At 48.3% G+C, this 57671-nt stretch carries 57 protein-coding genes, 1 pseudogene and 1 other annotated feature (1 of these 59 running past the window's edge); of the genes and pseudogenes, 38 read left to right on the top strand and 20 right to left on the bottom strand.

Annotated features, from left to right (window positions below):
- The 14 genes from wcaM to gndA all read left to right on the top strand — a co-directional run.
- Positions 1-1003, top strand: the 3' portion of a protein-coding gene (gene wcaM / locus FHW74_RS12830; RefSeq protein ID WP_183170810.1) for a colanic acid biosynthesis protein WcaM. It extends 404 nt beyond the left edge of the window; only the last 1003 of its 1407 coding nucleotides appear in the window; its start codon lies off the left edge, out of view; it ends in the stop codon at positions 1001-1003.
- A 180-nt stretch (positions 1004-1183) separates the two neighbouring features.
- Complete coding sequence (gene galF, locus FHW74_RS12825; protein WP_183170809.1) at positions 1184-2074, top strand: UTP--glucose-1-phosphate uridylyltransferase GalF; 891 nt, start codon at positions 1184-1186, stop codon at positions 2072-2074.
- Positions 2075-2524: 450 nt separating this feature from the next.
- Positions 2525-3589 carry a dTDP-glucose 4,6-dehydratase gene (rfbB, locus tag FHW74_RS12820; protein ID WP_183170808.1) on the top strand — a complete coding sequence of 355 codons (1065 nt, stop codon included), beginning with the start codon at positions 2525-2527 and terminating at the stop codon, positions 3587-3589.
- Positions 3590-3599: 10 nt separating this feature from the next.
- Positions 3600-4475, top strand: a complete 876-nt coding sequence (gene rfbA, locus FHW74_RS12815) for a glucose-1-phosphate thymidylyltransferase RfbA (protein ID WP_183170806.1) — start codon at positions 3600-3602, stop codon at positions 4473-4475.
- 15 nt (positions 4476-4490) lie between these two features.
- Positions 4491-5384: a dTDP-4-dehydrorhamnose reductase gene (gene rfbD, locus FHW74_RS12810; protein ID WP_255459915.1), complete on the top strand. Its 894-nt coding sequence runs from the start codon at positions 4491-4493 to the stop codon at positions 5382-5384.
- A gap of 13 nt (positions 5385-5397) precedes the next feature.
- A complete protein-coding gene (gene rfbC / locus FHW74_RS12805; protein ID WP_183170804.1) occupies positions 5398-5946 on the top strand; it encodes a dTDP-4-dehydrorhamnose 3,5-epimerase in 549 nt (182 codons plus the stop codon).
- A gap of 1 nt (position 5947) precedes the next feature.
- A complete protein-coding gene (locus tag FHW74_RS12800) occupies positions 5948-6763 on the top strand; it encodes an ABC transporter permease (protein WP_183170803.1) in 816 nt (271 codons plus the stop codon).
- Positions 6753-8072 (top strand): ABC transporter ATP-binding protein, encoded by a 1320-nt coding sequence (locus FHW74_RS12795; protein WP_183170802.1) that lies wholly within the window; start codon positions 6753-6755, stop codon positions 8070-8072. The genes FHW74_RS12800 and FHW74_RS12795 overlap by 11 nt, the downstream gene beginning before the upstream one ends.
- A gap of 4 nt (positions 8073-8076) precedes the next feature.
- Positions 8077-11490, top strand: a complete 3414-nt coding sequence (locus FHW74_RS12790; RefSeq protein ID WP_183170800.1) for a methyltransferase — start codon at positions 8077-8079, stop codon at positions 11488-11490.
- Between the two features lie 3 nt (positions 11491-11493).
- Positions 11494-12807, top strand: coding sequence for a glycoside hydrolase family 99-like domain-containing protein (locus FHW74_RS12785; protein ID WP_183170799.1), 1314 nt, complete (start codon positions 11494-11496; stop codon positions 12805-12807).
- Between the two features lie 17 nt (positions 12808-12824).
- Entirely contained in the window at positions 12825-13931 is a 1107-nt protein-coding gene (wecB, locus tag FHW74_RS12780; protein ID WP_183170798.1) for a non-hydrolyzing UDP-N-acetylglucosamine 2-epimerase, read from the top strand.
- 35 nt (positions 13932-13966) lie between these two features.
- Positions 13967-15016, top strand: coding sequence for a glycosyltransferase (locus FHW74_RS12775; RefSeq protein ID WP_183170797.1), 1050 nt, complete (start codon positions 13967-13969; stop codon positions 15014-15016).
- Between the two features lie 15 nt (positions 15017-15031).
- A complete protein-coding gene (locus FHW74_RS12770; RefSeq protein WP_183170796.1) occupies positions 15032-15847 on the top strand; it encodes a glycosyltransferase in 816 nt (271 codons plus the stop codon).
- Positions 15848-16053: 206 nt separating this feature from the next.
- Positions 16054-17466: an NADP-dependent phosphogluconate dehydrogenase gene (gene gndA, locus FHW74_RS12765; protein WP_183170794.1), complete on the top strand. Its 1413-nt coding sequence runs from the start codon at positions 16054-16056 to the stop codon at positions 17464-17466.
- Between the two features lie 48 nt (positions 17467-17514).
- Here the strand turns inward: gndA and hisIE are convergent, their stop codons facing one another.
- The 9 genes from hisIE to hisL form a co-directional block, all read right to left on the bottom strand.
- Positions 17515-18114 carry a bifunctional phosphoribosyl-AMP cyclohydrolase/phosphoribosyl-ATP diphosphatase HisIE gene (gene hisIE / locus FHW74_RS12760; RefSeq protein ID WP_183170793.1) on the bottom strand — a complete coding sequence of 200 codons (600 nt, stop codon included), beginning with the start codon at positions 18112-18114 and terminating at the stop codon, positions 17515-17517.
- Positions 18108-18884 carry an imidazole glycerol phosphate synthase subunit HisF gene (gene hisF, locus FHW74_RS12755; protein ID WP_183170791.1) on the bottom strand — a complete coding sequence of 259 codons (777 nt, stop codon included), beginning with the start codon at positions 18882-18884 and terminating at the stop codon, positions 18108-18110. The genes hisIE and hisF overlap by 7 nt, the downstream gene beginning before the upstream one ends.
- Positions 18866-19603, bottom strand: coding sequence for a 1-(5-phosphoribosyl)-5-[(5-phosphoribosylamino)methylideneamino]imidazole-4-carboxamide isomerase (gene hisA / locus FHW74_RS12750; protein WP_183170790.1), 738 nt, complete (start codon positions 19601-19603; stop codon positions 18866-18868). Before hisA ends, hisF begins: the two co-directional genes overlap by 19 nt.
- On the bottom strand, positions 19604-20194 hold the full coding sequence (gene hisH, locus FHW74_RS12745; protein ID WP_151605352.1) for an imidazole glycerol phosphate synthase subunit HisH: 591 nt from the start codon (positions 20192-20194) through the stop codon (positions 19604-19606).
- Positions 20194-21261 carry a bifunctional histidinol-phosphatase/imidazoleglycerol-phosphate dehydratase HisB gene (gene hisB, locus FHW74_RS12740; protein WP_183170789.1) on the bottom strand — a complete coding sequence of 356 codons (1068 nt, stop codon included), beginning with the start codon at positions 21259-21261 and terminating at the stop codon, positions 20194-20196. Before hisB ends, hisH begins: the two co-directional genes overlap by 1 nt.
- Before the next feature lie 2 nt (positions 21262-21263).
- Positions 21264-22340 carry a histidinol-phosphate transaminase gene (gene hisC / locus FHW74_RS12735; protein WP_183170787.1) on the bottom strand — a complete coding sequence of 359 codons (1077 nt, stop codon included), beginning with the start codon at positions 22338-22340 and terminating at the stop codon, positions 21264-21266.
- Entirely contained in the window at positions 22337-23641 is a 1305-nt protein-coding gene (gene hisD / locus FHW74_RS12730; protein WP_183170786.1) for a histidinol dehydrogenase, read from the bottom strand. Before hisD ends, hisC begins: the two co-directional genes overlap by 4 nt.
- 4 nt (positions 23642-23645) lie before the next feature.
- Entirely contained in the window at positions 23646-24545 is a 900-nt protein-coding gene (hisG, locus tag FHW74_RS12725) for an ATP phosphoribosyltransferase (protein ID WP_125292380.1), read from the bottom strand.
- Between the two features lie 79 nt (positions 24546-24624).
- Positions 24625-24747: a sequence feature (His leader region), on the bottom strand.
- Positions 24723-24773, bottom strand: a complete 51-nt coding sequence (hisL, locus tag FHW74_RS12720; protein WP_001364200.1) for a his operon leader peptide — start codon at positions 24771-24773, stop codon at positions 24723-24725. Its footprint overlaps the feature before it by 25 nt.
- A gap of 191 nt (positions 24774-24964) precedes the next feature.
- On the opposite strand from hisL, the gene FHW74_RS12715 reads away from it, so the two are divergent.
- From FHW74_RS12715 to FHW74_RS12700, 4 genes are all read left to right on the top strand, one after another.
- On the top strand, positions 24965-25789 hold the full coding sequence (locus FHW74_RS12715; protein ID WP_183170785.1) for an SDR family oxidoreductase: 825 nt from the start codon (positions 24965-24967) through the stop codon (positions 25787-25789).
- A gap of 41 nt (positions 25790-25830) precedes the next feature.
- The gene (locus FHW74_RS12710) at positions 25831-26748 is read left to right on the top strand and encodes a LysR substrate-binding domain-containing protein (protein WP_183170784.1); all 918 of its coding nucleotides are present in this window, start codon (positions 25831-25833) and stop codon (positions 26746-26748) included.
- Positions 26749-26978: 230 nt separating this feature from the next.
- Entirely contained in the window at positions 26979-27041 is a 63-nt protein-coding gene (gene yoeI, locus FHW74_RS23025; protein ID WP_125292509.1) for a membrane protein YoeI, read from the top strand.
- Entirely contained in the window at positions 27031-28392 is a 1362-nt protein-coding gene (locus FHW74_RS12700) for an APC family permease (protein WP_183170783.1), read from the top strand. The genes yoeI and FHW74_RS12700 overlap by 11 nt, the downstream gene beginning before the upstream one ends.
- A gap of 42 nt (positions 28393-28434) precedes the next feature.
- Here FHW74_RS12700 and sbcB read toward each other — a convergent pair whose 3' ends face one another.
- Positions 28435-29859, bottom strand: coding sequence for an exodeoxyribonuclease I (sbcB, locus tag FHW74_RS12695; protein ID WP_183170781.1), 1425 nt, complete (start codon positions 29857-29859; stop codon positions 28435-28437).
- A gap of 213 nt (positions 29860-30072) precedes the next feature.
- Here sbcB and dacD point away from each other — a divergent pair, with 213 nt between their 5' ends.
- The 7 genes from dacD to cobT all read left to right on the top strand — a co-directional run bounded on the left by dacD (position 30073) and on the right by cobT (position 36451).
- Positions 30073-31236 carry a serine-type D-Ala-D-Ala carboxypeptidase DacD gene (gene dacD / locus FHW74_RS12690; RefSeq protein ID WP_255459914.1) on the top strand — a complete coding sequence of 388 codons (1164 nt, stop codon included), beginning with the start codon at positions 30073-30075 and terminating at the stop codon, positions 31234-31236.
- Positions 31237-31384: 148 nt separating this feature from the next.
- A complete protein-coding gene (gene sbmC, locus FHW74_RS12685) occupies positions 31385-31858 on the top strand; it encodes a DNA gyrase inhibitor SbmC (protein WP_183170778.1) in 474 nt (157 codons plus the stop codon).
- A 123-nt stretch (positions 31859-31981) separates the two neighbouring features.
- Positions 31982-33040: an FUSC family protein gene (locus FHW74_RS12680; RefSeq protein ID WP_183170777.1), complete on the top strand. Its 1059-nt coding sequence runs from the start codon at positions 31982-31984 to the stop codon at positions 33038-33040.
- 164 nt (positions 33041-33204) lie between these two features.
- Positions 33205-33537, top strand: coding sequence for a DUF496 family protein (locus FHW74_RS12675; protein ID WP_183170776.1), 333 nt, complete (start codon positions 33205-33207; stop codon positions 33535-33537).
- A 140-nt stretch (positions 33538-33677) separates the two neighbouring features.
- Positions 33678-34625, top strand: a complete 948-nt coding sequence (gene cbiB / locus FHW74_RS12670) for an adenosylcobinamide-phosphate synthase CbiB (protein WP_183170775.1) — start codon at positions 33678-33680, stop codon at positions 34623-34625.
- 24 nt (positions 34626-34649) lie between these two features.
- Positions 34650-35390, top strand: coding sequence for an adenosylcobinamide-GDP ribazoletransferase (gene cobS, locus FHW74_RS12665; RefSeq protein WP_183170772.1), 741 nt, complete (start codon positions 34650-34652; stop codon positions 35388-35390).
- A gap of 11 nt (positions 35391-35401) precedes the next feature.
- Positions 35402-36451 (top strand): nicotinate-nucleotide--dimethylbenzimidazole phosphoribosyltransferase, encoded by a 1050-nt coding sequence (cobT, locus tag FHW74_RS12660; RefSeq protein ID WP_183170771.1) that lies wholly within the window; start codon positions 35402-35404, stop codon positions 36449-36451.
- Positions 36452-36466: 15 nt separating this feature from the next.
- On the opposite strand, the gene FHW74_RS12655 is transcribed toward cobT, so the two are convergent.
- A complete protein-coding gene (locus FHW74_RS12655; RefSeq protein WP_183170769.1) occupies positions 36467-37372 on the bottom strand; it encodes a dihydrodipicolinate synthase family protein in 906 nt (301 codons plus the stop codon).
- 319 nt (positions 37373-37691) lie between these two features.
- Here FHW74_RS12655 and FHW74_RS12650 point away from each other — a divergent pair, with 319 nt between their 5' ends.
- From FHW74_RS12650 to FHW74_RS12630, 5 genes are read left to right on the top strand one after another with little or no spacing between them, the layout of a single operon-like run.
- Positions 37692-38231, top strand: a complete 540-nt coding sequence (locus FHW74_RS12650) for a 2,4'-dihydroxyacetophenone dioxygenase family protein (RefSeq protein WP_183170768.1) — start codon at positions 37692-37694, stop codon at positions 38229-38231.
- Between the two features lie 45 nt (positions 38232-38276).
- Complete coding sequence (locus tag FHW74_RS12645; RefSeq protein WP_183170766.1) at positions 38277-39605, top strand: MFS transporter; 1329 nt, start codon at positions 38277-38279, stop codon at positions 39603-39605.
- On the top strand, positions 39589-40308 hold the full coding sequence (locus FHW74_RS12640; RefSeq protein ID WP_183170765.1) for an SDR family NAD(P)-dependent oxidoreductase: 720 nt from the start codon (positions 39589-39591) through the stop codon (positions 40306-40308). The genes FHW74_RS12645 and FHW74_RS12640 overlap by 17 nt, the downstream gene beginning before the upstream one ends.
- Before the next feature lie 14 nt (positions 40309-40322).
- Positions 40323-41084 carry an IclR family transcriptional regulator gene (locus tag FHW74_RS12635; RefSeq protein ID WP_183170764.1) on the top strand — a complete coding sequence of 254 codons (762 nt, stop codon included), beginning with the start codon at positions 40323-40325 and terminating at the stop codon, positions 41082-41084.
- Between the two features lie 45 nt (positions 41085-41129).
- On the top strand, positions 41130-41867 hold the full coding sequence (locus FHW74_RS12630; protein WP_183170763.1) for an SDR family NAD(P)-dependent oxidoreductase: 738 nt from the start codon (positions 41130-41132) through the stop codon (positions 41865-41867).
- A 7-nt stretch (positions 41868-41874) separates the two neighbouring features.
- Here the strand turns inward: FHW74_RS12630 and FHW74_RS12625 are convergent, their stop codons facing one another.
- A complete protein-coding gene (locus FHW74_RS12625; protein WP_183170762.1) occupies positions 41875-42747 on the bottom strand; it encodes an OmpA family protein in 873 nt (290 codons plus the stop codon).
- On the opposite strand from FHW74_RS12625, the pseudogene FHW74_RS12620 reads away from it, so the two are divergent.
- Positions 42722-44440: pseudogene (locus FHW74_RS12620) on the top strand (flagellar biosynthesis protein FlhA); the annotation flags it as partial. The gene FHW74_RS12625 and the pseudogene FHW74_RS12620 overlap by 26 nt on opposite strands.
- 99 nt (positions 44441-44539) lie before the next feature.
- Here FHW74_RS12620 and FHW74_RS12615 read toward each other — a convergent pair.
- On the bottom strand, positions 44540-45262 hold the full coding sequence (locus FHW74_RS12615) for a C40 family peptidase (RefSeq protein WP_370528024.1): 723 nt from the start codon (positions 45260-45262) through the stop codon (positions 44540-44542).
- 367 nt (positions 45263-45629) lie between these two features.
- On the opposite strand from FHW74_RS12615, the gene FHW74_RS12610 reads away from it, so the two are divergent.
- The 7 genes from FHW74_RS12610 (at position 45630) to FHW74_RS12580 (ending at position 50731) form a co-directional block, all read left to right on the top strand.
- Positions 45630-45983 carry a type II toxin-antitoxin system RelE/ParE family toxin gene (locus tag FHW74_RS12610; RefSeq protein WP_183170759.1) on the top strand — a complete coding sequence of 118 codons (354 nt, stop codon included), beginning with the start codon at positions 45630-45632 and terminating at the stop codon, positions 45981-45983.
- 4 nt (positions 45984-45987) lie between these two features.
- Positions 45988-46290 (top strand): helix-turn-helix domain-containing protein, encoded by a 303-nt coding sequence (locus FHW74_RS12605; RefSeq protein ID WP_183170758.1) that lies wholly within the window; start codon positions 45988-45990, stop codon positions 46288-46290.
- Positions 46291-46827: 537 nt separating this feature from the next.
- On the top strand, positions 46828-47556 hold the full coding sequence (locus tag FHW74_RS12600; protein ID WP_048284209.1) for a hypothetical protein: 729 nt from the start codon (positions 46828-46830) through the stop codon (positions 47554-47556).
- Positions 47556-48167, top strand: a complete 612-nt coding sequence (locus FHW74_RS12595; protein ID WP_183170756.1) for a TIR domain-containing protein — start codon at positions 47556-47558, stop codon at positions 48165-48167. The genes FHW74_RS12600 and FHW74_RS12595 overlap by 1 nt, the downstream gene beginning before the upstream one ends.
- Positions 48168-48208: 41 nt before the next feature.
- Entirely contained in the window at positions 48209-48721 is a 513-nt protein-coding gene (locus FHW74_RS12590) for a TIR domain-containing protein (RefSeq protein ID WP_074182786.1), read from the top strand.
- Position 48722: 1 nt separating this feature from the next.
- A complete protein-coding gene (locus FHW74_RS12585; protein WP_088402940.1) occupies positions 48723-49916 on the top strand; it encodes a toll/interleukin-1 receptor domain-containing protein in 1194 nt (397 codons plus the stop codon).
- Entirely contained in the window at positions 49913-50731 is an 819-nt protein-coding gene (locus FHW74_RS12580) for a hypothetical protein (RefSeq protein ID WP_023143487.1), read from the top strand. The genes FHW74_RS12585 and FHW74_RS12580 overlap by 4 nt, the downstream gene beginning before the upstream one ends.
- Before the next feature lie 244 nt (positions 50732-50975).
- On the opposite strand, the gene FHW74_RS12575 is transcribed toward FHW74_RS12580, so the two are convergent.
- From FHW74_RS12575 to FHW74_RS12545, 7 genes are all read right to left on the bottom strand, one after another.
- On the bottom strand, positions 50976-52643 hold the full coding sequence (locus FHW74_RS12575) for an ATP-dependent endonuclease (RefSeq protein ID WP_370528022.1): 1668 nt from the start codon (positions 52641-52643) through the stop codon (positions 50976-50978).
- On the bottom strand, positions 52621-52740 hold the full coding sequence (locus tag FHW74_RS12570) for an AAA family ATPase (protein WP_183170754.1): 120 nt from the start codon (positions 52738-52740) through the stop codon (positions 52621-52623). Before FHW74_RS12570 ends, FHW74_RS12575 begins: the two co-directional genes overlap by 23 nt.
- Positions 52741-53076: 336 nt before the next feature.
- Complete coding sequence (locus FHW74_RS12565; protein WP_183170753.1) at positions 53077-53739, bottom strand: hypothetical protein; 663 nt, start codon at positions 53737-53739, stop codon at positions 53077-53079.
- Positions 53733-54224 carry a TIR domain-containing protein gene (locus FHW74_RS12560; RefSeq protein WP_002911710.1) on the bottom strand — a complete coding sequence of 164 codons (492 nt, stop codon included), beginning with the start codon at positions 54222-54224 and terminating at the stop codon, positions 53733-53735. Before FHW74_RS12560 ends, FHW74_RS12565 begins: the two co-directional genes overlap by 7 nt.
- A gap of 21 nt (positions 54225-54245) precedes the next feature.
- Positions 54246-55235: a nucleotide kinase domain-containing protein gene (locus tag FHW74_RS12555; RefSeq protein ID WP_201745881.1), complete on the bottom strand. Its 990-nt coding sequence runs from the start codon at positions 55233-55235 to the stop codon at positions 54246-54248.
- A gap of 31 nt (positions 55236-55266) precedes the next feature.
- On the bottom strand, positions 55267-55824 hold the full coding sequence (locus FHW74_RS12550; protein ID WP_183170752.1) for an adenylate kinase: 558 nt from the start codon (positions 55822-55824) through the stop codon (positions 55267-55269).
- Positions 55821-56867 carry a thymidylate synthase gene (locus tag FHW74_RS12545; protein ID WP_196522960.1) on the bottom strand — a complete coding sequence of 349 codons (1047 nt, stop codon included), beginning with the start codon at positions 56865-56867 and terminating at the stop codon, positions 55821-55823. Before FHW74_RS12545 ends, FHW74_RS12550 begins: the two co-directional genes overlap by 4 nt.
- Between the last annotated feature and the right edge of the window lie 804 nt (positions 56868-57671).

Genomic DNA, 57671 nt, shown 5'->3' with positions numbered 1-57671 from the left:
GAGCGGATATGGCCCGGTGGCGTTAATTTTGATCGACAAACATGCCCCGAAATCGATGCGTAATTTGTCCATTGACCGCCTGCACGCGCATGATGCGAACTACGGCATTCTGCGCCAGGGATTCCACAATAAAATCGAGGGCGTGCGGATTACAAACGGTCATTTTAGCCGCTTGCAGGGTGACGCCATCGAATGGAACGTCGCTATCAACGATCGTGATTTACTCATTTCTGACCATATTGTTGAGGATATCAACTGCACCAATGGCAAAATCAACTGGGGGATTGGCATTGGTCTGGCGGGAAGTACCTACGACAATGACTATCCTGAGGATCAGGCGGTTAAACATTTTGTGGTGGCGAATATTACCGGGAAAAATTGCCGACAATTAGTCCATGTCGAAAACGGCAAACATTTTGTTATACGTAATATATCTGCTCAAAATATTACCCCGGATTTCAGTAAGAGCGCGGGTATTGATAACGCAACGGTGGCCATATATGGTTGTGACAATTTTACTCTCGACAATATCACCATGACCAATAGCGCCGGAATGTTAATTGGCTATGGCGTTGTGAAAGGTAAATATTTGTCAATTCCGCAAAATTTCAGGCTGAATAATGTGCGCCTGGATAATCAGCACAGCGCGAGAAAATTGCGCGGCATACAAATATCGTCCGGGAATGCCACGTCATTCGTTTCCGTGACCAAACTTGACCTGAAAGCCGCTTCGCTGGAAATCCACAATAAGCCACAGCATCTATTCTTGCGCGATATCAACATAATGCAAGATACGCGCCGTGGGCCCGCGCTTAAGCTACACTTCGATTTGCGCAAGGATGTTCGCGGGCGGTTTATGGCGCGGGAAGAGACATTACTTTCGCTGCGTAATATTAACGCAGTTAACGAACAGGGCCAGGCTTCAGTGGAAATTGACCGAATCGATCATAAATATATCAATGTTTCATCAGTCAATTTTCCTGTGCCAAAACAAACAACATAGCGGGAAACATCGCCACTTTACGATTATTCCTGGCCACAACTGTCCATTTATAAGCTTTTTTACGTTTCAAGCCTGAGAGGGGAGCGGTAGAATTGGCCGTTCGTTTCGCTTAACAAAACGTGCTGGCGTCGGGGCGCGAAAAGACTATAATTCATCGACCATTTTGAGGTGGGATTGATAATGATTAATTTGAAAGCAGTAATTCCGGTTGCCGGTCTGGGCATGCATATGTTGCCTGCCACCAAAGCGATTCCGAAAGAGATGCTTCCTATCGTCGATAAGCCAATGATCCAGTATATCGTCGACGAAATCGTGGCTGCGGGTATCAAAGAGATCGTCCTGGTGACGCACTCTTCTAAAAACGCGGTTGAAAACCACTTCGATACTTCTTATGAACTCGAAGCCCTGCTGGAACAGCGTGTTAAGCGCCAGCTGCTGGCTGAAGTCAAATCTATCTGTCCGCCGGGCGTGACCATTATGAACGTTCGCCAGGCGCAACCGCTGGGGTTGGGGCACTCTATTCTTTGTGCTCAACCTATCGTCGGCAATAATCCGTTTGTTGTGGTGTTACCGGATATTGTACTGGATGATGCATCTGCCGATCCGTTACGCTACAACCTTGCCGCAATGGTGGCGCGTTTCCAGGAAACCGGTCGCAGCCAGGTGCTGGCGAAGCGTATGGAAGGCGACCTGTCTGAATACTCCGTCATTACCACCCAGGAGCCGCTTGATACGGAAGGTAAAGTGGCACGTATCGTCGATTTCATCGAAAAACCCGATCAGCCGCAGACGCTGGCATCTGATGTAATGGCGGTAGGCCGTTATGTGTTGTCGGCTGATATCTGGGCTGAACTCGAGCGCACGGAACCCGGTGCCTGGGGACGTGTTCAATTGACCGACGCTATCGCCGCGTTGAACAAAAACCAACCGGTTGAAGCAATGTTAATGACGGGCGAAAGCTACGACTGCGGTAAGAAAATGGGTTACATGCAGGCGTTTGTCAACTATGGTCTTCGTAACCTGAAAGAAGGTCAAAAATTTAGGGAAAGCATAAAGAAGATGCTGTCATAATCGGCATTCTTCGTTTAAAAGAGAACGGTTGCAGATAAATGTTTGCTGCAGCCGTTCATTATTTATACGACACGAGTAACGGTTTGGCTTATTTGATGAGTGATCAACAACTAAGTTAAAATTTGAAGTTATGCTGCTATTAGAAGTATTTATGGTCCTTAAATGAAATCTGTCATATCTCCGCAAAAAAATGTTCTATCCTATCGCTGTCACTTTTCAGCAGGTGCAGTGCACTTCGTAAAAAATTTCTGACTCTCATTTTCCTTACCGCGTCAATCGCCGGATGGGATGAATCGCCAGTAACTTTTACCAAGAGTACTAACAAACAATGAAGCCGTACGCGCTCTGGTTGCGATAGCCAGGGGCGGTAGCGTACCTAATCATTGCCGTTGAAGTTAGGGATTCTTTGTCTGGCATCATTTGGTCAATTCACACAGGTTGAGTAACGTTATGAAGATTTTGGTTACGGGTGGAGCGGGCTTTATCGGTTCTGCAGTAGTACGAAATATTATTAATAATACTAATGATAAAGTGCTGGTCGTTGACAGCCTCACTTACGCCGGAAATCTTGAGTCTCTGGCACCCGTTGCGCAGAGCCCACGCTACAGCTTTTCCCAGACCGACATTACCGACAGCGGAAAAGTTGCTGAACTGTTTGATAGCTTTGCGCCTGATATTGTGATGCATCTTGCAGCGGAGAGCCATGTTGATCGTTCTATTGATGGCCCTGCAGCGTTTATTCATACCAACGTTATCGGTACCTTCGTTCTGCTTGATGCCGCTCGTCAGTACTATTCAAAATTGAGCGCGGAAAAGAAAGCCGATTTCCGCTTCCATCATATTTCAACTGATGAAGTCTACGGTGACTTGCATGGTACCGACGATCTCTTCACGGAAGAAACGCCGTATGCGCCAAGCAGCCCTTATTCAGCATCTAAAGCGTCAAGCGACCATCTGGTGCGCGCATGGAACCGGACTTACGGCCTGCCGACTGTACTGACCAACTGCTCAAATAACTATGGCCCCTACCATTTCCCGGAAAAATTGATCCCGCTGATCATACTTAACGCATTGGCAGGGAAACCGTTGCCGGTATATGGCGATGGCTCCCAAATCCGTGATTGGCTATATGTGGAAGATCATGCACGCGCTCTTTATAAAGTCGCGACTGAAGGTAAAATCGGTGAAACCTATAATATTGGTGGTCACAACGAGCGTAAGAACATTGATGTAGTGAAAACCATCTGTTCGATCCTTGACAATATCATTACTGAAAAACCTAACGGCATTGCGAGTTATGCCGAATTAATTACTTTTGTGACCGACCGTCCTGGTCATGATATGCGCTATGCGATCGACGCGACCAAAATTAAGAACGATCTGGGCTGGGTTCCAGAAGAAACTTTTGAAACAGGTATTGAGAAGACTGTTCACTGGTATCTGAATAACAAACAATGGTGGCAGCGTGTATTAGATGGTTCTTATGCAGGTGAACGCTTAGGCTTAACAAACTGAGATAAATAAAATGAAAGGTATTGTACTTGCTGGCGGCTCTGGAACACGTTTATATCCCATCACTCAGGGTGTATCGAAACAATTATTGCCTGTATACGATAAACCGATGATTTATTACCCGATCTCTGTTTTGATGCTAGCTGGGATCAAAGACATCCTCATCATCACGACCCCAGAAGACATGCCCGCATTTAAACGCCTACTGGGAACGGGTGAGCAATTTGGTATTAATCTTTCCTGGGCTGTCCAGCCTTCGCCGGATGGACTGGCGCAGGCGTTTATTATTGGTGAAGAATTTATTGATAATCAATCCTGCGCGCTGGTGCTTGGGGATAATGTTTATTTTGGACAGAGCTTTGGTAAAAAATTGGAAGCAGCTGCACAAATAACTTCCGGTGCTACGGTGTTTGGTTATCAGGTTCTTGATCCAGAACGTTTCGGTGTAGTGGAGTTTGATGCTAATTACAAGGCACTCTCCATCGAAGAAAAGCCCCTGAAACCAAAATCACATTGGGCGGTTACTGGGCTGTATTTCTATGACAATAAAGTTGTGGAAATGGCGAAACAAGTAAAACCCTCGGCCCGAGGTGAACTGGAAATCACCACTCTGAACCAGATGTATTTAGAGCGCGGCGAACTGCAAGTTGAACTACTAGGACGCGGCTTTGCGTGGCTGGATACCGGCACACATGACAGTCTGGTAGAAGCATCCCAGTTTATTCATACCATTGAGAAACGTCAGGGAATGAAAGTCGCTTGTCTGGAAGAGATTGCCTTTAGAAAAGGCTGGATGACCCGAGAACAAGTGGCGGCACAAGCTAAATTGCTCAATAAAACAGAATATGGCCGTTACTTGAATATTTTGCTTGATGAACCTGTTTCCTGATTGTTGCGGCAGAAAATGATGAAAATATTACTGATAGGTAAAAATGGCCAAGTTGGCTGGGAGTTACAACGTGCTTTGTCAACTTTAGGTGAGGTAGTGGCAGTCGACTATTTTGACACTCAGCTATGTGGCGATTTAACTAATCCAGAAGGTATTGCGGAAACGATCCGAATTGTTCATCCCGATGTGGTTGTCAATGCAGCAGCACACACTGCCGTTGATAAAGCGGAAAGCGAACAGGCGCTTTCTGGCTTAATTAATGCTGAAAGCGTGGCCGTTATTGCTAAAGAAACGGCAAACATTAGTGCATTGCTTATCCATTACTCGACAGACTATGTGTTTGATGGTCAAGGCTCTCATTATCGTGATGAGGAAGAGCAAACTGGACCATTAAACGTTTATGGTGAGACGAAATTAGCGGGTGAAGAAGCTATTCGTAAATTAAATAACCGCCATTTTATTTTCCGTACCAGCTGGGTATATGCCACGCGAGGAGCAAACTTTGCCAAAACGATGCTTAAGTTAGCTCGTGAAAGAGAAACCCTTTCGATTATTAACGATCAATTTGGTGCTCCCACAGGCGCGGAATTATTGGCAGACTGCACTGCCCATGCCATCCGTTTTGAAAAGCAAGACAAATCAAACTACGGTGTTTACCATCTCGTCGCAAGTGGTGAAACGACGTGGTTTGATTATGCAAATTATATTTTTGATGTGGCACGTGAAAACGGAGAATCACTGGTGATTGATTCCGTTACAGGAGTGCCGACATCCTCATATCCCACGCCAGCACAGCGCCCGAACAACTCCAGACTCTGTAACAGAAAATTCCAACAGACGTTTGATGTCATACTTCCCGACTGGAAAGAGGGCGTTAGGCGAGTGGTTATCGAAGTGTTAGGTAAATAAATAGAGATTCGCAATGAATATTATTCGTACAGAAATTCCTGATGTTCTCATTTTTGAACCTAAAGTATTTGGAGATTCCAGAGGATTTTTTTTTGAAAGCTTTAATAAAAAAATCTTTGATGAAGCGGTAAACAGAAACGTTGAGTTTGTTCAGGATAATCACTCGCTCTCAGCAAAAGGGGTATTGCGTGGCCTGCATTATCAAATCGAACCTTTTGCGCAAGGGAAACTAGTCCGTTGCATTGAAGGGGAAGTGTTTGATGTAGCAGTGGATATCCGCGATGGTTCACCGACTTATGGGAAATGGGTTGGTGTTGTTCTGAGCGCTGATAATCATCGTCAATTATGGATCCCTGAGGGATTTGCTCATGGTTTTCTTACACTGAGCGAGCAAGCTCAGTTTGTTTATAAAACAACCAATTATTACCATCCTCAAAGCGATCGTGGGATTTTCTGGAATGATCCGGATATTAATATTCAATGGCCATCGATTGATGTTCCAGTCAATCTTTCTGAAAAAGACAAAGTTCAGCCTTCTTTAAAAAATATTGTTAAAGTATAAAATGCTAAATCATAATACGTCACCTTTGTATATAGTTAAGTCATTGAAATCAAACTTTGCATTATTAAAAAGTTTGATTGCAAGAGATATCAATTCTAAATACAACGGTTCTTATATTGGAGTGCTTTGGTCCATTATTACACCAATTGTTATGCTGGCCATCTATACTTTTGTTTTTAGCGTGGTATTCAAAGCTAAATGGGGTATAAATAGCAATTCAAAAACAGAGTTTGCTCTCGTTTTGTTCGCAGGAATGATTATTTTTAATTTATTCTCCGAATGTATTTCAAGATCAACATCGCTGATCCTGCAAAATGCAAACTATGTAAAGAAAGTCGTCTTTCCACTCGAAATATTAGTACCGGTATGCTTAGGAAGTGCGTTATTTAATTTTTTCATCAGCTTTTGTGTCTGGCTGGTTGCCTATGTTGTATTTTATGGCGCGCCGCATCCAAGTATGCTGCTATTTCCATTAATATTGCTGCCGTTTATTTTTTTTGTGCTTGGTTTAAGTTGGTTTTTAAGTGCGCTTAGCGTATTCGTGCGTGATATAGCCCAATTCATTAATTTAATTGTGACCGTATTGTTATTCATGTCCCCCGTGTTTTACCCTGTGACGGCATTGCCGGAAGATTATCGTCATTTCCTGTTTATCAACCCACTAACTTATTTTGTGGAATCATTCAGAGCGATTATCTTCTTCGGACAGGGTGTGGATCAATTTTTACCTTATTGTTATATAGCCTCATTATTTGTTTTATGGATAGGTTTCTATTTCTTCCAAAAAACAAGGAAAGGATTTGCTGATGTCATCTGAATATGCAATCAAAGTTGAAAATATTAGTAAGTGCTATCATGTCTATGACAAGCCGGTAAATCGCTTAAAACAAATGTTTTCAACCACCCAAAGTAAATATTACAAAGAGTTTTGGGCGCTGAGGGATATTTCTTTTGAGGTGAAAAAAGGTGAGACTGTCGGTATTGTTGGTAAAAATGGTAGCGGTAAGTCCACCTTATTACAAATTATTTGCGGTACATTAAATCCTTCGTCGGGTTCTGTCACAACTAACGGAAGAATTGCTGCGCTATTGGAACTCGGGTCGGGTTTTAATCCTGATTTTACCGGTCGAGATAACGTCTATTTGAATGCCACGCTATTAGGTTTATCAAAAACCGAGATTGATGAAAAATTCCAGAGCATTGTAGAATTTGCAGATATTGGCGATTTTATTGATCAACCTGTTAAGACCTATTCTAGTGGTATGATGGTTCGTTTAGCGTTTGCCGTACAGGCCCAAATTGAGCCTGAAATCCTAATCGTTGATGAAGCGCTTGCGGTTGGGGATGCAAAGTTTCAGGCTAGATGCTTTGAGAGGCTTAAACAGCTTAAACAAAGTGGAACCAGTATTTTATTAGTAACCCACTCAACTGAACAGATAGTTACACACTGTTCAAAAGCTGTGTTGATTGACAGCGGTGTTGTAAAGGATATCGGCAATCCGCGTGATGTAACTAATCACTATTTAGATTTACTCTTTGGTAAAACAAAAAAAGCAGTAACTAATGAGAGTAATCATAAAAAAGCTAAAGAAATAGATATTGTTGAAAATGAAGATGGGCTTAATCTTGCAGAAGACGTTTTCTTATCAAGGCCGATATCGAACCACCTAAGCTACCGCTGGGGAGACAAAAAAGCATTAATCCTCGATTATGTATTAACTGATGGCGAAAATCTTTATCCGCCTACTGTCAAATCGGGAAGTAAATTAACGCTTTCGGTATCAATTAAATTTTTAGAAAACATATTCAGACCCATCCTTGGCTTTACAGTTAAAAATAAGGAAGGTGTGACGGTTTACGGAAGTAATTCAGAGTTACTCGAGTTTACCGATATCCAGGTTGCAGGTAGTAAAGATTCAGTCGAAATCATTCGTTTGGAATTCATATGTAATTTAGCTCCTGGCGATTATTTTATTTCGCTGGGTATTGCGAGTAAAGCCTCTGAAGACGTCGAGCCACACGATCGAAGATATGACGCTATACATATTTATGTCGAGCCAGACAAGAAAATGTTTGGCCTATCAAATATGCACTTGAAAATGAACAAGACAGAAAGGAATGGATAATTCCATGAGTAATTTATTTGATACCAAAAAATATATTTTTGATAATGACTCTGGTATTTATAAAAATCCAAATTATCAAAGCATTAATTATAGCGATGGCGATCAGATCGAAGAAAACATTTTATCAATTATCAAAAACGCACAAGATATCACTGTTCTCTCTGATGAGTTAAGACACCAATGTATTGATTGGCCAACTATTTATCACCTTGGCTCACAGCGCTCAAATATCCTTCGCCCATTTGCTACCACACTGCAGGACGCAGATGTGCTCGAAATAGGCGCAGGCTGCGGTGCGATTACCCGTTATTTGGGTGAGTGTGGTGCAAATGTCCTTGCGCTTGAAGGCTCTTTACGACGTGCACAAATAGCACGTTCACGTACCCGTGATTTGAATAATGTCACGGTGCTTGCCGAGAAATTTTCTGATTTCCATACAGAGACTAAATTTGACGTTATAACGCTTATCGGCGTTTTAGAGTACGCAAATTTATTCACTGATTCCGACAACCCAGCCAAAACAATGCTGGAAGCGATTCGCAACATGCTCAAACCTGATGGCATTTTAATCATTGCGATTGAGAACCAGCTGGGCTTGAAATATTTTGCGGGTTCGCCAGAGGATCATGTCTGGAAAATCATGTATGGTGTTGAAGGACGATATACTAAAAAAGAACCTGTAACTTTCGGCAAAGTCGCTATCACTAAGCTAATAGAAAGTGCGGGGTTAATTACGCAGAAGTTTTTTGCGCCATTCCCGGATTACAAAACGCCAAATTCAATTGTTTCTGATTCAGCGTTTGATACAGAAGGATTTAATGCATCCGTTTTTGCAGTTGAAAATGCATTAAAAGATTATCAACTTCCTAACTATTTATTCTTTTCTCAAGAAAAGGCGTGGAAAGTTGTTAATGAAAATAAGTTGACAATGGATATGTCAAACTCATTTCTGATTGTTGCCAGTCAGGAAGATCTTACAAATAAAGTTGTCGATGATAAATTTATCGCGTTTCATTACAGCGCTTCAAGACGCAGAAAATTTTGTAAACAAAGTGTATTTACTGTCGGTCATAATAATACGATCAATGTTGTCACTTCGAGAATGACGTCTGAAGAAAAATTAACTGAACAGGTAGGCAATTTGGTCAACCAATTAGATTCGGTTAGTTCGTATGTTAACGGGCAGTCACTCAATGATAAAATATCAGACACAGTATCAAAAGATTATTGGCCTTTAGAAGAGTTCATTTCTCTTCTGAAGGATTATATTCTTTACATTCTCAAACTTCATTCCTCACAAACGTTCGAGTATTCACCAGATTTACTTAAACAAGAAGTAGATGGGGCATTGATTGATTGTATCCCGCAGAATATCATTATTTCCAATAATGATGCTGAATGGAAATTAATCGATCAGGAATGGAAGTACAAAGGAAGTATTTCATTAGGCTGGTTAGTTTTTAGAACACTGTTAATTACTATTCAGTCAAATACGCGATTCGGTTATAATGAACGAGTTAATGGTCTTAATAGACTGGAGTTCGTTCAACTATGTTTCAACGCTCTTGAGTGTAACATTACCGATGCGGAGATTGAAAATTTCGGCATTTTTGAAGCCGAATTACAAAGTCTTGTTACCAGTCTTGATAAAGATCAGCTCAGAAATTGGTATTCAACGCAGTTAATTAGAACACGCCCTCTGGTAGAAGAGGTTATGCATGCTAATAATGTACTATCTGCAAAATCACATCAAATTGAATTATTAAATAATCAACTTGAAATTAGCAGGGCTGAGTTTGAAAGCCAGCAGAATCTCATTATTAAGCTTAATGAACAATTAGCAGAGTTGAACAATGTTTATCAAGAACAAACCTTATTAATCGAAGGTTTGAATAAAGATTTTAGTGAAAAATGCAGTTCTTTTGATTCTTTAACATTTGAAAAAGAAGAGCAGCAGCGCGGTATTTATGCTCTGTATAATCAAATAGAGCATCTACGGTTAAATGAGCAATTGCTTAAAACCTCTTTAAGTTGGAAAGTAACAGCTCCTTTACGACGCGTTCGTACTGCACTCAATAAAGTAAAATCCTATGCCTCGAATAAATTATATAGTAATCCAAATAGCAAAATTAACTATGTAATTATTCGGGGTTACAAAGGTGTGCGTAGACATGGCGTTATCAAAGCTGTTCCACTTTCAGTAAAAACAGCATGGACTTTATCGAATAATTATCTTCGTAAAGTAAATAAAAATAAACTCTATTCACGCAGAATTAATGAAATTGAACAGCTCATTAAAAATGAGAAAAATTTCATTGATTTGTTCCATGTACCCATGGGATGGAATACGCCTTTATTTCAACGTTTCCAGCATCTCTCGCTTCAATCTGCTCAACTTGGTGGGCTGGCACTCTACGGCGGTCATATTCAGGTAGATAAAGATCTTTTTGTATATGATAGAACAAAAGATAATGTCTATGTTTTTGACGCTCTTGATGCAATTATCAACTTACGCATCAAAGAGGCTCTTGAAGCAAATAAAACCGCAGTGAAAGTCGTCCGGGTACAATCTATTGACATGGCGACGTCGATTGATGAACTGATCAAATTCCAGGAAATAGGCTGCAAAGTTGTTTATGAATATATCGACGAAATCAGCGAAGAAATTATTGGTACTTTCCCAGAATTTGTTGTTGAGCGTCACAAATGGATTCTAAGTAATGAATCTATTTATGTTGTCGCTACTGCAACTAAATTATACGAAGAAGTAGCTTCATATAGAAATAAAAATATGCAGCTCTCTACCAATGGCGTTGATATATCACACTGGCAAAAAACACCAAAAACAATGCCCGCCGATCTTGTCAACATTATAGACAAGGATAAAATTGTTATTGGCTACCATGGTGCTCTGGCAAAATGGTTAGATTACGAATTATTGAATAAGATAGCTGATGTAGATAATTTTGTCCTTCTGTTGATTGGCTATGAACACGATAGTTCTATGAGAGAAAGCGGTTTGCTGGAAAAGGATAATGTTTACTTCCTTGGAAGCAAATCCTACTTTGAACTTCCTCAATATGCTTATTATTATGATATCGGCATTTTGCCATTTAAAAAATATAAGCTGACAGAATCTGTGTCACCAGTAAAACTTTTTGAGTATATGGCGTTAGGTAAGCCCGTTGTTACAACCGATCTGGTGGAATGCCTCAAATATAAAAGTTGTTTGATTGCAGAAGCTGAAGATCATGAAACTTTTGTAGCAAATCTTAAAAAAGCTGTCACGTTAAAGAGTAATGCTGATTATCAATTAACTCTCCAGACTGAGGCGGTGGAAAACTCCTGGCAGTCAAAAACCATCGATTATTTAGAGTTGGTTGGTATTAGTGTTAATAATGTTGTAAACAAGGGGTAATAAATGAAGTCCAAGCTTTATCAAACAATCAAGCATATTTATTGGCGACTGCCATTCAGTGATGATAAAAAAGAGGCTTTCATTGGGAGCATCAGAAGAAAACTGCGCGATGCTGTGCGGGATGAGAGCGCTATTACCCCTGATGACAGAATGGCTCTCAAGGATGCTTATATCAAGCAGGTGCTTGATTCTGCGAAGCCTGAATCAGAAGAGTATGTTGCAGAAACTGATGCTAATTATATTCGCCAGGATTCTGACGCTAAAATCATCGCCTATTATCTTACTCAGTTTCACCCAAACAAAGAGAATGATGAATGGTGGGGCAAAGGTGTAACAGAATGGAATAACGTATGCCGCGCTAAACCCCAATATGTTGGGCATGCCCAACCAAGATTGCCTGGCGAATTAGGGTTTTATGACCTGCGCCTGAAAGAAAACATGTTAAGACAAGTCGAACTTGCTAAAAAATATGGCGTATACGGATTTTCATTTTATTACTACTGGTTTGACGGCGCTCGCTTATTAGAGCAACCGCTAGATCTGTTCATGGCGAACCCAGATATAGATATTCCTTTTTCTTTATGCTGGGCGAATGAATCCTGGACCCGCAGATTTGACGGAACCTGTGGTGAAATCCTTATGAAGCAAAGTGACAGTGTTGAAAGCTACAAAGCATTCATCGCAAGCACGATCCGTTACATGCAAGACCCTCGTTATATCAAAGTGGCGGGTAAACCTGTATTAACAGTTTATCGTCCTTCATTCATTCCAGATTGCAAAAATGTCCTTCAGTACTGGCGTGAAAAGTGCCGCGAGGCAGGTATTGAAGATATTCACATCATTGGTGTTAAAGAACATACCTGGGATCAGGATCTTATTGCATTAGGTTTCGATGCGCAAAGCGAATTCCATCCAGGTACTGTTTTCAAACATTGTAAAGACATTACAGCAGAAATTGATTTTATCCAGCCTAAATTTGAAGGCCTCGTTTTAGATTATAAAGATATTGTGGTAGAGAAAAAATATTTTAAATATAACCATAATAAACTTTATCGTGCTGTTATGCCGATGTGGGATAACACAGCCCGTCGTAACAATAAAGGGATGATTTTCCAGAATTCTTCTCCAGCTTTATATAAGCAATGGCTGGAAGATGTCATTGGAGAGTCCTATCAGCGTGATGATCTCGAAGATAATCTGATTTTTATTAATGCCTGGAACGAATGGGGGGAGGGGGCTTACCTGGAACCAGACCGAGAGTATGGTTATGCCTTCTTACAAGCCACTAAAGATGCTGTTGAATCTAGCCGCAAATAGGATTATCGAGGTATTTTATGAAAGTTATGTGTGTGATTGGCACCAGACCAGAAGCAATAAAAATGGCGCCAGTAGTAAACGCTTTTAAAAAATGTGAAGATTTTGAAGTCTGTGTACTTGCTACAGCACAGCACAGGGATCTCCTTGATCAGGCTTTTTCACTATTTGATATTCAGGCTGATTACGATCTCAACATCATGCAGCCGGGTCAGACATTACCTGAATTGACTTCAAGATTAATCGTCGGCATTGATAAAATTCTTACAGAAGCTAAGCCCGATCTGGTAATTGGTCAGGGTGATACGACAACAGTTTTTGTCACAGCATTAGCCTGTTTTTATCAGAAAATTCCCTTTGCGCATCTTGAGGCAGGGTTAAGAACACACGATTTGTATTCTCCATTCCCGGAAGAAGCGAACAGAATATTAGCGGGGAACCTGGCCTGTCTGCATTTTGCTCCCACGGAAGTTTCAAAAAACAATCTTCTCCGTGAAGCAATGAAACCGGAGCAGATTTTTGTAACCGGCAATACGGTTATTGATGCTTTACTTGCCACTGCGCAAAAAGACTTTCCCCTTGAGGTTGATATCCCTGAAGATAAGCGAATGGTATTAGTCACTTCGCATAGACGTGAAAACTTTGGGCAACCTATCATCAATACATGCCAGGCAATACTTGAGTTGGTAAAGAAATACGAAGATATTTGTGTTGTCTTCCCTGTTCATCCAAACCCGAATATTCGCAATGTCGTTGATGAATATCTGCTTAATCATGACCGCATAAAACTGGTTTCTCCGTTTGATTATGGTCCGTTCGTATCTGCAATGAAAAAGGCCTATATCATTTTGACGGATTCCGGTGGTGTTCAGGAAGAAGCACCGGCATTAGGAAAACCCGTACTGGTATTAAGAAGAGATACTGAGCGGCCTGAAGCGGTCACCGAAGGCGTTGTTAAATTAATCGGTACTGAAAAGCAGGACATCGTTAATGAAGCGTCAATTCTGCTTGATAATGTGGATGCTTATCGTGCCATGGCTAAAGGTGCTTCCCCTTATGGGGATGGTAACTCCAGCGAAAGGATTGTTCAGATAGTACGTGCATATTTTGAACAGGCTCAACGTTGAAGCTCGTATATTTATCTCCTGTACCCTGGGCTAGCATGAGCCAAAGGCCACATTATTTTATCCAGCATGCTTTGCATGCTGGAGTCAATGAAGTCCTTTGGATTAACCCATATCCCGGACGACTTCCTGGTTTGCAGGATTTCGTGCCGGGGAGACATGCCAAAGAACCCGCCGGCCGACTTGAGCTCGCAAATTTACACGTCGAGTCAGTACAGCCTGTATTTCCCCTGGAACCCTTTCACCAACTTTTTAAGCTTATTAATTTCAAATCGTTGCATCAGATAATTAAAAAAATTGCTGATTTTAAAGATGAAAATACAATAATTGTCATAGGCAAACCCAGTTTATTAGCAGTCGAGCTTTGTAAAAAACATTCATGGCGGCGAATTGTATTTGATGCAATGGATAATTATCCTGCTTTTTTTTCGGGTTACTCTTCAAAGAGCATGACTAAGATAGAAGAGAATATTGTTGATATAGTCGATAATATTCTTTGCACTAGTCATCCTCTGCAAAAAAAATTCGCTCATCAGGCAAACAAAGTACAACTATGTCTTAATGCCTGTACGCCAGGTTTTGCGCAAAAGCGAAAGAATACTAAAAAATTAGGTGAGGATACTCTTACCTTTGGTTATGTCGGAACAATTGCCAGTTGGTTTGACTGGAAATGGGTTGTTGAACTAGCCAATTTACATCCTCAGCATAAAATTCGCCTTGTTGGACCTCTAAAAACATTAAAACCGAGAGAATTACCAACGAATATCATTTTTGATAAAGCAATTTCTCATGACGATGTTCCTGGCTTTTTGTCAGAAATAGATGTTGGGCTCATTCCTTTTCTGGACAACGACATTACCCATTATGTTGATCCCATTAAATATTATGAGTATCGTTCAAGTGGGTTACCCATCCTTTCAACAAAGTTTGGAGAAATGTCCTGGCATCATGCAGATACTGAAAACAGCACTACAGCTTGCCCGTTCAACTTACCGACCAACTCACTTTATTTCAGCCCATCTGATATCCACCATGTGACATGGGATATGAGATTTGCTGAATTATTTAAAAATACCATAATGAAATAAGTGTAAGTGATCTGAATGAATAAAGCAGCAGAATTGACAATTTCTTTGGTTGTTTATAAACCACTCCTGGAGCAGCTAAGTGAGACCTTACGAAGTTTAGCGCTGAGTTTATCGCATGTAAATATTTCGCACCATGTCTACATTATTGATAATACTCCAGAAAACGAAGTTTCTGCTGTAAGTGAAAATTATATATACGGTTTTTTTAATCCTGACGTCGCTACATACATACGCAAAAAACACAACGTTGGATTTGGCAAAGCGCATAATTGCACGCTTGGATTAAACTCTACTTTTCATTTAGTATTAAATCCGGATTTAACGATGGATAAATATGCTATTGAAAAATCTGTGGAGTATCTTTTAAATAATAAAAATTGTGGCTTACTGACACCGCACGTTACCTGGTCGGATGGAAAGGTTCAGCGGTTATGTAAAAAATACCCATCGGTATTTATATTGCTACTACGTGGTTTTGCTCCCAAAAGCATTCGGAAGTTATTCAAGGCTAAACTTGATGAATACGAAATGGTTAATGAAATCGATGACCATTCAATCTATATCAATCCTCCCATGGTCAGTGGCTGTTTTATGTTTTTCAGAAATGAGATATGGAACAAGTGTGGTGGTTTTGATGAGCGCTATTTTCTTTACTTTGAAGATTTTGATCTCAGCATCCGTGTTAAAGAATTCTGCGATATTGCATACGTGCCACAGGTCAAAATAATACATCATGGTGGGTTTGCTGCGCGAAAAGGGATAAAGCACATTATGCTATTTTTTAAATCTATGGTGCTTTTTTTCAATATTCATCATTGGCGATGGTTCTGAGTGGTTTGATTAAAAAAGTGCTAACAGCATATCGGTGGATTAAAAAAATTAAGTAATACAATATAAGTAAAAAAATTGTGTATATTGTTCATTTTATGATGGATTCTTTCACTCTTCTTTCTTACTTTCATCATCTACGTTAATATGTTTTAGCTAAAGCGTTGCCTTCCAGAGGCGGCGTAATTCACACCTGACAGGAGTAAATAATGTCCAAGCAACAGATCGGCGTTGTCGGTATGGCAGTGATGGGGCGCAACCTGGCGCTGAACATCGAAAGCCGTGGCTATACCGTATCCATTTTCAACCGCTCCCGTGAAAAAACCGAAGAAGTCGTTGCCGAAAATCCGGGCAAAAAACTCGTGCCTTACTATACGGTGCAGGAGTTTGTTGAATCCCTTGAAACGCCGCGTCGTATCCTGTTGATGGTGAAGGCGGGTGAAGGCACCGATAAAGCCATTGAATCCCTGAAACCTTATCTGGATAAAGGCGACATCATCATTGATGGCGGTAACACCTTCTTCCACGACACCATCCGCCGTAACCGTGAACTATCTGCTGAAGGCTTTAATTTCATCGGTACTGGCGTTTCAGGCGGCGAAGAGGGCGCGCTGAAAGGCCCTTCTATCATGCCTGGCGGCCAGAAAGAAGCCTATGAACTGGTTGCACCTATCCTGAAACAAATCGCAGCCGTAGCTGAAGATGGCGAGCCGTGTGTAACCTATATCGGCGCAGATGGCGCAGGCCACTATGTGAAAATGGTTCACAACGGTATCGAGTACGGTGATATGCAGCTTATCGCAGAAGCTTACTCCCTGCTCAAGCATGGCCTGAACCTCTCTAACCCGGAACTGGCAGAAACCTTTACCGAGTGGAACAAAGGTGAGTTGAGCAGCTACCTGATCGACATCACTAAAGATATTTTCACGAAGAAAGATGAAGATGGAATCTATCTGGTCGATGTGATCCTTGACGAAGCTGCTAATAAAGGTACCGGTAAATGGACCAGCCAGAGCTCTCTGGATCTTGGCGAGCCGCTGTCGCTAATCACTGAGTCGGTATTCGCGCGCTACATCTCCTCCCTGAAAGAGCAACGCGTTGCGGCGTCCAAAGTGCTGAGCGGTCCAGAAGCTAAGCCATTTACTGGCGATAAAGCAGAATTCATTGAGAAAGTGCGCCGCGCTTTGTACCTCGGTAAGATCGTTTCTTACGCTCAGGGATTCTCGCAGCTGCGTGCCGCCTCGGAAGAAAATAACTGGAATCTTAATTACGGCGAGATCGCTAAAATCTTCCGTGCGGGTTGCATTATTCGCGCGCAGTTCCTGCAGAAAATCACCGATGCTTATGCTGAGAACCCTTCTATCGCAAACCTGCTGTTAGCGCCGTACTTTAAAAAAGCGGCCGACGATTACCAGCAAGCGCTGCGTGATGTGGTGGCATATGCCGTACAGAATGGTATTCCTACGCCGACCTTCTCTGCCGCTATCGCTTATTACGACAGCTACCGCGCTGCCGTACTGCCTGCAAACCTGATTCAGGCGCAGCGTGACTACTTTGGTGCGCATACCTATAAGCGTACTGATAAAGAAGGTGTGTTCCACACTGAGTGGATGGAAGATTAATTTCTTTATTGCCAATAAAAAGGCCGGTCACCCGGCCTTTTTCACATCCTACTTATGCCTTCCCCGCAAATTCTCAATCACCGCCCCTAAATCCAGCTCCTGATCCTGCAACAGCACCAACAAGTGATACATCAAATCCGACGCTTCATTCGTGAGTTCTTCGCGGTCATTCACCGTCGCGGCGAGCGCCGTTTCCACGCCTTCTTCACCGACTTTCTGCGCGATGCGCTTAGTGCCGCTGGCATACAGCTTCGCGGTATATGAGCTGGATGGGTCGGCGTGCTTGCGTTCGGCCAGCAACTGCTCCAGCTGATATAAAAAATGCCACTGGTGATGAACATCGCCAAAGCAGCTGGTAGTTCCCTTGTGGCAGGTCGGGCCGATAGGGTTTGCCAGCACCAGCAGCGTGTCGTTGTCGCAGTCCGGCGTAATGCTCACCACATTGAGGAAGTTGCCGGAGGTTTCGCCCTTGGTCCACAAACGCTGTTTGGTGCGCGAATAGAATGTGACCTTGCCGGTTTCCTGAGTCATGCGCAACGCTTCGCCGTTCATATATCCCAGCATCAGCACTTCTCCGGAAACGGCATGTTGCACTACGACCGGCAGCAGACCGCCGGTTTTTTCAAAATCCAGTTGCTCAGTTAACATACCCGAATCTCCACTCCCTGTAGCGCCAGGAACGCTTTCAGTTCACCAATATTAATAATTTGCTTGTGGAATACCGACGCGGCCAGCGCGCCGTCCACATCGGCGTCACGGAAAGCTTCCAGAAAGTGTTCCATGGTGCCCGCGCCGCCGGAGGCGATCATCGGTACGCGGCAGACTTCACGCACTTTTTTCAGCTGTACCAGGTCGTAACCGTTACGCACGCCGTCCTGGTTCATCATATTCAGCACGATTTCACCTGCGCCGCGCTGTTGCACTTCCTGCACCCAGTCCAGCGTTTCCCACTGGGTCACGCGGGTGCGGCTTTCGTCTCCGGTGTATTGATTAACGTGATATTTGCCGGTTTGTTCGTCAAACCAGGTATCAATGCCCACCACGATGCACTGCACACCAAAGCGATCTGCCAGGCGGGTAATCAGCTCCGGATCAGCAAGGGCAGGTGAGTTAATGGAAATCTTATCCGCGCCGAATGAGAGGATTTGCGCCGCATCGTCGGCAGTTTTGATCCCGCCCGCCACGCAGAAGGGAATGTCGATCACTTCGGCGACGCGTGATACCCAGCTTTTGTCCACTACGCGACCATCGCTCGAGGCGGTGATATCGTAAAACACCAGCTCATCCGCGCCTTCCTCGGCATAGCGTTTAGCCAGCGGGACGATATCGCCGATGATTTCATGGTTGCGAAACTGCACGCCTTTGACGACCTGGCCGTCACGTACGTCCAGGCAGGGGATTATCCGTTTTGCCAGCATTGTACAGCCTCCGCGACGGTGAATTTGCCTTCCAGCAGCGCACGCCCGACGATCACGCCTTTTACGCCGCTGCCTTTTAATGCCTCGATATCCTTAATGCCGCCAATCCCGCCGGAAGCCTGAAATGCCACAGACGGGAAGCGGGCGCAGACTTCTTTGTACAGTTCGACGTTAGAGCCTTTTAACGTGCCGTCTTTGGAAATATCCGTGCACAGCACATGCTTTAAGCCAACTGGCAGGAATGCGTCCACCAGCTCTTCCAGCGTCACGCCGGAATTCTCCTGCCAGCCGCTGACCGCCACCTGTTTGGTGCCGTTTTCATCAATGCGCACATCCAGCGCCAGCACCAGATGTTCTGCGCCGAAGCGTTTAAACCAGCCCTTCACTAACTCAGGAGATTTCACCGCGGTGGAGCCCACCACTACACGCGTTGCTCCCGCCGCTAACAGCGCCGCGACATCCTCTTCAGTTCGCACGCCACCGCCAACCTGTACCGGGACGCTAATGCCCGCCAGCAGGGTTGTCAGTAGCGGGATCTGGCGCTTCGCCGGATCTTTCGCCCCGGTCAGGTCCACCAGGTGCAGCACCTGCGCGCCTTCTGCCTGATAGGCTTGTAAACGCGGCAGTGGGTCGTTGCCGTAATCGCGCTGCTGGCCGTAATCGCCCTGATGCAGGCGCACCACTGTACCGTCAATTAAATCTAATGCCGGGATAATCATTTACATCTCCAGGAAATTTTTCAGCAACTGCGCGCCCGCCGCGCCGGAGCGTTCCGGGTGAAATTGCACGCCGTAAAAATTATCTTTCTGCACCGCTGCGGTAAACGGCTCGCCGTAGTTGCACTGCGCAATAGTAGAAGCGTTCACCGGCATGGCGTAGCTGTGGACGAAATAGAAATACGCGCCGTCCTCAATACCGTTGAACAGGCGATTACCCGCTTTCGGATAGACGCGGTTCCAGCCCATGTGCGGCAGCGGCAGACCGAAATCGGTCATCTTCGGCACCGCCTGGTCGATAATCCCCAACGTTTCCACGCCCTGGTTTTCCTCGCTGCGCGAACCCAGCAGTTGCATCCCGAGGCAGATCCCCAGCACCGGTTGGGTGCAGGCTTTGATCAGGTCGATCAATTCGCGTTCGCGCAGTTGGTCCATCGCGGCCTGCGCAGTACCGACGCCCGGCAGAAAAAGCTTATCGGCGCGCAGCACCACATCGGCGTCGCGGCTCACTTGCGGCTCATAGCCCAGGCGCTGGATCGCCCATTTCACTGATGACAGGTTGGCGCATCCGGTATCCAGAATCACCACGTCCATTACAGCACTCCTTTCGACGATGGAAGCGTATCGCCTTCCACGCGGATCGCCTGGCGCAGGGTGCGGCCAAAGGCTTTAAACAGGCTTTCCACGCGGTGGTGATCGTTTTTACCTTTGGTTTTCAGATGCAGGGTCACGCCCATGGTGTAAGAGAGCGAACGGAAGAAGTGCTCGACCATTTCGGTGCTCAGATCGCCAACGCGCTGGAAGGTGAAATCCGCTTTGTATTCGAGGTGCGGACGGCCAGAGATATCCAGCGCGCAGCGCGCCAGGCACTCGTCCATCGGCAGCACAAAACCGAAGCGGGCAATGCCGCGTTTGTCGCCCAGCGCCAGTTTCAGCGCTTCGCCCAGCGCCAGGCCGGTGTCTTCGACGGTGTGGTGATCGTCAATATACAGATCGCCTTTTACCGTGATGTTCATGCGAAAGCCGCCGTGGGTAGCGATTTGATCCAGCATATGGTCGAAGAAGCCGACGCCAGTGTGGATTTTGCTGCCGCCTTCGCGGTCCAGCCACACTTCCACCTCAATCTGGGTCTCTTTGGTGTTGCGCTCGACGCGCGCATAGCGATCGCGGCGGGTCAGTTGCTCGGCGATTTTTGCCCAGCTCAGTTCGTCACGGTTGTAGCGCAGGCCGGTGATGCCCATGTTTTCCGCCAGTTCAAGGTCGGTAGCCCGGTCACCGATCACATAGCTGTTGGCGCGATCCAGTGCTTCTTCCGCCAGATAAGCCGTCACCAGTTGCGTTTTCGGCTTGCGGCAGTCGCAGTTATCCGCCGGCAGGTGCGGGCAAATCAGCACCTCGTCGAAATTCACGCCCTGGGAGGTGAAAATTTGCATCATCAGGTTGTGCGGGCCGTCGAAATCATCCTGCGGGAAGCTGGCGGTGCCAAGGCCGTCCTGATTGGTAATCATCACCAGTTTGTAGCCCGCATCCTGGAGCTTACGCAGTTGCGGGATCACCTCCGGCTCCAGCGCCAGCTTGTTAAAACGGTCGACCTGAAAATCTTCCGGCGGTTCTGAAATCAGGGTGCCATCACGGTCAATAAAGAGGATCTTCTGACTCATACTTACTCCGTGGCCGCGAGGCCGGGTTGTTCCTGCAGAGCGTCGATCACGCGCTGGCACTCTTTACGGGTGCCGACGGTCACGCGCAGGCAGTTGCTTAATGTCGGTTGTTTGTTCTGATCGCGTAAGATAATGCCCTGATCCCACAAGGATTTAAATACCGCGCTCGACGTGGTAATGCGCGCCAACACATAGTTGGTTTCGCTGTCAAATACCTCTTCGACGCAGGCGAGCTTTTTCAGCTCGCTCACCAAAAACTGGCGATTGACGAGGATTTCCGCCACCCGCTCGCGCATCGCCACAATGCCCTGCGGGCTCAGGGCCTGGGCCGCGATATCCGCTACCGGCGTAGAGAGCGGATAGGGGGCGATCACTTTCAACAGCAGGCCGATAATCTCTTCATTCGCCAGGGTAAAACCGCAGCGTAATCCGGCCAGCGCGAAGGCTTTAGACAGGGTACGCAACACCACCAGGTTCGGGTATTCGTTCAGCCAACCCGCCAGGGTCGCCTGGGGGCAGAATTCAATATAGGCCTCATCGGCCACCACGATGGCTTTTCCGCGCGTCATTTCCAATAAAACGCGAATATCCTGCGGATTGATCAACTGCCCGGTGGGGTTATTAGGGCTACAGACAAACACCACTTTAACGCCATCGAGTTTCTCCGCTATCGCCGGGAGGTCGAGCTGCCAGCCATCAATCGCCTGTACGGTACGGCACTCCACGCCGATGGTTTCGGCGCTGACGCTGTACATTCCGTAAGTCGGCGGGCAGTACAGCACCGCGTCTTTTCCCGGCTCGCAAAACACGCGGATCAGCAGTTCTATACCTTCGTCGGCGCCACGGCTGACCAGCACCTGCTCCGGTTTTACTCCCGCATACTGGGCATAGCGTTCGATCACCAACTTTGGCTGGCACTCGGGATAGCGATTTAACGTTTGCGCGGTGAGTTGAAATTCTACCGGCGTCGGATATTCATTGGCATTCAGCCAGACATCGCCGTTACCCCCCAGGCGACGCGCGGATTGATAGGGCGTCAGATTGCGAACGTTTTCACGGGCTAACTCGACAATGCTCATTTCCTCTCCTTAAGTGCGGCGACGCGCAGGGTAACGGCGTTTTTGTGGGCGGTAAGCTGTTCAGCGGCGGCCAGGGTTTCAATGGTGTGCGCCAGCGCGCTGAACCCGGCTGGCGTCAGCTCCTGGACCGTCATGCGTTTCTGAAAGTCCGCCAGCCCCAGGCTGGAGCAGGTGGCGGTATAACCATAGGTTGGCAACACGTGGTTGGTGCCGGAGGCGTAATCACCGGCTGATTCCGGGGACCAGTCGCCGAGGAACACCGATCCGGCGCTGGTAATGTCGTCAACCAGTTCACGGGCATTGCGGGTCTGAATAATCAGGTGCTCCGGGCCGTACTGATTGGAGATTGCCACGCACTGCGCCAAATCGCGGGCCACAATCAGGCGGCTTTCCGCCAGCGCCTGGCGCGCCGTTTCCGCACGCGGCAGTTCAGCCAGTTGACGTTCAACCGCATCGGCCACTGCCTGCGCCATGGCGCTGTCCGGGGTAAGCAGGATCACCTGCGAATCCGGGCCGTGTTCCGCCTGAGAGAGCAAATCTGAGGCCACGAAATCCGGGGTCGCGCCGCTGTCGGCAATCACCAGCACTTCAGACGGCCCGGCGGGCATATCAATCGCCGCGCCATCCAGCCGCTGGCTGACCTGACGTTTGGCTTCGGTGACAAACGCGTTGCCCGGCCCGAAGATTTTATCCACTTTTGGGACGGTTTCGGTCCCAAACGCCAGCGCCGCGATAGCCTGAGCGCCGCCCACCTGGTACACCTGCTGGACGCCGCACAGACGCGCCGCATACAGAATTTCATCGGCAATCGGCGGCGGCGAACACAGCACCACTTTTTTACAGCCCGCGATGCGCGCCGGGGTCGCCAGCATCAGCACGGTAGAAAACAGCGGCGCGGAGCCGCCGGGAATATACAGGCCCACCGAGGCGATGGGGCGCGTCACCTGCTGGCAGCGCACGCCGGGCTGGGTTTCGATATCCACCGCAGGCAATATCTGGGCCCGGTGAAAAGTTTCGATATTGGCGACGGCCACGGCCATAGCCTGTTTAATTTCATCGCCAAGACGGGCAACGGCAGCGTCGATTTCCGCGTCGCTGACCGCCAACTCCTCCACGGTGGCTTTATCAAAACGCGCGCTGTACTCGCGAAGCGCGCTGTCGCCATTGGCGCTGACGTTAGCGAGGATCTCACTGACGGTGCGGGTGATGCTGTCGGAGGCGGAAATCGCCGGACGGGTTAACAGCGCCTGTTGAGCCTCGGCGTCGCAGTCGTTCCAGTTGATCGGGGTAGAAAAGGCCATGACGTTACTCCATCATCTTCTCAATCGGTAACACCAGAATCGAACTGGCACCCAGCGACTTCAGTTTTTCCATGGTTTCCCAGAACAGGGTTTCGCTGCTCACCATGTGCATCGCCACGCGCTGCTGATCGCCCGCCAGCGGCAGAATGGTTGGACGTTCCGCGCCCGGCAGCAGGGCGATCACTTCGTCGAGACGTTCGGTCGGCGCGTGCAGCATGATGTATTTGGATTCGCGGGCCTGAATCACGCCCTGAATACGGGTCAGCAGTTTGTCGATAAGCTGTTGCTTAGCGTCCGGCATCTCGCCGTCGCGCTGGATCAGGCAGGCTTTAGAGCGGTAAATCACTTCGGTTTCACGCAGCCCGTTGGCTTCCAGGGTTGCGCCAGTGGAAACCAAATCGCAGATCGCGTCCGCCAGGCCGACGCGCGGGGCGACTTCTACCGAGCCGTTCAGCAGGCAGGATTTAAACTGAACGCCTTTTTGATCGAGGTAACGTTTGAGCAGGTGCGGGTAGGAGGTGGCAATACGCTTGCCGTTCAGGCCTTGCGGGCCGTCCCACGGCTCGTCGACCGGCGCGGCGATGGAAAGACGGCAGCCGCCAAAGTCCAGACGGCGCAGGGTGAAATAGCGCGGATCTTCGCCCTGGGCGCGGCGGTCCAGCAGTTCTTCCTCCAGCACGTTTTCGCCGATGATGCCGAGATCCACCACGCCATCCATGACCAGGCCGGGAATATCGTCATCGCGCACGCGCAGGATATCGATCGGCATGTTTTCGGCAAGAGCGATCAGGCGCTGGGTGTGGAGATTGATTTTTATGCCGCAGCGCGCGAGCAATTCGCGTGAATCATCACTTAAACGCCCGGATTTCTGAATAGCTATGCGTAAACGGTTGGTGTCGGTCATCTTCTCTTTTCCTCGTAAACCCTGAATTGTGTTGTGCGTTATCTGTTTTACTACACCGGATTACCCTGAACGTTGGGGTAAAAAAAAGCCCCCGGAAGACGATCTTCCGGGGGCTTTCTCTTGCGTTCTGCACCACTGGAAGATCTAACTGTCTTCCAGCACACATCGCCTGAAAGACTAGTCAGGGTGATGGTGATGATGGTGGTGTTTAAACTGAACGCGCGTCATAAAATTCTCTGATGAATGATTATTCAAACTGTGACATTTACCCTAAACCAGATAAGCCTGAACTGGCAAGCCCTTTTTTTCATCATCCGCCGTTTGGTATTAAACAGGTGAATTGTCAGCAGCGTATGGCTGGCGTAGCCTACACTGCACAGTAGGGGACGCGCAGGGTAACAGGGGTTACAGGAGGAGAGATGAAAAAAGTTGCGATTGTCGGGTTAGGTTGGCTGGGGATGCCGCTGGCACTGGCGCTTAACGCGCGCGGCTGGCAGGTGACAGGAAGTAAAACCACCTTTGACGGGGTGGAGGCGGCGCGGATGTGCGGCGTTGAAGCCTTCCAGCTTCAGCTGCAACCGGAGCTGGTGTGCGATACCGACGACCTGGACGCGTTGCTTGATGTTGATGCGCTGGTACTCACGCTCCCGGCCCGGCGCACCGGCGGCAACGGTGAATTCTACCTCCAGGCGGTGCAGGAGATTGTCGACAGCGCGCTGGCCCATAACATCCCACGCATCATTTTTACCAGTTCTACCTCGGTGTATGGCGACGCCGACGGCACCTTCAAGGAAACCTCGCCGCGCAACCCGCAAACCGAAAGCGGCAGAGTGCTGAAAGAGCTGGAAGACTGGCTGCATAACTTGCCCGGCACGTCGGTGGATATTTTGCGTCTCGCGGGCCTGGTTGGGCCAGGGCGACATCCGGGACGGTTTTTTGCCGGTAAAAGCGGCCCGAACGGCAACCACGGGGTGAACCTGGTGCATCTGGAAGACGTTGTCGCTGCGATTACCCTGCTGCTCCAGGCTCCAAAAGGCGGCCACGTCTATAATATATGTGCGCCGCGTCATCCGACCCGCGCAGAATTTTACCCGGTAATGGCTCGCAAGCTCGGCCTTGAGCCGCCGCATTTCAGCGACAGCCCCCAGCCGGGCAGTGGCAAATTAATTGACGGAAACCGAATCTGTAATGAGCTCGGCTTTGAATACCAGTACCCTGACCCGTTAGTGATGCCAATGGAATAACCATCCGGCACGGGTTATCAGGCGCAACGCAGGGGGCGCATATGAAACCATTGTTGGATGTTCTTGTTATTCTTGATGCCCTCGATAAAGAGGGCAGTTTCGCCGCCGCTGCGACCAAACTCTATAAAACACCATCCGCCCTGAGTTATACCGTCCACAAGCTGGAAAACGACCTTAAAATCACGCTTCTCGATCGCAGCGGCCATCGGGCGAAGTTTACCCGCACCGGCCAGATGCTGCTCGAGCGCGGGCGGGAAGTGCTGCATACCGTGCGTGAGCTGGAAAAACAGGCGATAAAACTGCATCAGGGCTGGGAAAAGGAGCTGCGCATTGGCGTTGATGATGCTTTTCCCTTTTCACTAATGACACCGCTTATTGAAAAGTTCTTTGCCAACGGCAACGTGACACGCCTGAAGTTTGTCAATGGCATTCAGGGCGGCTCCTGGGACGCGTTAACGCTGGGGCATGCCGACCTGGTAATCGGCGCGTTGCATCCGCCTCCGACGCTGAGCGGTTTTGGATACGAGATGCTGGGAAAACTGGACAGTGTCTTTGCGGTTGCCGCGCATCACGCCTTGTCACAATCACCGGAGCCCTTGAGCCGCCGGGATATTAAGCAGCACCGGACGGCGGTTATTGGCGACGGGCGTCCTGCTTTATCGTCCGCTACTATGGTGTTGGATGAGCAAGAGGTGATTACGGTATTTGATTTTAAAGCCAAGCTGGAACTACAAATCAGCGGCCTGGCCTGCGGCTATTTACCGCGCTTTATGGCGCAACGCTTTATCGATTCCGGCGCGTTAATCGAAAAACGCGTCATACCAGAACTGGGTGCGGTTTCGGTATGGTTGGGCTGGAATGAGCAGACCGAGGGATTAGCCTGCGGCTGGTGGCGGGAAAACATTCTCGCCAGCCCGGAAATCATGGCGCTGTACGCCCCCCAGCCCGAACCCATTTGAGCATATCGTGCGCAGTTAAAAAGAAATGCGTGATGAAGCTCCCAACGTCTTGTCTTTGCAATCCAAAATGGGCAAAATACGCCGCCTGCAAAAAATTAAAGCTAACCGACGTTAAGAGCGTCGGTTATTTTTTTGCAACAAACACGTCATTCAAATCAAAGAGGCCGGGCTTCGTACCGGATAGATACTTACTAAAAATCGACAGTTGTTGTCGCTGAGGAAACCAAAAAATGGGGCAATTTTTTGCTTTTGCGACGGCATTCGCCGTAATGGGGGATGACCATGTCGCATAACGCTACTCCAAACACCTCTCGCGTGGAATTACGTAAAACGCTTACGTTGATTCCGGTTGTCATGATGGGCCTTGCCTATATGCAGCCGATGACGCTGTTTGATACGTTCGGTATCGTATCGGGCCTCACTGACGGTCACGTCGCAACGGCTTACGCCTTTGCGCTGGTCGCTATCCTGTTTACCGCGCTGAGCTACGGTAAGCTGGTTAAGCGCTTCCCGTCTGCCGGCTCGGCCTACACCTACGCCCAGAAATCCATCAGCCCGACCGTTGGCTTTATGGTGGGCTGGTCATCTCTGCTGGACTACCTGTTCATGCCGATGATCAACATTCTGCTGGCGAAAATTTACTTCGAAGCGCTGGTGCCTTCCGTTCCGTCATGGATTTTCGTGGTGGCGCTGGTGGCCTTTATGACCATCTCCAACCTGCGCAGCATTAAGAGCGTGGCCAACTTCAATACCCTGATCGTTATTTTGCAGATGGGTATTGTCGCAGTGATTATTGGTCTGATCGTTTACGGCGTGGCGCACGGCGAAGGCGCGGGCACCCTGACCAGCACCCGTCCGTTCTGGAGCGAAGGCGCGCACGTGGTGCCGATGATTACCGGCGCGACCATTCTGTGCTTCTCATTCCTCGGCTTTGACGGCATCAGCTCGCTGTCGGAAGAGACCAAAGACGCCGAGCGCGTGATCCCGAAAGCTATCTTCCTGACGGCGCTGATCGGCGGTCTGATCTTTATCTGCGCGTCCTACTTCCTGCAGCTCTATTTCCCGGACATTTCGCGCTTCAAAGATCCTGACGCGTCCCAGCCGGAAATTATGCTGTACGTAGCGGGTAAAACCTTCCAGTTCGGCGTGTTGGTGTTCTCCACCATCACCGTACTGGCCTCCGGTATGGCGGCGCATGCAGGCGTTTCCCGTCTGATGTACGTGATGGGCCGCGACGGCGTGTTCCCGACCCGTTTCTTCGGTTATGTGCATCCGAAATGGCGCACCCCGGCGTGGAACGTGCTGCTGGTGGGGGCGATTGCCCTGCTGGCGATCAATTTTGACCTGGTGACCGCGACTGCGCTGATTAACTTCGGTGCGTTGGTGGCGTTCACTTTCGTTAACCTGTCGGTGATCTCCCAGTTCTGGATCCGCGAGAAGCGCAACAAAACGCTGAAGGACCACTTCAACTACCTGGTGCTGCCGGTGTGCGGCGCGCTGACCGTTGGCGCGTTGTGGATTAACCTCGAAGAGAGCTCCATGGTGCTGGGCCTGATTTGGGCGGGCATCGGCCTGGTTTACCTGGCCTGTGTCACCAAAAGCTTCCGTAACCCGGTTCCGCAGTACGAAGATATTCCGCAGTAATGCGCAAACAAAAATGGCTCCCTCGGGAGCCATTTTTTTAGCTTACAGTATGTCCTGAACGTACTGATATAACGCCTTCAATAGGGCGATTTTCTCTTTATCCCCTTCATACTGGCCGTACAACATCTCCAGCTGCTGGGCGTAGCTCTGCAAATATTCCTGCGTAAAGCGCGCCTGACGATGGCGCAGCCAGCGCTGCTGCTCTTCGTGGTCCAGCGTGCCGGGGAAATTACGCGCCCGGTAGTTAAACAGCAGTTTCTCAATGCGCTTATCCACGAAGCTGATATCCAGCGCCGGCAGGTTCTGCGGGTCGGTTTGCAGGATAATACGCATCGCGGCACGATCGGCGTCGCTGAAAAAGCCGTTATACAGCTGGGCATCCACATCTTCTGACGGCACAAACGGCTCGGCGTCAGCGTACAGGGCCACCACTTTTTCACGCACGTCCGGGCGCTCGCGCAGGATTTTCAGGTTATCCAGGCAACGCTGGCGGTCAATGCCCAACCGGTCGGCATCTTCCGGGCGCAGCGTATTGGCCTGGGCCAGCACCGGGCATTTATTCAGATGAACCAGTTTAATTGGCACTGCCGCGTCATCACCTAACGCGTTTTTAGCGGTATACAGGCGCTCGCGCAGCGCATCGGCGTCCAGCTCCAGCAACGGCGTCATATCACCCGCTAAATCCACCATAATCACCGCGTTGCGGTTTTCCGGATGCCACGCCAGCGGCGCAATCCAACTGGTGTTGCCGCGAAACGCCCCGAACATACCGGAAACATGCACCAGGGGCTTCATCTGCGGGATATCAATCAGCGTCGCCAGCTTTTGCTTATTGCGGTGGCTGAACAGGTACTGAAAGAGTCGCGGCTGTTGGGTCTTCACCAGCTTCGCCATGGCAATAGTGGCGTACACATCCGCCATCGCGTCGTGGGCGTTAGCATGCTCAATACCATTAGCAACGGTAAGATGCTCCAGGCGAAAGCTCGGCAACCCGTCGTCGTTTTCCGGCCAGTTGATGCCTTCCGGTCGCAGGGCGTAGCAGGCGCGCATCACGTCCAGCAAATCCCAGCGCGAATTATGGTTCTGCCAGCTCCAGGCATAAGGGTCGTAGAAGTTGCGGTAAAAAACGTTGCGCGTTACTTCATCGTCAAAGCGCACATTGTTGTAACCCACCACGCAGGTGTTCGGCACGGTGAACAAATCATGGATGCGTTTCGCGAAATCAGCTTCGTGGGTACCGCGCGCTGCCGCGATCTGGGGCGTGATGCCGGTAATCAGTACCGCTTCCGGCTGTGGCAGATAGTCATCGGCCGGTTTGCAATAAAACACCTCAGGCTCGCCGATGATATTGAAGTCCATATCGGTACGTATCGCGGCGAACTGCGCCGGGCGGTCCAGCGCCGGGCGGGTGCCGAAGGTTTCGTAATCATGGAAAAGAAAAGTCGGCTGTGCTGCGGAATCAGTCACCGGTCACCATCCTGAAGGGGTCAAAAACTGGCGGTTATGGTAAACGATTGGCTGCCTATTCAGAAGAAAATCACGGTGGTTTTTCGTCCTGGCGGCTACGTATTACTCCGATAAATGTGTTCAGTGTCATACTTTTTTGCAATTAATGAATGCGTTTACATACGAAGTTCCGTAAAACAGGCGCGAACAAAAAACACAAACGAGGATATGCTGTTGAAAACCCGCCTGATTGCCGCTTCTTTGCTCGCTTTTCTGTGTGCAAACGCCCATGCAGAACCCACTTTCGCCGTCACCCCCGTGCCCCCGCAGGTGCAAGCTGGAGCATGGGTATTAATGGATTACACCACCGGCCAGATTTTAACGGCAGGCAATGAGCATCAGCAGCGCAACCCGGCAAGCCTCACCAAACTGATGACCGGCTATGTGGTGGATCGCGCCATCGACAGTCGTCGTATCACGCCAGATGATGTGGTCACCGTTGGCGCAGATGCATCGGCGTATGGCAATCCGGTATTCGCCGGTTCGTCGCTGATGTTTTTAAAGGCCGGGGATCGCGTCACGGTCCACGATCTGAGCCGTGGGCTGATCGTTGACTCCGGTAACGACGCCTGCGTGGCGCTGGCGGATTACATCGCGGGCGGCGAAGCGCCGTTTGTCAAAATGATGAATGACTATGCTCACAGGCTGAATCTGCACGACACTCACTTCGAAACCGTGCACGGCCTTGACGCGCCGGGCCAGCACAGTTCCGCGTATGATCTCGCGGTGCTGTCGCGCGCTATTATCCACGGCGAACCGTCGTTTTATCATATGTACGGCGAGCGCAGTCTCACCTGGAACGGCATCACCCAGCAGAACCGCAACGGCCTGCTGTGGGATAAAAACCTGAACGTGGACGGTCTGAAGACCGGGCATACCTCTGGTGCCGGGTTTAACCTGATCGCCTCCAGCGTAGAGGGCCAACGTCGGTTAATCGCCGTGGTGATGGGCGCGGATAGCCCGAAAGGCCGTGAAGAGCAGGCCCGCAAGCTGCTGCACTGGGGGCAAAGCCAGTTTGACACCGTGCAAATCCTCCATAAGGGTAAAAAAGTCGGCACCGAGCGTATCTGGTACGGCGACGTCGAAAACGTTGAAGTGGGCACCGACCGCGATTTCTGGCTCAGCCTGCCGAAGTCCGAAGTGGCGAATATCAAAGCCAAATACGTACTGGATAAGCCGGAGTTATCAGCGCCGTTGGCGGCGCAGCAGCGGGTAGGGGAGATTGAACTTTATGACCGCGATAAGCTGGTGGCCCACTGGCCGCTGGTGACGCTGAAGGCAGTGGGAAAAGGCGGCATCTCCTCGCGGTTTAGCGATTATCTGCATCATAAACTTTAGTTTATTAACAGTCGCTTACCCCCCTCGCAGGCTGAAACTGACTTTTCCGCGAGCGCGCTCGCAAATTAAGCATTCTATGCTTTAGTGCGCCGGTGCAACACGTATACTACTGTTTGCATATACAGTTATTTAACAGCGAGGAACGATCATGGATTATCAGATTCAACAAGCCGAAACCCGTCGTATTGCCGGGTTTCATTTAGTTGGCCCCTGGGATAAAACCGTTCCTCAGGGGTTTGAGCAATTGATGATGTGGGTGGATGGCAACCAAATCCAGCCGCTGGAGTGGATTGCCGTTTATTACGATAACCCGGACATGGTGCCCGCAGAGAAACTACGCTGTGATACCGCCGTCACCGTACCGGAAAATTTTGCCATCCCGGCCAACAGTGAAGGCGTGATGGCAACCGAAGTGGCGGGCGGGCAATACGCGGTGGCGCAAGCGCGCGTTGAAAACCACGATTTCGAAACGCCCTGGCGGCTGTTTTTCAATAGCCTGCTGGAAGACGTGAAGTACCAAATCGCCCCTAAACCCTGCTTCGAAATTTACCTGAATGACGGCGCGAAGGATGGCTACTGGGACATCCATATGTACGTGCCGGTTGAGCCTAAACACGAGTAACTCGCTCTGAGCGGGCTTTACGTCGCCGTTATTTGCCGCAATAACGGCGCGCTTGATCGGATGGGTTAATACCTGGCGGCAAAATCCCGGTACAATGCGGGTTTTTTCATGCGGAGAGCCGGTGTGCGTCCTGATAAATCATTAAGCCCTTTCGAAATTCGGCTCTATCGTCATTACCGCCTGGTACACGGTGTGCGTATCGCGCTGGCTTTCACGCTGACTTTTTTACTGGTCCGCCTGCTGAATGTGCCGGAAGGTACTTGGCCGCTGATTACCCTGGTGGTGGTGATGGGGCCGATCTCGTTTTGGGGCAACGTGGTGCCGCGCGCCTTTGAGCGCATCGGCGGGACGATTTTTGGCGCATCGGTGGGGTTGATCGCCCTTAAACTGGAGCTGATTTCCCTGCCGATTATGCTGCTGTGGTGCGCGCTGGCGATGTTTATCTGCGGCTACCTTACGCTTGGCAAACGGCCTTACCAGGCGTTGCTGATTGGTATTACGCTTTCCGTGGTGGTGGGGGCGCCGGCGGGGGATCTGCAAATCGCCCTGTGGCGCAGCGGCGACGTCATTCTTGGATCGCTGCTGGCGATGCTGTTTACCAGCATTTACCCTCAGCGCGCATTCATTCACTGGCGCATCCAGATGGCGACGTTCGCGCATACTTTTACCCGGCTTTCCCAGGCGGGTTTTTCGCCGAACCTGGTGGAACGGCCCCGGCTTGATAAATCGCTGCACGCCATGCTGAGCGACGTGGTGAAAATGCGCGCCCTGATTGCGCCTGCCAGTAAAGAAACCCATATCCAGAAATCAGTGTTTGAGGCGATCCAGACCGTCAGCCGCAATCTGGTTTGTACCCTGGAGCTACAGCTCAATGCCCACTGGGCGACGCGGGAAAGCCATTTTGTGATGATTAACGCCCATACTCTGCGGGAAACCCAGCAGATGACCCACCATACCCTGGCGGCGCTGTCGAAGGCGTTGTACGAAGGTAACCCCTCGCCGGTTGCAGCCAATAACGCGAAGCTTGCGGAAATCGTCGGCGAATTGCGCCAGATGATGCGCCAGGATGAGGGCAGCGCACTGCATGAAACCTCGATTCACGGCTACGTGTGGCTTAGCCTGGAACTGGCGCGGCAACTGGAGCTGTTATCGCACCTGATCTGCCGGGCATTGCGTAAATAAAAACCATACGAAACAGCATGGATATATTGCTGGTTTCGATTCAGCAGGAATTCAGCGTATTATTAGGGTAGGGTATTAACCGTTGTCATGCGCAGCCGTTGCCAGTTATGTTTGACGCTGCGGCTTGTGAACGAATCAGAGTCTCAATTATCAGGGGTGTAAATATGGAAAATGGCAAACCTTCATTCCAGGACGTTCTGGAGTTCGTGCGTTTGTTTCGTCGTAAAAACAAACTGCAACGCGAAATTCAGGACGTAGAGAAGAAGATCCGTGACAACCAGAAACGCGTGCTGCTGCTCGATAACCTGAGCGATTACATCAAGCCAGGCATGAGCATTGAAGCCATTCAGGGCATCATCGCCAGCATGAAAACCGACTATGAAGATCGCGTGGATGACTACATCATCAAAAACGCCGAGCTGTCTAAAGAGCGTCGTGAGATCTCCAAAAAGCTCAAAGTCATGGGCGAACTGAAAGTACCTGAAATCAAAGAATGATTCAGTAAGACGGCGGCCAGAGTGATCTATGCCGCCGTTTTTCATTCTGCGTAAGTCAACCGGGGCGTGTATCCCATGGCTCCGGGCAACGTAAACCCAACTTTTTTACTCATTTACCACTGGCGCGACGGGAAATCCTGATGACGCTTTTCATCTGGTGGGCAGCCTGGCTGCTCGATTGTTGGCTTGGCGATCCGCAGCACTGGCCGCATCCTGTCCGCGTCATCGGCAATTTTATTAATCGGGTGCAGCGCGCTGTTCGCCGCGTCTGCCGTAGCGATCTGTCCCTGAAGCTGGGCGGCGCGTTACTGTGGCTTACTGTAGTAGGCGCAACCTGGGCGGCGGCTTGGGCCGTTCTGGCGCTGGCTTATGGGCTTCATGCATGGCTGGGCGTGGCGCTGGAAATCTGGATGATCTACACCCTGCTGGCCGGGCGTTGTCTGGGCGATGCCGCGCGCGAAGTGGAAAAACCGCTGCGGGCGGGCGATCTGGCGCAAAGCCGTGAAAAACTGTCATGGATCGTCGGGCGCGATACCTCTCAACTCCAGCCGCCGCAAATCACCCGCGCGGTGGTGGAAACCGTGGCTGAAAACAGCGTGGACGGCGTGATTGCGCCGTTGTTTTTCCTGCTGCTGGGCGGCGCGCCGTTGGCCATGGCCTACAAAGCGGTAAACACCCTCGACTCCATGGTCGGTTATAAACACCAAAAATACCGGGCGATAGGCATGGTGTCGGCGCGTATGGATGACATCGCTAATTTTATTCCAGCGCGTATAAGCTGGCTGCTGCTGGCGCTGGCGGCAAAGCTCTGCGGCAATGATTACAGATCCGCGCTGCACATTGGCTGGCGCGACCGGCGCAATCACAGCAGCCCCAACTGCGCCTGGCCAGAAGCCACGGTAGCTGGCGCACTGGGGATTAGGCTTGGCGGACCCAACGATTATTTTGGCGAACGGGTAGAGAAACCCTGGATCGGCGATGCGACGCGCGATGTGAGCGTTGACGACATCCCGGCGACGATTCGCCTGATGCAGGTTGCGTCGCTGCTGGCGCTGATGTTGTTCAGCCTGCTTTATCTCGTGTTTTAAGCTTTCAGCCATCCTGGAGAAAAAATGATACGGACTTTTTTTGCCACACTCGCATTTATGAGCCGCCTGCCGGTGCCTTACCGCTGGTCGCAGGGGCTGGAGTTAGATCAGTATTCGCGCGGCATCGTGTTTTTCCCGTGGGTGGGCATGGTGCTCGGCGCGATTGCCGCTGCGGTGTTTATGCTACTCGCACCCTGGTGCGGCACACCGCTGGCCGCGTTGTTTTACGTACTGGCGCTGGCGCTGCTGACCGGCGGCTTTCATCTGGATGGCCTGGCGGATACCTGCGACGGACTCTTTTCCGCCCGTATTCGCGAGAAAAAGCTTGAAATCATGCGTGACAGCCGCCTTGGCACTCATGGCGGGTTGGGGCTGATTTTTGTTTTGCTGGCGAAAGTGCTGGTGGTCAACGAACTGGCGTTGCGCGGCTATTCGATGCTACCAGTGTTGATTCTGGCAAGCGTAGTGGGGCGCGGCGCGGTGGTGTTGCTGATGTATCGCCAGCGCTACGCTCGTGACAATGGCCTCGGCAATATCTTTATTGGCAAAATCACGCTGGCGCAAACCGCCATGACGCTGGCGACCAGCGCGCTGCTGTGCCTGATATTACTGCCCGGCGGCGGCCTGCTGGCCTGGCTTATTGCCGCCGTCGCCATTGCCCTCATCGGTTTCGCCATCAAACGCACCCTGCGCGGCCAGACTGGCGACACCCTTGGCGCAGCCATTGAACTTGGCGAACTCCTGTTTCTCATTGCCCTTTTATAACGAGCACACACATGCAAACACTGGCCTCACTGATTAACGCGATCCCTCCTCTTGACGATAACGCCATGCGTCAGGCGCAAACCCATCTTGATGGCCTGTTAAAGCCGCCGGGTAGCCTGGGTCGGCTGGAAAGTCTCGCGGTGCAGTTGGCCGGGATGCCGGGGTTTTACGGCAAGCCGCAAAAGGTTAAAAAAGCCATTCTGGTGATGTGCGCCGATCACGGCGTTTATGACGAACAGGTCACCATTTCGCCGAAAGCCGTTACCGCCATCCAGGCGATGAATATGCTGCGTCACAATACCGGCGTGTGCGTGCTGGCGAAGCAGGCGGAGGCGGATGTGCATGTGATTGATATCGGCATTGACAGCGAGCCGCTGCCGGGAATTTTCAGCCTGAAAGTGGCGCGCGGCAGCGGTAATATCGCCCGGGAGCCGGCGATGTCGCGCCAGGTGGCGAACGCATTGCTGGTCAGCGTGATTACTCATACCTGCGAACTGGCGGAGCGGGGCGTCAAGGTGTTTGGCGTGGGTGAACTTGGCATGGCGAATACCACCCCGGCGGCGGCAATGGTCAGCGTACTGGCGGATGCCTCTCCTGCGGACGTGGTAGGCCTGGGCGCCAACTTCCCGCCGGAAAAAATCGCCCATAAAGTGGCGGTAGTACAGCAGGCGATTGCGGTAAACCAGCCGGATGCCAGCGACGGTGTGGACGTGTTGGCAAAAGTGGGCGGATTTGACCTGTTAGGGATGACCGGTGCGATCCTGGGCGCGGCGCGCTGCGGTTTGCCGGTGGTGCTGGACGGCTTTCTCTCCTACGCGGCGGCGCTGGCCGCCTGCAACATCGCGCCTGGGGTAAAACCTTATCTGATCCCGTCGCATTTCTCGGCGGAAAAGGGCGCGACCATTGCCTTAAATGCGCTGGGGCTGGAGCCGTATCTGCATATGGGGATGCGCCTTGGGGAGGGCAGCGGCGCGGCGCTGGCGATGCATCTGGTGGATGCCGCCTGCGCGATTTACAGCGAGATGGGCAGCCTGGCGGAGAGCAATATCCAGCTGCCCTGAGGCGTCAGCGGCAGCTTAAATGACGCCGCTTTGTTGAAGGATAGTGTTAATCTGCCCTTTCATTTCATCCGTCAGCGGCGAGGCGGGCGGCAGGCTGTTGCAGGAAATATCCAGCCCGGTCAGCTGCAACGCGTATTTGATGGCGTTATAGAACGGCAAATCGATGCCGTACAGCGGTGGGATCAGCGACAGGCGTTGCTGAAGCTCCACCGCCGTGGCGTAATCCTGTTCGCGGTACGCTTTGAGGATCCCGCAGGTCAGTTGTGGCGCAAAGTTCGCGCTGGCCGGGATACAGCCATCACCCCCTAAAATCAGTGTGCCGAACAGGTACTCATCGTAACCGGCAAATACCGCAAAATCAGGCCGTACCGGTTTCATCGCCGCCAGGGTTTCACGGATATGCGACAGCGTATCCACGGTATCCTTCAGACCGACGATATTCGGGCAGCTTTTCGCCAGTTCGACAATCACCGGCACCGGCAGCGACTGCCCGGTCAGGGCCGGGAAGTTATATAGCAATACCGGCAACTCCAGGGCTTTGCTGATGCGCTGATAGTGGGCAATCAGATTGCTTTCGCTCAGCGGATTGTAAAACGGATTAATCGCCACCACGCCGTCAGCGCCACAGCGCTGGGCATGTAACCCCAACTCAATCGCCTGCTGGGTGCCGGAATGGCCAATACCGATCAATACCGGCTTTCGTCCCGCTACCTGCTTCACGCAAAACTCGGCAATCTCCTGGCGCAGCGCATCAGACATATGGGCGAACTCCCCGGCGCTGCCGAGAAAGAATAGCCCGTCGATATCGCTGGCGACCAGGCGTTCAATCAGCCTTGCTTGTTCTGTCGGTGAAAAGCGGCCTTCGTTATCGAACAGGGTAGCAACAGGGGGGATAACGCCGTGAAACAGTGGGGTACTCATCATCAGACTCCTGCGTTAAAGGGCAAAGGTAAGGGCAAGCAAAGCGTGTAATTATCGGTTCTCGCTAAAAGTGTATGTGGCCCATCACGCCGCGCAAGCGTCAATTGCCATCTCTGGAATGCATGTCTCTCTTTTTCAGAACCTCGTTTCATTTTAACCATCATGGCGGATTGAGTTGCGGCAATGTTGCCGAGATGTATCAATTTGGTGATTTAAAGCACACTTCTGGACGTGCTTTGTGGATCGCTGCGTTTTTAAGCGTATACCTTCTTCATCCATATCATGGATTACATGTCCACAATGTGAACAAGAGGGTGCAATGAGTCATAACACACAAACTACTGATGCAGAAACCCTGCGCCGAATGCCGTATCAGTTTGACCAACCGAAAGAGATGATCCCGGATCTGGTGGTGCCTGGCGCGATCCCCAGCGACGAGCGGATATGGGTGCCGCAGGCAGACAACGTCTGGTTTCGTCCCCTGTGTCTGAGCCGCTCCGGCGGGTACTGGATGAACCTGCTGCGTGTGCGCAAATCCGGCGTGCTGAGCCGCCACCGTCATCCGGGGCCGGTACATGCCTTCGTACTTAAAGGGCGCTGGCGTTATCTGGAGCACGACTGGGAAGCCACCGAAGGCGCTTACGCGTTCGAGCCGCCGGGAGAGACCCATACCCTGGTGGTGGATGAAGGCGTGGAGGAGATGATCACCCTGTTCCAGGTGCACGGCTGCATGTATTACGTCGATCCCTGGGGAAACCACGCCGGGTTTGAAGACGTGTTCACCAAAATCGACATGTGTCGTAAGCACTACGCCGAATGCGGCCTGGGTGCGGATTACGTCGACCAATTTATCCGATAGCTGTCTGTCCTTTCACCTGCAGATAATAATTAAAGAGACATCGCTATGACTTCTGTACCTAAAACTCAACGCGTGGCGCGCATTCAGTTGGTTGCGATCCTGTTTCTGACGATTGCCGGCGTTATCAACTACATCGACCGCAGCGCGCTCTCCATCGCCAATACCACCATCCGCGAAGAGATGCACATAACGCCCACCGAGATGGGCTGGCTGCTGTCGGCGTTTTCCCTGGCTTATGCTTTCTCCCAGCTTCCGGTAGGTGCGCTGCTCGATCGCTTCGGCGCGCGCATGATGCTGGGTTTCGGCATGTTTTTCTGGTCGGTGGCGCAGGCCGCCTGCGGGATGGTCAACTCCCTGAGCACTTTCCTGGTTTCTCGCGCGGTGCTGGGCGTGGCGGAAGCGCCGCTGTTCCCGGCGGGCGCGAAGGTGATCAGCGAATGGTACAACCTGAAGGAGCGCGGCACACCCACCGGGATTTTCGTCGCCTCCAGCTGTATCGGCCCGTGCATCGCGCCGCCGCTGCTGACGGTCATTATGCTCACCGTCGGCTGGCGCTGGATGTTTATCATCACCGGTATCCTCGGCGTGATGCTGGCTATCGGCTGGTATCTGATTTATCGCAACCGTAATGAAGTGACGCTAACCCCGGAGGATAAACAGTACCTCGACGCGGGCGAACGCTTTACCGATACCGAGAAGAAAATCACCGGGCGCGAGTGGCGTGGGCTGTTCACACACGCCACCACCTGGGGGATGCTGCTCGGGTTTATGGGCGTGATTTACATGGTGTGGCTGTATCTGACCTGGCTGCCGGGCTATCTGGAACATGCGCGCGGATTGTCGCTGGCGCGTACCGGCTGGGTGGTGGCGATCCCGTATATTTTCGGCATGGTCGGCATGGTGGTCGCCGGGCGGGTGGTGGACATGTTAGCCAACCGCGGCATCAGCGTGATCAACAGCCGCAAATGGCCGGTATGCCTGGGGCTGCTGGGCGGCGCGGCGTTTACCGTACCGGCGATTTTCACCACCAGCACCACGCTTGCGGTGGGCTATATCTGCCTGGCGATGTTCTTTATTAACCTGGCGAGCGCCGCCTGCTGGACCATGGCGACGGTGATCGTGCCGAAGCGCCAGGTGGCGTCTCTCGGCAGCATCCAGAACTGCGGCGGCTATTTCGGCGGATCCCTCGCGCCCATTATCACGGGGGCTATTGTGGAGCGCACCGGGGTGTACGACAACGCGCTGCTGGTCAGCGCCGGCATCGCCGTGCTCGCCGCCGCCGTTTACTTCGTATTAGTCAGAAAACCGCTGCCGGATGACAGCACCGCCAGCGACATTCACCAGGAGGCCAATAACTATGACGTTTCACGCTGAGCTTTTCGCCGGTAAAACCGCGCTGGTCACCGGAGGGACGTCCGGGATCGGTGCGGGCATCGCCACGCAGTTGTCACAATTAGGAGCGACCGTGATTGCCGCCGGGGTCAACAGCGAATGCCATAATCTGCCGCAGGGCATCGCGATCCGTGAGTTGGATGTGCGCAACGCCACACAGATTCAGCATATTGTTGATGATCTGCCGCGGCTTGATATCCTCGTCAACTGCGCCGGCGTGATTAAGCGCGGTGCCGAGCATCAGATTGATACCTTTGAGGATGTCATTGATATCAACCTGAACGGTACGCTGCGTTGCTGCGCCATCGCCCGGCCAAAGCTTGCGCAGAGCGCGGGCTGCATCGTGAATACCGCTTCGATGCTGAGCTTTTTTGGCGGCGGGCTGGTGCCCGGCTACAGCGCCAGTAAAGGCGGTGTGATGCAGCTGACCAAATCCCTGGCGATTGCTTATGCCGACGAGCAGATCCGCGTTAACGCGGTCGCCCCTGGCTGGATTGCCACCCCATTAACCCAGGCGTTGCAGGATGATGCTGAACGCGCCGGGCCGATCCTCTCTCGCACCCCGCTAAAACGCTGGGGGACGCCGGAAGATGTGGCCCAGGCCGTCACCTTCCTGTGCAGCCCGGCGGCATCCTTTATTACCGGCGCAATTCTGGCCGTGGATGGAGGATACCTGACCGTATAACCCGAAAAGAGACGATGGAAAACACGCACGCTGTACCCGGAACCGCCGCATTTCAGAAGTTTATGCGGGTGTTGCAGGCCGTATCCGATACCCCAGGCCAACTGAATATCAGCGGCCTGGCGCGGCAACTGGCTATGCCGCGCCCCACCGTGCATCGCATTGTCGAGGCGCTGGTGGTGGAGGGGATGCTTCGGCACGATAACGACACCCTAAGCTTAGGGCCGCGCCTGGTGAGTCTGGCCTGGCGCAGCCTGGAGACAAATGATCTGCGGCAAATTGCCAGACCGCACATAGAGCAACTGCGCGACCGGCTCGATGAAACCGTCCACCTCGCCATCCCCGATGGTCTGGAGATGGTCTACATCGATAAGCTGGAAGCCAATCGCACGGTGCGGATGGCCTCGCGGATCGGGACGCGGGTGAGCCTGTTTTCCAGTTCTGTTGGGAAAGCGTGGCTGGCGGCGCACAGCGCTTACCAGGTTGAGCAGATGCTGGCGAAAATCACGCCAACATCGTTCACGCAGCATACGATCACTGACCGGGCGGGCATCACTGACGAGATCAATCGCACCCGCGAGCGCGGTTATTCGCAGGATATCCAGGAAAACGAGCTGGATATCTGCTGCTACGGGAGCGCGATCATCAACAGCGGCCAGCAGGCGGTGGGATGTATCAGCGTGAGTATGCCGACGTACCGGTTTGACGCCCTGCAGGCCGATGAAGCCATCGGCGCGATCCGCGCCTGCGTGGCGGCGATCCAGAAGCAACTGGTGTAGCCCGCTTTTCCGCGTTTTGCTGACGGCAAATTCCCGGAGAAGAACATGCATTTGAACAATGGTTTTCCGCAGTATGATTTTTCTGGCCGCGTGGTGGCGGTGACTGGCGCGGCGCGCGGCATTGGCGAGGCGATCAGCGCGCGATTCCAACAGGCGGGGGCGCAGGTCTGGCTACTGGATGTGCATTACCCGGCGCGCGACGGTTTCCAGTTGCCGCTGGATATTACCCAACCGGCGTCGTTGATTGCCGCACGCGATACCATCCTGCAAACCAGCGGCAGGCTGGACACCCTGATCCACTGCGCCGGTTTCGCCGGGCCAACCATGCCGCTGATTGATTACGATCCGGCTATCTGGCGGCAAATTGTCGACGTCAACCTGAACGGCACTTTTGAAGTCTGTCGCACCTTTGTGCCGTTATTATTGGAGCAGCCGCAAAGTTGGCTGGTCAATCTTGCCTCACTGGCCGGGAAAGAGGGCACGCCCAACGCGTCGGCGTATAGCGCGGCGAAAGCCGGCGTTATCGCCCTGACCAAGTCACTGGCAAAAGAGCATGCGCAAAGCGGCTTGCGGGTAAATTGTATTACGCCCGCCGCGATTGAAACGCCGCTGCTGGCGCAAATGACAGCGGAGCATGTAGCCACCATGATCGCCAAATCGCCCCAGGGGCGGTTAGGTACCGTGGAGGAGGTGGCGCAGATGGCGATGTGGCTCAGTTCCAGCGCCTGTACCTTTAACAGCGGGGCGGCGTTTGATTTATCCGGTGGGCGGGCAACCTATTAAATCGGGATCATCGCATTCCAGCGGTAACGCGGGTCTGTTCCTCGACGCGTTTTGCCGCTGGCTTCACCACTTTCTCGCCTTTTTCGCCGAAGAACTGATACAGCGTATCGGAGGCTGATTTGGTTAATACCATAATTTCGATTCGGCGGTTTTCCGCGCTGTTGGGATCGCCGCTATTGAGCAACATCCGGTCAGACATGGCGCTCACCTGCATCACTTTATCCACCGGCATGCCGGCTTGTTCCAGCACGCGGCGCGCGGAGAGCGCCCGGTCGCCGGAGAGGTTCCAGTTGTTATAAGACTCGCCGTCCTTGTACTGCATAGCGTCGGTGTGGCCGGTAATAATCAGTTTGTTATCCAGCGCATCGAATACGGGGGCCAGTTCCACCAACAGCTTTTTAAAGAACGGCATAATTTTCGCGCTGCCGCGTTCGAACATGCTGCGGTTGCCGTCGTCTTTAATCAAAATACGCAGCCCCTGCGGGACAATTTCCATCTCCATATTGCTTTGCATATGGCTGTTTTCCGCAATGGAGTTGATAACCGTCGCCAGCTCACCCAGTTCGCGCGCGGATTTATCACGCATGGCGACACGTTTGTCGTTAGCCAGTTTGGCTTTCAGGGCCTGGGCTTTATCCACGCTGACGTTGACATTGGTGTTGGCATTGGATGCGGCGTTCACCGTTCCGGCGGGGGCAGTCGGCGGCGCTTTGACCTGAACCGATTGCGCTTCGTGGCCGGAGCCGCTCTCCAGTACCGCCATCTTGCCAAGATTATTTAACGGCATCACGCCGTTGCCGCTGAAAATCGACTGCTCGTTCAGCGCGGCAACGATATTTTTACGATCTTTCTCGCTGACGCTGTTGACGATTAACTTCATCGTGGTGACCAAAGGGGCCGAGCGTATTTCTGAAGTGTCGGCGCGCTTTACCCTGGACGCCATGCCGGGCAAACAGATGGCGATTGACGCCGATCTCAACGCCGGCTTGATTAACCAGGCCCAGGCGCAAACCCGCCGTAAAGATATCGCCAATGAGGCTGACTTTTACGGTGCGATGGACGGCGCGTCGAAATTTGTGCGCGGCGACGCCATCGCCGGGATGATGATTCTGGCGATCAACATGATCGGCGGGATTTGTATCGGGATTTTTAAGTACGATCTCAGTGCCTCCGCCGCGTTCCAGCAGTACGTTCTGATGACCATCGGCGACGGCCTGGTGGCGCAGATCCCGTCGCTGTTGCTGTCGACCGCTGCCGCGGTGATTGTGACTCGCGTCAGTGATAATGGCGATATCGCCAAAGACGTGCGCGGCCAGTTGCTGGCGAATCCCACCATCCTTTATACCGCCGCTGGCATTATGTTTATGCTGGCGGTGGTGCCAGGCATGCCGCATCTGCCGTTTCTGCTGTTTACCCTGCTGCTGGGCTATGCCGCGTGGCGTCAGAGCAAGCAGCCACAGGTGGCCCAGGAGACCGAGCAGAACCTGGAAAATCTCACCAAAGCGATTGTCGAGACGCCGGAACAGCCGGTGAGCTGGGAAACTATCCCGCTTATCGAACCCGTCAGCCTGAGCCTCGGCTATAAGCTGGTGTCGCTGGTGGACAAAACCAAAGGTGGGCCGCTGACCCAACGGGTGCGCGGCGTGCGGCAGGTGATCTCCGATACCAGCGGCGTGCTCCTGCCGGAAATCCGCATCCGGGAAAACTTTCGTCTTAAACCTACGCAATACGCGATTTACATTAACGGTATCCAGGCGGAGGAGGGCGATATTCCTGCCGATCGGCTGATGGCGCTGCCCACCAGTGAAACCTACGGCGAAGTGGATGGAGTGCTGGGCATGGACCCGGCCTACCGGATGCCGGTGACCTGGATTCAGCCCGACCAGAAAGCCCGGGCGCTGAATCTGGGTTATCAGGTGATCGACTGTGCCAGCGTCATCGCCACCCATGTCAATAAAGTGGTGCGCCAGTATATTCCCGATCTGTTTAACTACGATGATGTGACCCACCTCCATAACCGTCTCGCGGCGCAGGCACCGAAGCTGGCGGAGGATCTGAATGTGGCGCTGAATTACAGCCTGTTGTTGAAAGTGTATCGCCAGCTTTTGACCGAAGGGGTGTCGCTCAGGGATATCGTCACCGTCGCCACGGTGCTGGTGGCCAGCAGCGCCACCACTAAAGATCCCGTGCTGTTGACCTCGGATGTACGCCTGGCGTTGCGCCGCAGTATCGCCATGCCGCTGGTGCGTAACCAGACGCTATCGGTCTATACCCTACAAAATGAGCTGGAAAACCTGCTGCTTGGCGTGGTGAATCAAACTCAACAGGCGAACAAAGTGCCGCTGGACAGCGTGCCGGTCGACCCGAATATGCTGAGCCAGTTCCAGAGCACCATGCCGCAAGCGAAGGAGCAGATGAAAGCGGCAGGCAAAGAACCGGTGCTGCTGGTCGCGCCGCAGCTGCGTCCGCTGTTGTCGCGCTATGCGCGCCTGTTCGCGCCAGGACTCCAGGTGCTGTCTTATAACGAAGTACCGGACGAGCTGGAACTGAAGGTAATGGGGTCGCTTTCCTGATCCAAATCCTCTGAATAATAAAGGCCATCAATATCGCTATTGATGGCCTTTTTTGTTGTGCGGAATAAAAAACGCTGGCTTCATCGGCCAGCGTCAGTATCAAAGAATATTATCGGCGGTAAGGATGCGCCGGGCACCCAGGTAGTGATCCTGCCAGAAATCCCCGTCGAAATGGCTGATACGGATATTCAGCCCGGTACGTGGCGCTTCAATGAAATCGCCGTCTCCCAGGTAAACACCCACATGGTCGGCATGATCGCCCTCGGAATGAATACCAAAGAAAATTAAATCGCCGCGCTTCAGGTCGCGTTTCGCCACCGGGCGGGCGCGCTTATCATGGTACATTTCGTTGGCGGTGCGCGGCAGTTTTGTCGCGAGCAGTTTGTTATAGGCGTAAAACACCAGCCCGCTACAGTCGAAACCGTTAGTTGGCGATGTTCCGCCCCAGACATACGGCTTGCCGAGCTGGTCCTCAAGTCGGTCAACAATCCGGTCGGTGGTGTCGCGCAGCCGGTCGCTATAGAACGATCCATCGCTATCACGCAGATGATCCCAATGGGCGTCAACCGTCCGGTAGGGGCCGGGGAACCATTCGGGATGCGCGCGCATCAGTACACGATTTTTGGTACGCAGCGCCGCTTTTGACGATTTATTGCCGTAAACCACATTCCTGTCCGTTTTCTCCTTTTTCTCTTTCCACAGTTTGAACAGTTTTGCGCGGTTATACATGCGCTGACGTGCCGCGTAACTCAGTTCGCTATGGGGTTTTGGACTATGTGGTGATTTATGAACAGCGCAGGCTTGCTGGCAGGTAAAAGTCATGCCAATCAGCAGAGCCAGAGAGAGTTTATTGCGCAGCATAGATAACCATAAACAGGATGATAACCAGAGGGGGTAACTACAGATGAAAATGGTATCACGCCGTTAAGCCGCGAATTTTTAAATGTTCTTTATTAAAAGATTAATTTCAGTGAATCCGCAGGCGGGGATGTTTCTGCCCGAGCGGAAGGGAGAAGTATGCGCGATATCGTCCACGTGTCGGGTAACGGTTGCAACTGCCTGACGAAGCTCTGGAACCTCTCGCGCACTGTCTAAAAATAGTCAGTGATTTTTCTCTTTGCGCCCTTCAATATCCACATTATCGCTTTACACCTATATAGTCTTGAATCTATATTGATAAGGAGGTCATATGTGGCCGATTGCAACAACGGACTGGTTTGATAACTGGCTAAGCGCGCAGAATGATACTGACCGAGCCTGCATTCTTGCAGCGATAATGGTGCTGGAAGAGAAGGGGCCTGGGTTAGCGCGGCCCTATGCCGATACGGTCCACGGCTCGCGTTTCAGCAATATGAAAGAGCTGCGTGTGCAAAGCCGGGGCGATCCTGTACGCGTGTTTTTTGCCTTCGATCCGTCCCGTACCGGCGTTCTGCTGTGTGCGGGGAATAAGGTCGGCAATGAAAAGCGCTTTTATGATGAGATGATCCCCATTGCTGACCAGGAATTTACCGAGTATTTGAACCAATTCTATGATGAGGAGTAACGCCATGGGCAGAACGCTGGAACAGTTGCTTGCGGACGAAAAACCCGAAGTCGTCGCCGAGGCGCGAGCGATGGCGACGGAAATCCTGCTGAATATCCACCTGGCAGAATTGCGCGAGAAAGTAAAAAAAACGCAGGTGGAAATGGCGCAGGCGCTGGGCATTAAACAGCCGACCGTCGCAGGCATGGAAAAGCCGGGGCGCGATTTAAAACTCTCTTCGCTGAAGCGCTATGTGGAAGCGGCGGGCGGGAAACTGCGGCTGGATGTGGAGTTGCCGGACGGCTCGCACTACGGGTTTGTGCTTTAAGCGCGTCGGCTTTAGAAAGCAAAAAAGCAGATGCCTTGCGACATCTGCTTTTTTAAATTTGGCTCCTCTGACTGGGATCGCCTTTGCCAGTAACTGGCTAATAAATAAGCTAAACCTGAATACTCTTTCTGTCAAGACCACCATTATGACCCCCTCTAAGAAATGTATGCGCTTGTAAGAAGAAGCAATGCCCATTGGGGTGGATGAAGATACAATCGGTACTCTGCCTGAGCATTATGTTTTAGTGATCTGCTACGATCGCAACAGACAGCTGGTTGATGAAGATATCCACTGCTTTGTCTAGAGAAAACCCCAATGCAGTTCACCAGATATATCTAAATTTTTAGTCTGGCTGAGAGAAGTGAAACTAGTATCCTTAAGGATTTCGGAGAAATCCGAATCAGGGTATAGTGGTCACTGAGCATAAACAAATAGTTGCGTTATTGGGTTATAATTCATTGATAATTATGAATAAAACTTTCAATGTCTGTTGATAAAAATGCAACTTGATTGAAATTGTTTCATAAGGATTCGCTTATGGTTAGGGGATTGTTACTATTCGGAATTATTTTGATGGTAATTATTTTGATGGGGTACTTCTCTTTTTTACCGGCCTCACAATGGTGGTTTATCAAAAATATCATATCAAATTTTGATTTTGTAAAAGCGCTCCTTTCAATTCTAATATTATCATTGATTACTATATTTTTGTTTTTCGGTATTTTAGAGAAAAAATACTCATTAAAGTTAGAAAAATTAACTTTCGGTGGGTTAAATGTTTTATTTGATAGTTCTGACTTGCTATATAAAAGATCTGTTCGCAATTTCCTTGATACTAAAAGAAGTGTGTTCAAAATTGATCCACATTTTGATTCATTTGAAGAGGTTTTTAACTCTTTATATGATATCTATAATTTTATTCGTGTTGAAATAAGAGTGCTGGATGTTAAGCGGAAAAGAGATATGGAGTTGTATGGTATATCTAATAAAATGCTAAAAAAACTGAATCAACTGCTTACCAAACATCAGAATAATTACAGGCGTTGGCATAAGTACATCTCAACAAACGATATTGTATTGACGAGGGATAAAGATTCTAACGGTGAAAATGTTTCTTTGATTTATCATTTAACACCGATTGGAGTAATCCAGACTCATTATTATCATTTCAGCCAGTTGATGGCTGATTTTGAATGCATTAATAAATTCTTCTGTGAGGAAGTTAGTGTTGTATTTAACATCGATATTGCTAAGTGGGATGAGTAATGCATAAAACTTTTCTGAGTTATCATCATGCAAACGAACAGGATTTGAAGAACGGAATCATTGAAGCATTTGCTGGTGCGTCATTTATTGACAAGTCCGTCAGTGACGGGGATATCAGCACTAATGTCAGTGAAGATTACATTATGCGGAAAATTCGGGAGGACTATCTTGGTGACTCTACCGTAACAGTAGTACTCATAGGTACAGAAACTGCCAGCAGACCTTTTGTTAACTCAGAAATTCAAGCATCTTTATGGGGGGAGAATCCTGCTGGATTAATCGGGGTAATTCGAGATGAAATATATTCGAGCGTGTTTAGCTCGGGTGTGTGTAGTGATACCTCTTGCAATTGCGGGATTGGAATTAGAACCATTGATTGGGGTTATGAACATTATCTCCCTTGGTTAATTAAAAAAAATCATAGTTTTTCAAAACTCGTCCCCCACTATGATGATATGGATGTTTATTGCTCCCTGGTTAAGTATTCAGATTTTATAGGGAATAGTGAATTTTATATTAACCAGGCATTTGATAAAAGAAATATTATGGAACCTGCAGCAAAGAAAAATCCCGCTGATGTTCCTGCTATAACAACTAATTTACTATGGTGATGAGATGATTTTTACGCCAAGATAAAATTAAGGTAACAGATATGTATAATACCAAAATAATTAAAAGAAAAGTGTTTTTAAGCTACCACCATGATGGTGACCAATATTACTATGATGAATTCTCAAGAAAATTTCATGATGAATATGAGGCTGTAACGGATAATTCTCTTGATCGTCGAGTTGACAGTGACGATATTGACTATGTTATGCGACGTATTCGTGAGTATTATATCGCAGGGACTTCATGTTCCATTGTCTTGGTCGGTAATGAATCATGGGGAAGAAAATATATTGACTGGGAAATTAAATCGACGCTTGATAAACAACATGGACTTATTGGTGTCCAGTTGCCAACATTGTTATCAAATTCTTATGGACAAGTGACTGTGCCCGCTCGACTCAGTGATAATATTGATTCTGGATATGCGCTGTGGGTAAGTTGGGCTGATTTTACAGCTAGCATTTCATCGTGTAGGGAATATATCGAACAAGCCAATTGTCGTAGTAATACTCTGATAAGAAACACTCGTGAACGCCGCTTAAGGAATGCATAATATGCTTGAGACGAATTTGGCAAAACCATTTCTGGTTGTTTATATCATTTGGCACCCGGATTTCGCCGGTGGTGCTGGACTGGCCGAAATATTGCGTGGACACTTTCGTCGGGAACTCTATCAGAATGTTGCTGGAGGAACCGGTTTAAGTGTTATTTTTCGTTCTGAGCCTCTACCTAAAACGGGGAAGCCGCTGCCGATCAATTTTTCAGAATCAGAGACCACCGCAGTCCTCATACTTGCAGAATCATGTATGGCAAATGATCCTGAATGGGGGACTTATCTTCGGGAGCTATCCACGCAGTCGGAAATAGCTGGACTAGGTACACATCTTTTCCCCATTGCTATTGATGGAGAAGGATTAAATCTGGGACTGGAAGAGCAGGCATTACGCTGGGACCAATGGATACAGGATGGGAGCAACGATACTGCAAACCTTCATATACGATTGATTAGTGAGCTTACATACGAATTTTGCAGGATGCTGCGCCATTACCTGGAACATCTGAAACAACCAGAAAAAGATGAAGATGAGTTGCTTAATTATCTCAAGAAAGTTCAGATATTCCTTAGCCATTCTAAACATGATAAAGATGGAGAGCGGATTGCTCATTTGATACGTGAGCAATTACATAGTGGACATGGGTTAAGTTCATTCTTTGATGTCCATGATATCCCTGCCGGGCTTCGGTTTCATCAGGTGCTATTGAAACAGCTGGCGCAAAGCGCAGTTGTTGCTATACATACCGACTCTTATTCTTCGCGTGAATGGTGTCGCCGAGAGATTATAGAAGCTAAACGTAATAGTGTACCTTTAGTTGTTGCCAACTGTATTAGTGAATTGGATGAAAGGGGATTTCCTTATATGGGAAATGTCCCCATAGTGAGAATGGATCCACAGCAGGCTGAACGAATTAATATCATTATTGCACGACTGCTTGATGAGGTTCTGAAAGATTTTCTGTGGCGCTGTCGTATACAATTGGTTAATACCGAACAAAGTGCAGTGCAGTTTGTTCCGCGTGCGCCGGAGTTAATCTCACTTGCTGGCTTAAAGTTCCACGGTATCGGGCAGCCTACAATTGTATATCCCGACCCACCCTTAAGTTCGGAAGAGGAGCGCTTATTTGAAGAAGTTAAACCCGGTATCAGGCTTAGAAGTTTTACCGAATGGCTGGCAGAGGGAACATCATGACTTATCGTGAAATGCTTAGTCAGCATGTTATTGCAATATCTACATCAGATAGCCCAGATATGCCTGTATTGGGGTTAAGTCAACAGCATTTATATGACGCGATGACAGAAATTGCGCGTCATTTATTAGCCTTGGGAGCCCGGATTGTTTATGGAGGAGATTTACGTGCTAACGGTTTTACTGAACTGTTATTTGAGTTAGTAGCACGCCATAGAAGAGATGCGGATGAGGGGGATGAACGTTCCAGTATATTGAACTATCTGGCATGGCCGGTGCATATGCAAAAAGATTCCAGTGACTTGGAAAGGCTCAGTGCGGACCTGAAAGGAATGGCAAGGCTTGTTTTATTCAATCGGGATGGCGAGTCGTTGCCAATGGCAGAACGAGCCCATTACATAGCAACTATTCCTTCTGATGAAGATTGGGAAAAAGGTTTGACAGCAATGCGACATGCTATGTTACAAGACACACATGCCCGTATTATTCTTGGCGGGCAGGTAGATAAGTATAAGGGGGCAATGCCTGGTATAGCAGAAGAGGCTATATTATCACTTCGCGCTAAACAACCCCTTTTCATTATGGGGGGCTTTGGTGGATGTGCAAAAGATATCACCGAGTCTCTAAATATTGTGGCATCTGACGGAATGCAGAAACGCAACTGGAGAGGTCGGGAAGAATTTTCTGGTTTCTCTTTCCAGGATCTTAATAACGGACTCACTGAGGAAGAAAATACTGTGCTAGCACAGACTCCGCATGTGGACCAAGCTATCGCCATGATTTTGAGAGGACTTTTCCGATTAGTAAAACGTTGCTGAAAAAATACTTAAATTCCATTACCATTATATGTATTAGCTTAGACTTGCTTTGGCACTCTTGCGGTACTGAGCTAAACCTAATCTGATATGTCGGTCTGTGCAAAAGCCCGTACACATAGTAGCCTTTTAATTTGTATAAGTAGCAGCAGAGCCGAAGTGCAAGGAAAACGTTGTGAGACGATGACGATATACAGAGCAATCATATATAATATGAAGAAAGAGCCGTGCTTGCGGCTCCAAAATGTTATAATTTCGCATATATAGCATTAAACCAAGTTAATGTCTCGCCTTTTGCATCACTTGCAGTGAGCATTTGATAACTCATTTTTGCTGTAGCAAATTTATTTATCTTCTTCTTCGCTTTACTTTCATTATAACGTGTTAAAGCAGATACCTCTGTTGATACATCTGTCGTATCATCCATGGTTATTTTTACACCAAACACCGCCTGAATAGCATCAGGATGTAAGTAATTTTCCATTTCCCTTTTTTCAGTCATGAATGCTATGGAACCATCATTTCTAGCATTTACTGACTTACATTCTTTTTCATACTGAGGAGGGATGGCAACATCTCTATCATAGATGTGAATCTCAGGTTTATTTAGAATTTTTAAGTAATTATTATTAACCCAATCTTTAAGAGTATGTCCCCCCATTGGAATGAAAACTATACGCGGATCATTTATCATATCAGGAACATTTGGAACACCGTGGTCGAGATAAATTTGACCGATATTCTTTAAAAAGTTTATATCATTAGGGCCTTCAACGCATACAAGAACAGATGCCCTACTATCAGGATATACGCCAAGATCATTCGCTATGTTCTTTAGCACATCATCATTACCATTTTTAACCTCTAAACCATCATCGAGTGTTCGGGTTATATGGCGTAGAGATTCTGTAGGTATCTTTTCCACAAGTGCAGGGACGTGGGTGGTAATCAATACTTGGCATTTATCAGCATTTGCTAATTCTTGAAATGCATCAATAAGAAGTCTTTGATTAGATGGGTGTTGAGATGTTTCAGGTTCTTCAATTGCATAAATAACTCCTTTATCTGGGAATCCTTTTTGCAATCTTTCTGCTTCCGCTTTAAAAAAACTAATCAGGACTAAACGTCTAACACCACTACCACGTTTATTGATAGCTATTCCTCTATCATCTTCCAATGTTAGCTTGAAAATATTTTCCCACTTAGGTTCCACTTTAAACTTTGGGATTAACCCGGCAGCAAGATTAGGAGATATATCATGTAAATGTTTAATTGTGTTTTCAGCCACTTCAACTGCATGTTCTTTTACGCTTTCTTTAATGGATTCAAGTTGAATGTCAATCTTCTGCAATGCTGTTTGAACCGCTGACTTCATAGGATCCTGTACTTCTGATTCTTCATCGGTACTCGGCCTGTCTGCGCGGAATAATGCAAAGTGAGGGAGTTTGTCATATATATTTTCACAAATAACCTTGCCCTCCTCAGCATTTAATTTAACGAAGATTTCTTTAAGCTTTAAATCTCCAATTTTCCTGTAAATTTCTTGTCTTAAACTAACATTGGACCTTTTATCAGCTCCATCAACACCAATAGATTCGGCAATTACTTTAAGTTCATCATTTTTTTTAGCAAGTAAAGATTTCGCGCCTTTTGCTGAGGGAGCCATACATTTAGCTTGAACGCTGCCGGATCCCTTACCTTTTGCAAATACTCTATATATTTCTAGCTTTCCATTACTATTTAATAAATATTCTTCTTTAAGGTTAGTTATAGATGTGGCATCCAAAACTATAGGTATATCAGCTCCTGAAAAGATACATCCAATTGACACGTCTTCATTTTCCACGCTATCGACACATTTATCGGTAGCATCATATTTACATAGTTTATGTTCAAAGAAGACACCAACCAACATCATTACGACCAACTAATGCAGTTAGTGAGTTAATGTCAATGCTATGTTCTCCATGATAGCCACGAAAGTTCTTTAAGATTAGTTTTTCAAGTTTCATAAAAATCTCCATTTTTAAAAATTAAAATTTTTTTTAAAACTTACGCATTCGAAAAAACATTTGCTTTTGTTGTATTCTAAGTAACAAGAACAATTTATAAAATTAGTTCAATCGAAGTCTTGGGTAAGACGCTTTTTCTCTTTAACAAAACGGATAACTACGCATTGGACAATAGATACTTTAGGAAACACGCGGTAAATTGTAACGTTTTGCCCATTCTAGACCTGATATTCCTTCAAATTAGCAAGTTCGAGAGATAAGGGAAAATTACGACAGTCTACCAGAATCATTTCACACCTGCTCTAAACAATATGCAGAAAATAATATATGTATTTATTAGTAAAGTTCTCCAGTTCCCTGATCTACACGTTTATAGAAATCAGAAAAATTACATGGGTCAGATATAACTGAGTTTTTATCACTACGAAAATCAAATTCTATTTTTTTTATAAGATCAATGGCTGGTATAGTCGAATTTAAAGGGATTTTTTTATAGTTTCTAATTCTGTGATATTCAATTGAGTCTAAGTCTACTTCAATCGCTTTATTACCGAAATAATAAAAATGATCTGAAATCAACACGTTATTGGAGCTAGTATCTCGTTCAAGATTTGTCATGTTAAATGTACCATCAGCATTGCTATGATGAGAATCTTCTTGTACCCATTCATTGTTTTCATTTTGATGGTAGATATTATCGCCCAGAATTTGTACATGACTACCATTTCTAGCAGGCTTTTTGAGAGAGAACCTGGTATCCTCCCAATAACCATTGAAACTAATTTTTTCTGAAACTTTCATTAATAGGATACATTTTTTTTTAGCTGATTTTAAATTGGCTCCACCAACTCCGAGTATCCAATCACCCACTTTAGCCGACTTTCTAATTCCAGGTTTGCATGTTGCCAAGGTACAACTTCCATGAAATGGATTAGGTGCAAAACCAAAGTCTCTCGTTATTGCATAAACATAAAGGTGTGAGTTGGGATCAATTAGCATACGACATTTCCACCTTGAACTTTATCACGATCCGTACCATCAGGTTTTTCAAAGGAAGTTTTACCTTCTAGTGCGTTGATAATGGCATCACTTCTCCAGGCCACTATAGAGGTTGCATACTTTTCGAGATTCTCTGGTAGTTTTACATCGCCTTTTAACCCATTTTCATATACACCTATGATTGGTTTTCCAAGTTGATGAGCTACTTGAATTTCCCAGTTTACCCAAGGTCTAGTATGTGTCTCTTTCCCGATAACAACTATAACTTGACTAGCCCACCTCATTTTCATTCTAAGTAAACGTGCAATCGTTCGGTCACTAAGTTTTTTTTCCTCAACTCGTCGCTGGTTTTCAGGTTTCATTCTAATAGAACTATTGCGTAAATGATAACCTTTTGCTGCAGCTAAACGAGAAACTCCATCAACACTCGCGTCGTCTTTATGATGATGGCTAACAAAAACATTTTTCTTAATTTCTTTAACCATTTTTAAATCCTTTGTAATTTGCTAATTATAAAATAATTCTATATTATTGCTTTGATAATGATATTTTTGTTTAGGCCTTTTATTGTTAAATTTAGTTCGGCATCTTTTATCTATCTCGCATGCACCACTATTTTCCATGTCCATTAAAGTGTAAACTCTTTCTTCTTTAGGCAGGAAATGGAATATTTCATCCATGTTCCAATTTTCACTATACTTTTCAGCGATGTTATTTTGGTTTATAGTGAACCAGAATAAACACTCTTCGCTATTCATTCCATCTCTATTAGAAAAAATCCAATTAATTCCTCTTTCACAACCAGGACCTGAAATAACAAAGTTCAATTCTGTAAACGGAAAGTTGGGTATGTATGTCAGATCTATGAAAATTTGATATGCTAGAAAATCCCCAATCCCTGAGAATGATTTTAAATGTTCAAAAACTTCGAACTGATTTCCTGATGATTTTACACCATTAACGATTTTATCTTGGTTATAATAAACAAATTTTATCATTCTAATTACCATATCATTTTCCGGTATTCCTTCTATATTTTTTAAGTATTTTCCGAAGTTAAACTTCGGACCTCCTAAAATATAGGCTGCACTAAAAAATACGTAGCCTGGTTTTTTTAATGATATATTTATTGTCTTTTCTCTGATCTTTTCATTGATGTCGCGAATAGTCATTTTTGTGAAATCAAAGGGCGCATCAAGTTCATTTAATGTATCGCTTTTATTTATTACTCTAAACAAAAATGAATTAAGTATTTTATTTTCATAAGTTAATTTATTGTTGTTTGTTATATTTTTCAATAACCATTTGGTTTCTTTGTCCCATGTTCTTTTAGTATTTACAAATTTATAGTTTCTCAATATTTTGTCGTCTGTCCAATATGGCGGAAGGTTAAGTATCTCTTTCTTGTAATATATGGATGTCCTCTCTCGTTGATGATAAAACCATTCCCTAATAACAGCTTCATTCAAGATAGGTTTAGCGGTTTTAATTTTCATTTCTCTGACATTACAAAAAAGTTGATCGTTTTTACTGTTCACTTAATAATACCTTTTCGAAGAAATGTTTAAAACTATCAATTCCGTTCACATTGTTGTCAAAATGATATTCTGATTTTGTTTTATTCTCAGTGACATACTTGTCGATTTCGTATTTTTTATAATTGTTATTTTCCCGTTCTATATGTACTATAGTGAACTGATTGTTCTTACACCATGCGAATTCTTCATTTGATCTTATGTCAGTAATTATTATATTTTTATTCATCCCTCCATTTTTTTCTAAAATTTTCAACTCTTCTGATAGCATTCTGATAAATATTTTTTCTTCAATTTCCCTTAGGCTGTCTAAGCTCAGCCATATATCTCTTGGTGAATGGCTGATAAAGTCGCCGGTAGGTAAGGTTATATTGAATGGTAACATTTTATTTTCAGGGGGGTAATCCTTTTCCATCCAAGGATAAATATAATTGGCCAATTTTTTGAGTTGATCGCTAAATGATAATCTAATAAATCCATAGTTGGATACCAGATAATTGGCAAGAAAGTCTTTTCCACTACCCGATATGCCCATGAATGCAATTTTCATAGACGGTCCTTATTAGAATTATTAAAATAATTAGAAGTTACGCTTAGATTGAAATCATTGCTTAACTTAGTTTTTAACACTATTGGTTGGTTGAATCTTTCCTGGAAAATATATGATAGAGCTGCTTCTGCATATCCCCAAAGTAAATTCCTTTCAGTTTCTACAAAGTGTTTAATAAATATTTTTTTTAGATTTTCGGTTTCCATATCTATTGTGTCTATTTTATGTTCATTTTCTGTTATTATTCTTTCAAGGAATGAAACTATATCACAGAATAATGATTTTATATTTTGTAACGATGGAGGGAATGATATTTCATCATCGTTTATCAAATCTGTCATTTGTTCTTCTTTTCTTTCGTATATTTCATTGGCTTGTCCTACTCTATCATCATATATATGAAGATTTGTTACTGACTGATGTAAGTATCCCAGTTTAATCTCGCTATCAACTTCCCTCTGTAATATTGAAAGTACTATCTCTTGAAGTAAACTAAACTCGAAAAGATTTATATTGCTCACTCCAAATATTAGATCGCCGCTTCTTTGAACTATTTTAATGTTTAAATTTTTGTCAGGAGTGATAAAGAAATGAATTAAGTTATTACAAGGAATATCGACACTATGTTCTATGTTGTATACTTTTATGAGGCTTTCATTCGTATCTCTGTCAGGCATGTATAAGCTAATGACTGCTCTTCTTGTAAATATTCCTTCTTTTTTGAATTGTTGCACGACATTTTCAAGTTGCCCGTGAGCGTATAGTCTTTCCCCATAAGCTGCTCGCCAAATGACACCATCATCTGAGTATTTAGGCGCTCTTGGTAAAAAAAAATTTAGATATGGTTTAATTCTGTTGTCGCCAGCAAAAACCCATATAGCTTCAGCAAATGTGGAAAATATATTATTTTTTCGACCCGCTAAACTTAAATGCCTTGATCTAGGGTTTCGTAAGATCATACTAACATCATAAATAGTTATAGCATCCCCATTCCTTGTCGAAATACGAACTCCTTCATTAAGCACTTTTTCTAGGAGTTTCATTATTACATCGTTAATAGTTTCTCCGTAAATGACGTGCATAAACAAAACCTCATGCTATAAAAAACATCTTTTTAGTTGATATAGTTTATTGGGCCTAATCCAGAATTTGGTTCAGCTATGATCTGGACTAACCGGATAGCACGTTTCAATCTCTTGCCTCTAAGAACAGGCTCGAACGTGATAGCCAATTGGCTTCCCACTTAGCAAGTGAGACCTCGACCCACGCTACCGCCCTCAGTTGCATAGGCACTGCGTTTGTATGAACATTTACAAATGTTACTCATGTTATGGATTTGGTCAATCTGGCAATAAGATAATTACGAAACTTTAGACTTATTACTTAAGTGGAGGTGGCGCGAGTCGCTAGCGAGTAAGACTGTCTCTTATATGTACCAGAAGCACAACTGACGATGCTCCAAAACCATAGTCACCGCTGCGTAGCAAGCTGTGGCCTCTCGCTACTCCCGGGTGCCCCAGTTACAACGTTGTGGGTTGCTTAAGAAATCTGTCCCGCCGGATTAGAGTGGTGGTGGATTACTGACTGTACTCTGCGTTCAATACAGAGACAGCCCGGAACAGGCAGTAACTGATGCCGGAACGAGACTATTCAAGAACAAACCGCCCCCGGTTAGCAGGATCGTCTCGGCCGGCAGGAAAGCATGCTAACACCTACATGAAGTCCCTGTCAGTGCAGGCCCCAGACTCAACACTGACCTGCTCCCCGTTGATTAACACACCGCGATGCTAGTAATGTCTTCATAAGCCACATGAGGACATCCCCATGAAGAAGCGTTTTTCCGACGA

Source organism: Atlantibacter sp. RC6, assembly GCF_014193285.1.
In the GTDB taxonomy this organism is placed as follows: domain Bacteria; phylum Pseudomonadota; class Gammaproteobacteria; order Enterobacterales; family Enterobacteriaceae; genus Atlantibacter.
Note: the sequence above shows the minus strand (reverse complement) of the source record. Positions and strands in the feature narration are given on the sequence as shown.

Bases quoted from the DNA above. Each gene is read 5' to 3' on its own strand.
- FHW74_RS12630 (WP_183170763.1), top strand. From the start codon at position 41,130: ATGCATTTGAACAATGGTTTTCCGCAGTATGATTTTTCTGGCCGCGTG.
- FHW74_RS12800 (WP_183170803.1), top strand. From the start codon at position 5,948: ATGCTAAATCATAATACGTCACCTTTGTATATAGTTAAGTCATTGAAA.
- wecB (WP_183170798.1), top strand. From the start codon at position 12,825: ATGAAAGTTATGTGTGTGATTGGCACCAGACCAGAAGCAATAAAAATG.
- FHW74_RS12605 (WP_183170758.1), top strand. From the start codon at position 45,988: ATGGGCAGAACGCTGGAACAGTTGCTTGCGGACGAAAAACCCGAAGTC.
- FHW74_RS12785 (WP_183170799.1), top strand. From the start codon at position 11,494: ATGAAGTCCAAGCTTTATCAAACAATCAAGCATATTTATTGGCGACTG.
- FHW74_RS12635 (WP_183170764.1), top strand. From the start codon at position 40,323: ATGGAAAACACGCACGCTGTACCCGGAACCGCCGCATTTCAGAAGTTT.
- FHW74_RS12550 (WP_183170752.1), bottom strand. From the start codon at position 55,824: ATGAAAATTGCATTCATGGGCATATCGGGTAGTGGAAAAGACTTTCTT.
- FHW74_RS12645 (WP_183170766.1), top strand. From the start codon at position 38,277: ATGACTTCTGTACCTAAAACTCAACGCGTGGCGCGCATTCAGTTGGTT.
- FHW74_RS12655 (WP_183170769.1), bottom strand. From the start codon at position 37,372: ATGAGTACCCCACTGTTTCACGGCGTTATCCCCCCTGTTGCTACCCTG.
- hisB (WP_183170789.1), bottom strand. From the start codon at position 21,261: ATGAGTCAGAAGATCCTCTTTATTGACCGTGATGGCACCCTGATTTCA.
- hisH (WP_151605352.1), bottom strand. From the start codon at position 20,194: ATGGACGTGGTGATTCTGGATACCGGATGCGCCAACCTGTCATCAGTG.
- FHW74_RS12575 (WP_370528022.1), bottom strand. From the start codon at position 52,643: ATGTTGGTTGGTGTCTTCTTTGAACATAAACTATGTAAATATGATGCT.
- FHW74_RS12700 (WP_183170783.1), top strand. From the start codon at position 27,031: ATGTCGCATAACGCTACTCCAAACACCTCTCGCGTGGAATTACGTAAA.
- FHW74_RS12775 (WP_183170797.1), top strand. From the start codon at position 13,967: ATGAGCCAAAGGCCACATTATTTTATCCAGCATGCTTTGCATGCTGGA.
- rfbD (WP_255459915.1), top strand. From the start codon at position 4,491: ATGATGAAAATATTACTGATAGGTAAAAATGGCCAAGTTGGCTGGGAG.
- FHW74_RS12570 (WP_183170754.1), bottom strand. From the start codon at position 52,740: ATGAAACTTGAAAAACTAATCTTAAAGAACTTTCGTGGCTATCATGGA.
- galF (WP_183170809.1), top strand. From the start codon at position 1,184: ATGATTAATTTGAAAGCAGTAATTCCGGTTGCCGGTCTGGGCATGCAT.
- rfbB (WP_183170808.1), top strand. From the start codon at position 2,525: ATGAAGATTTTGGTTACGGGTGGAGCGGGCTTTATCGGTTCTGCAGTA.
- FHW74_RS12580 (WP_023143487.1), top strand. From the start codon at position 49,913: ATGACTTATCGTGAAATGCTTAGTCAGCATGTTATTGCAATATCTACA.
- hisF (WP_183170791.1), bottom strand. From the start codon at position 18,884: ATGCTGGCAAAACGGATAATCCCCTGCCTGGACGTACGTGACGGCCAG.
- rfbA (WP_183170806.1), top strand. From the start codon at position 3,600: ATGAAAGGTATTGTACTTGCTGGCGGCTCTGGAACACGTTTATATCCC.
- FHW74_RS12770 (WP_183170796.1), top strand. From the start codon at position 15,032: ATGAATAAAGCAGCAGAATTGACAATTTCTTTGGTTGTTTATAAACCA.
- cbiB (WP_183170775.1), top strand. From the start codon at position 33,678: ATGACGCTTTTCATCTGGTGGGCAGCCTGGCTGCTCGATTGTTGGCTT.
- FHW74_RS12560 (WP_002911710.1), bottom strand. From the start codon at position 54,224: ATGGTTAAAGAAATTAAGAAAAATGTTTTTGTTAGCCATCATCATAAA.
- cobS (WP_183170772.1), top strand. From the start codon at position 34,650: ATGATACGGACTTTTTTTGCCACACTCGCATTTATGAGCCGCCTGCCG.
- FHW74_RS12590 (WP_074182786.1), top strand. From the start codon at position 48,209: ATGTATAATACCAAAATAATTAAAAGAAAAGTGTTTTTAAGCTACCAC.
- FHW74_RS12600 (WP_048284209.1), top strand. From the start codon at position 46,828: ATGGTTAGGGGATTGTTACTATTCGGAATTATTTTGATGGTAATTATT.
- FHW74_RS12555 (WP_201745881.1), bottom strand. From the start codon at position 55,235: ATGAAAATTAAAACCGCTAAACCTATCTTGAATGAAGCTGTTATTAGG.
- cobT (WP_183170771.1), top strand. From the start codon at position 35,402: ATGCAAACACTGGCCTCACTGATTAACGCGATCCCTCCTCTTGACGAT.
- hisIE (WP_183170793.1), bottom strand. From the start codon at position 18,114: ATGTTAACTGAGCAACTGGATTTTGAAAAAACCGGCGGTCTGCTGCCG.
- rfbC (WP_183170804.1), top strand. From the start codon at position 5,398: ATGAATATTATTCGTACAGAAATTCCTGATGTTCTCATTTTTGAACCT.
- FHW74_RS12585 (WP_088402940.1), top strand. From the start codon at position 48,723: ATGCTTGAGACGAATTTGGCAAAACCATTTCTGGTTGTTTATATCATT.
- FHW74_RS12710 (WP_183170784.1), top strand. From the start codon at position 25,831: ATGAAACCATTGTTGGATGTTCTTGTTATTCTTGATGCCCTCGATAAA.
- FHW74_RS12545 (WP_196522960.1), bottom strand. From the start codon at position 56,867: ATGAAACTCCTAGAAAAAGTGCTTAATGAAGGAGTTCGTATTTCGACA.
- FHW74_RS12565 (WP_183170753.1), bottom strand. From the start codon at position 53,739: ATGCTAATTGATCCCAACTCACACCTTTATGTTTATGCAATAACGAGA.
- FHW74_RS12615 (WP_370528024.1), bottom strand. From the start codon at position 45,262: ATGACTTTTACCTGCCAGCAAGCCTGCGCTGTTCATAAATCACCACAT.
- FHW74_RS12595 (WP_183170756.1), top strand. From the start codon at position 47,556: ATGCATAAAACTTTTCTGAGTTATCATCATGCAAACGAACAGGATTTG.
- hisC (WP_183170787.1), bottom strand. From the start codon at position 22,340: ATGAGCATTGTCGAGTTAGCCCGTGAAAACGTTCGCAATCTGACGCCC.
- hisD (WP_183170786.1), bottom strand. From the start codon at position 23,641: ATGGCCTTTTCTACCCCGATCAACTGGAACGACTGCGACGCCGAGGCT.
- FHW74_RS12640 (WP_183170765.1), top strand. From the start codon at position 39,589: ATGACGTTTCACGCTGAGCTTTTCGCCGGTAAAACCGCGCTGGTCACC.
- FHW74_RS12625 (WP_183170762.1), bottom strand. From the start codon at position 42,747: ATGAAGTTAATCGTCAACAGCGTCAGCGAGAAAGATCGTAAAAATATC.
- hisG (WP_125292380.1), bottom strand. From the start codon at position 24,545: ATGACCGACACCAACCGTTTACGCATAGCTATTCAGAAATCCGGGCGT.
- FHW74_RS12650 (WP_183170768.1), top strand. From the start codon at position 37,692: ATGAGTCATAACACACAAACTACTGATGCAGAAACCCTGCGCCGAATG.
- FHW74_RS12790 (WP_183170800.1), top strand. From the start codon at position 8,077: ATGAGTAATTTATTTGATACCAAAAAATATATTTTTGATAATGACTCT.
- FHW74_RS12795 (WP_183170802.1), top strand. From the start codon at position 6,753: ATGTCATCTGAATATGCAATCAAAGTTGAAAATATTAGTAAGTGCTAT.
- FHW74_RS12715 (WP_183170785.1), top strand. From the start codon at position 24,965: ATGAAAAAAGTTGCGATTGTCGGGTTAGGTTGGCTGGGGATGCCGCTG.
- hisA (WP_183170790.1), bottom strand. From the start codon at position 19,603: ATGATTATCCCGGCATTAGATTTAATTGACGGTACAGTGGTGCGCCTG.
- sbmC (WP_183170778.1), top strand. From the start codon at position 31,385: ATGGATTATCAGATTCAACAAGCCGAAACCCGTCGTATTGCCGGGTTT.
- FHW74_RS12610 (WP_183170759.1), top strand. From the start codon at position 45,630: ATGTGGCCGATTGCAACAACGGACTGGTTTGATAACTGGCTAAGCGCG.
- FHW74_RS12675 (WP_183170776.1), top strand. From the start codon at position 33,205: ATGGAAAATGGCAAACCTTCATTCCAGGACGTTCTGGAGTTCGTGCGT.
- gndA (WP_183170794.1), top strand. From the start codon at position 16,054: ATGTCCAAGCAACAGATCGGCGTTGTCGGTATGGCAGTGATGGGGCGC.